Origin of the sequence: Burkholderia sp. AU39826, assembly GCF_020419965.1 — a bacterium.
Taxonomy (GTDB): Bacteria; Pseudomonadota; Gammaproteobacteria; order Burkholderiales; family Burkholderiaceae; genus Burkholderia; species Burkholderia semiarida.
Window position 1 is genome coordinate 341,854 of sequence record NZ_JAIZQG010000003.1, and the last position, 55,238, is coordinate 397,091.

The 55,238-nt window shown below is 66.4% G+C and carries 58 protein-coding genes and 1 pseudogene (2 of these 59 only partly in view); 37 read left to right on the forward strand and 22 right to left on the reverse strand.

Annotated features, from left to right (window positions below; all coding sequences use genetic code 11):
* From LGM42_RS10535 to LGM42_RS10545, 3 genes are all read right to left on the reverse strand, one after another.
* Positions 1 to 1,145, reverse strand: partial view of an ESPR-type extended signal peptide-containing protein gene (locus tag LGM42_RS10535; RefSeq protein WP_226232175.1) — the 5' portion only. 1,777 nt of this gene lie to the left of the window's left edge; only the first 1,145 of its 2,922 coding nucleotides appear in the window; it begins with the start codon at positions 1,143 to 1,145; its stop codon lies off the left edge, out of view.
* Between the two features lie 201 nt (positions 1,146 to 1,346).
* The gene (locus tag LGM42_RS10540) at positions 1,347 to 4,349 is read right to left on the reverse strand and encodes an ATP-binding protein (protein WP_226232176.1); all 3,003 of its coding nucleotides are present in this window, start codon (positions 4,347 to 4,349) and stop codon (positions 1,347 to 1,349) included.
* A gap of 67 nt (positions 4,350 to 4,416) precedes the next feature.
* The gene (locus LGM42_RS10545) at positions 4,417 to 5,229 is read right to left on the reverse strand and encodes a winged-helix domain-containing protein (RefSeq protein ID WP_226232177.1); all 813 of its coding nucleotides are present in this window, start codon (positions 5,227 to 5,229) and stop codon (positions 4,417 to 4,419) included.
* Positions 5,230 to 5,672: 443 nt separating this feature from the next.
* Here LGM42_RS10545 and LGM42_RS10550 point away from each other — a divergent pair, with 443 nt between their 5' ends.
* The 11 genes from LGM42_RS10550 to LGM42_RS10600 all read left to right on the forward strand — a co-directional run bounded on the left by LGM42_RS10550 (position 5,673) and on the right by LGM42_RS10600 (position 14,520).
* Complete coding sequence (locus tag LGM42_RS10550; protein WP_060314886.1) at positions 5,673 to 7,127, forward strand: sensor histidine kinase; 1,455 nt, start codon at positions 5,673 to 5,675, stop codon at positions 7,125 to 7,127.
* Complete coding sequence (locus LGM42_RS10555) at positions 7,124 to 7,762, forward strand: response regulator transcription factor (RefSeq protein ID WP_226232178.1); 639 nt, start codon at positions 7,124 to 7,126, stop codon at positions 7,760 to 7,762. The genes LGM42_RS10550 and LGM42_RS10555 overlap by 4 nt, the downstream gene beginning before the upstream one ends.
* 122 nt (positions 7,763 to 7,884) lie before the next feature.
* Positions 7,885 to 8,601 (forward strand): outer membrane protein, encoded by a 717-nt coding sequence (locus LGM42_RS10560; RefSeq protein ID WP_226232179.1) that lies wholly within the window; start codon positions 7,885 to 7,887, stop codon positions 8,599 to 8,601.
* 3 nt (positions 8,602 to 8,604) lie between these two features.
* Positions 8,605 to 9,138: a hydroxyisourate hydrolase gene (locus tag LGM42_RS10565; RefSeq protein ID WP_060314876.1), complete on the forward strand. Its 534-nt coding sequence runs from the start codon at positions 8,605 to 8,607 to the stop codon at positions 9,136 to 9,138.
* Between the two features lie 34 nt (positions 9,139 to 9,172).
* Positions 9,173 to 9,508: a hydroxyisourate hydrolase gene (gene uraH, locus LGM42_RS10570; protein WP_226232180.1), complete on the forward strand. Its 336-nt coding sequence runs from the start codon at positions 9,173 to 9,175 to the stop codon at positions 9,506 to 9,508.
* Between the two features lie 238 nt (positions 9,509 to 9,746).
* Positions 9,747 to 10,742 (forward strand): serine protease, encoded by a 996-nt coding sequence (locus tag LGM42_RS10575; protein WP_226232181.1) that lies wholly within the window; start codon positions 9,747 to 9,749, stop codon positions 10,740 to 10,742.
* 109 nt (positions 10,743 to 10,851) lie between these two features.
* Positions 10,852 to 11,199, forward strand: coding sequence for an ArsR/SmtB family transcription factor (locus LGM42_RS10580; RefSeq protein WP_060314866.1), 348 nt, complete (start codon positions 10,852 to 10,854; stop codon positions 11,197 to 11,199).
* A gap of 21 nt (positions 11,200 to 11,220) precedes the next feature.
* Positions 11,221 to 11,715 (forward strand): arsenate reductase ArsC, encoded by a 495-nt coding sequence (locus LGM42_RS10585; protein WP_226232182.1) that lies wholly within the window; start codon positions 11,221 to 11,223, stop codon positions 11,713 to 11,715.
* 76 nt (positions 11,716 to 11,791) lie between these two features.
* Complete coding sequence (gene arsB, locus LGM42_RS10590; protein WP_226232183.1) at positions 11,792 to 12,889, forward strand: ACR3 family arsenite efflux transporter; 1,098 nt, start codon at positions 11,792 to 11,794, stop codon at positions 12,887 to 12,889.
* Positions 12,886 to 13,608: an arsenical resistance protein ArsH gene (arsH, locus tag LGM42_RS10595; protein ID WP_226232184.1), complete on the forward strand. Its 723-nt coding sequence runs from the start codon at positions 12,886 to 12,888 to the stop codon at positions 13,606 to 13,608. The genes arsB and arsH overlap by 4 nt, the downstream gene beginning before the upstream one ends.
* Positions 13,609 to 13,857: 249 nt before the next feature.
* Positions 13,858 to 14,520 (forward strand): MarC family protein, encoded by a 663-nt coding sequence (locus LGM42_RS10600; RefSeq protein ID WP_226232185.1) that lies wholly within the window; start codon positions 13,858 to 13,860, stop codon positions 14,518 to 14,520.
* Between the two features lie 54 nt (positions 14,521 to 14,574).
* Here LGM42_RS10600 and LGM42_RS10605 read toward each other — a convergent pair whose 3' ends face one another.
* The 5 genes from LGM42_RS10605 to LGM42_RS10625 form a co-directional block, all read right to left on the reverse strand.
* The gene (locus LGM42_RS10605) at positions 14,575 to 15,426 is read right to left on the reverse strand and encodes an ion transporter (protein WP_060314854.1); all 852 of its coding nucleotides are present in this window, start codon (positions 15,424 to 15,426) and stop codon (positions 14,575 to 14,577) included.
* A gap of 65 nt (positions 15,427 to 15,491) precedes the next feature.
* A complete protein-coding gene (locus tag LGM42_RS10610) occupies positions 15,492 to 16,301 on the reverse strand; it encodes a TlpA family protein disulfide reductase (RefSeq protein ID WP_059576281.1) in 810 nt (269 codons plus the stop codon).
* A 526-nt stretch (positions 16,302 to 16,827) separates the two neighbouring features.
* A complete protein-coding gene (locus LGM42_RS10615) occupies positions 16,828 to 17,739 on the reverse strand; it encodes a LysR family transcriptional regulator (protein ID WP_226232186.1) in 912 nt (303 codons plus the stop codon).
* Between the two features lie 75 nt (positions 17,740 to 17,814).
* The gene (locus LGM42_RS10620) at positions 17,815 to 18,519 is read right to left on the reverse strand and encodes a cysteine hydrolase family protein (RefSeq protein ID WP_226232187.1); all 705 of its coding nucleotides are present in this window, start codon (positions 18,517 to 18,519) and stop codon (positions 17,815 to 17,817) included.
* A gap of 398 nt (positions 18,520 to 18,917) precedes the next feature.
* On the reverse strand, positions 18,918 to 19,928 hold the full coding sequence (locus tag LGM42_RS10625) for a hypothetical protein (RefSeq protein WP_226232188.1): 1,011 nt from the start codon (positions 19,926 to 19,928) through the stop codon (positions 18,918 to 18,920).
* Between the two features lie 177 nt (positions 19,929 to 20,105).
* Between LGM42_RS10625 and LGM42_RS10630 the strand changes: the two genes are divergently transcribed.
* The gene (locus LGM42_RS10630; protein WP_059638851.1) at positions 20,106 to 20,357 is read left to right on the forward strand and encodes a type II toxin-antitoxin system Phd/YefM family antitoxin; all 252 of its coding nucleotides are present in this window, start codon (positions 20,106 to 20,108) and stop codon (positions 20,355 to 20,357) included.
* A complete protein-coding gene (locus LGM42_RS10635) occupies positions 20,357 to 20,776 on the forward strand; it encodes a type II toxin-antitoxin system VapC family toxin (RefSeq protein WP_196493615.1) in 420 nt (139 codons plus the stop codon). Before LGM42_RS10630 ends, LGM42_RS10635 begins: the two co-directional genes overlap by 1 nt.
* A gap of 119 nt (positions 20,777 to 20,895) precedes the next feature.
* Here the strand turns inward: LGM42_RS10635 and LGM42_RS10640 are convergent, their stop codons facing one another.
* The gene (locus LGM42_RS10640) at positions 20,896 to 21,933 is read right to left on the reverse strand and encodes an aldo/keto reductase (protein WP_060968033.1); all 1,038 of its coding nucleotides are present in this window, start codon (positions 21,931 to 21,933) and stop codon (positions 20,896 to 20,898) included.
* A gap of 127 nt (positions 21,934 to 22,060) precedes the next feature.
* On the opposite strand from LGM42_RS10640, the gene LGM42_RS10645 reads away from it, so the two are divergent.
* From LGM42_RS10645 to LGM42_RS10665, 5 genes are all read left to right on the forward strand, one after another.
* Complete coding sequence (locus tag LGM42_RS10645) at positions 22,061 to 22,942, forward strand: LysR family transcriptional regulator (protein WP_060314844.1); 882 nt, start codon at positions 22,061 to 22,063, stop codon at positions 22,940 to 22,942.
* 176 nt (positions 22,943 to 23,118) lie between these two features.
* On the forward strand, positions 23,119 to 23,418 hold the full coding sequence (locus LGM42_RS10650; RefSeq protein WP_059576266.1) for an ArsR/SmtB family transcription factor: 300 nt from the start codon (positions 23,119 to 23,121) through the stop codon (positions 23,416 to 23,418).
* A gap of 20 nt (positions 23,419 to 23,438) precedes the next feature.
* Complete coding sequence (locus tag LGM42_RS10655) at positions 23,439 to 24,791, forward strand: pyridoxal phosphate-dependent decarboxylase family protein (RefSeq protein WP_060314841.1); 1,353 nt, start codon at positions 23,439 to 23,441, stop codon at positions 24,789 to 24,791.
* 183 nt (positions 24,792 to 24,974) lie between these two features.
* Positions 24,975 to 25,442 (forward strand): cupin domain-containing protein, encoded by a 468-nt coding sequence (locus LGM42_RS10660; protein WP_059576260.1) that lies wholly within the window; start codon positions 24,975 to 24,977, stop codon positions 25,440 to 25,442.
* A gap of 113 nt (positions 25,443 to 25,555) precedes the next feature.
* The gene (locus LGM42_RS10665; RefSeq protein WP_060314838.1) at positions 25,556 to 26,383 is read left to right on the forward strand and encodes an SDR family NAD(P)-dependent oxidoreductase; all 828 of its coding nucleotides are present in this window, start codon (positions 25,556 to 25,558) and stop codon (positions 26,381 to 26,383) included.
* A 75-nt stretch (positions 26,384 to 26,458) separates the two neighbouring features.
* Here LGM42_RS10665 and surE read toward each other — a convergent pair whose 3' ends face one another.
* Positions 26,459 to 27,238, reverse strand: a complete 780-nt coding sequence (gene surE, locus LGM42_RS10670) for a 5'/3'-nucleotidase SurE (RefSeq protein ID WP_226232189.1) — start codon at positions 27,236 to 27,238, stop codon at positions 26,459 to 26,461.
* Between the two features lie 526 nt (positions 27,239 to 27,764).
* On the opposite strand from surE, the gene LGM42_RS10675 reads away from it, so the two are divergent.
* The 11 genes and pseudogenes from LGM42_RS10675 to LGM42_RS33330 form a co-directional block, all read left to right on the forward strand.
* Positions 27,765 to 28,433, forward strand: coding sequence for a response regulator (locus tag LGM42_RS10675; RefSeq protein ID WP_226232190.1), 669 nt, complete (start codon positions 27,765 to 27,767; stop codon positions 28,431 to 28,433).
* Between the two features lie 173 nt (positions 28,434 to 28,606).
* Positions 28,607 to 31,624, forward strand: coding sequence for a hybrid sensor histidine kinase/response regulator (locus tag LGM42_RS10680; protein ID WP_226232191.1), 3,018 nt, complete (start codon positions 28,607 to 28,609; stop codon positions 31,622 to 31,624).
* Positions 31,625 to 32,311: 687 nt separating this feature from the next.
* Positions 32,312 to 32,839 (forward strand): CS1 type fimbrial major subunit, encoded by a 528-nt coding sequence (locus tag LGM42_RS10685; protein ID WP_060314826.1) that lies wholly within the window; start codon positions 32,312 to 32,314, stop codon positions 32,837 to 32,839.
* Positions 32,840 to 33,059: 220 nt separating this feature from the next.
* Positions 33,060 to 35,186, forward strand: a complete 2,127-nt coding sequence (locus tag LGM42_RS10690; RefSeq protein ID WP_060314822.1) for a TcfC E-set like domain-containing protein — start codon at positions 33,060 to 33,062, stop codon at positions 35,184 to 35,186.
* Between the two features lie 33 nt (positions 35,187 to 35,219).
* A complete protein-coding gene (locus tag LGM42_RS10695; protein WP_060314819.1) occupies positions 35,220 to 35,906 on the forward strand; it encodes a hypothetical protein in 687 nt (228 codons plus the stop codon).
* The gene (locus tag LGM42_RS10700; RefSeq protein WP_060314816.1) at positions 35,906 to 36,379 is read left to right on the forward strand and encodes a hypothetical protein; all 474 of its coding nucleotides are present in this window, start codon (positions 35,906 to 35,908) and stop codon (positions 36,377 to 36,379) included. Before LGM42_RS10695 ends, LGM42_RS10700 begins: the two co-directional genes overlap by 1 nt.
* Before the next feature lie 181 nt (positions 36,380 to 36,560).
* Positions 36,561 to 37,160: a hypothetical protein gene (locus LGM42_RS10705; RefSeq protein ID WP_226232192.1), complete on the forward strand. Its 600-nt coding sequence runs from the start codon at positions 36,561 to 36,563 to the stop codon at positions 37,158 to 37,160.
* The gene (locus tag LGM42_RS10710; RefSeq protein WP_155644570.1) at positions 37,160 to 38,146 is read left to right on the forward strand and encodes a hypothetical protein; all 987 of its coding nucleotides are present in this window, start codon (positions 37,160 to 37,162) and stop codon (positions 38,144 to 38,146) included. Before LGM42_RS10705 ends, LGM42_RS10710 begins: the two co-directional genes overlap by 1 nt.
* 9 nt (positions 38,147 to 38,155) lie before the next feature.
* Positions 38,156 to 38,704: a hypothetical protein gene (locus LGM42_RS10715; protein WP_060314804.1), complete on the forward strand. Its 549-nt coding sequence runs from the start codon at positions 38,156 to 38,158 to the stop codon at positions 38,702 to 38,704.
* A 180-nt stretch (positions 38,705 to 38,884) separates the two neighbouring features.
* Positions 38,885 to 39,613, forward strand: a complete 729-nt coding sequence (locus tag LGM42_RS10720) for a hypothetical protein (protein ID WP_155644569.1) — start codon at positions 38,885 to 38,887, stop codon at positions 39,611 to 39,613.
* A gap of 121 nt (positions 39,614 to 39,734) precedes the next feature.
* A pseudogene (locus LGM42_RS33330) lies at positions 39,735 to 39,929 on the forward strand (hypothetical protein); the annotation flags it as partial.
* Between the two features lie 148 nt (positions 39,930 to 40,077).
* On the opposite strand, the gene LGM42_RS10725 reads toward LGM42_RS33330, so the two are convergent.
* Positions 40,078 to 40,386, reverse strand: coding sequence for an AzlD family protein (locus tag LGM42_RS10725; protein ID WP_060314801.1), 309 nt, complete (start codon positions 40,384 to 40,386; stop codon positions 40,078 to 40,080).
* Positions 40,379 to 41,113, reverse strand: coding sequence for an AzlC family ABC transporter permease (locus tag LGM42_RS10730; RefSeq protein ID WP_060314797.1), 735 nt, complete (start codon positions 41,111 to 41,113; stop codon positions 40,379 to 40,381). The genes LGM42_RS10725 and LGM42_RS10730 overlap by 8 nt, the downstream gene beginning before the upstream one ends.
* 125 nt (positions 41,114 to 41,238) lie before the next feature.
* On the opposite strand from LGM42_RS10730, the gene LGM42_RS10735 reads away from it, so the two are divergent.
* On the forward strand, positions 41,239 to 41,697 hold the full coding sequence (locus LGM42_RS10735; RefSeq protein WP_006486309.1) for an Lrp/AsnC family transcriptional regulator: 459 nt from the start codon (positions 41,239 to 41,241) through the stop codon (positions 41,695 to 41,697).
* Between the two features lie 227 nt (positions 41,698 to 41,924).
* On the forward strand, positions 41,925 to 42,494 hold the full coding sequence (locus LGM42_RS10740; protein ID WP_059576210.1) for a hypothetical protein: 570 nt from the start codon (positions 41,925 to 41,927) through the stop codon (positions 42,492 to 42,494).
* 73 nt (positions 42,495 to 42,567) lie between these two features.
* Here the strand turns inward: LGM42_RS10740 and LGM42_RS10745 are convergent, their stop codons facing one another.
* The 7 genes from LGM42_RS10745 to LGM42_RS10775 all read right to left on the reverse strand — a co-directional run bounded on the left by LGM42_RS10745 (position 42,568) and on the right by LGM42_RS10775 (position 46,460).
* A complete protein-coding gene (locus LGM42_RS10745) occupies positions 42,568 to 42,855 on the reverse strand; it encodes a helix-turn-helix domain-containing protein (protein ID WP_060314794.1) in 288 nt (95 codons plus the stop codon).
* On the reverse strand, positions 42,842 to 43,075 hold the full coding sequence (locus LGM42_RS33335) for a type II toxin-antitoxin system RelE/ParE family toxin (protein WP_413227411.1): 234 nt from the start codon (positions 43,073 to 43,075) through the stop codon (positions 42,842 to 42,844). The genes LGM42_RS10745 and LGM42_RS33335 overlap by 14 nt, the downstream gene beginning before the upstream one ends.
* A gap of 321 nt (positions 43,076 to 43,396) precedes the next feature.
* The gene (locus LGM42_RS10755; protein ID WP_060314790.1) at positions 43,397 to 44,029 is read right to left on the reverse strand and encodes a LysE family translocator; all 633 of its coding nucleotides are present in this window, start codon (positions 44,027 to 44,029) and stop codon (positions 43,397 to 43,399) included.
* 134 nt (positions 44,030 to 44,163) lie between these two features.
* Positions 44,164 to 45,033: a hypothetical protein gene (locus tag LGM42_RS10760; RefSeq protein ID WP_060314787.1), complete on the reverse strand. Its 870-nt coding sequence runs from the start codon at positions 45,031 to 45,033 to the stop codon at positions 44,164 to 44,166.
* A 106-nt stretch (positions 45,034 to 45,139) separates the two neighbouring features.
* Entirely contained in the window at positions 45,140 to 45,472 is a 333-nt protein-coding gene (locus LGM42_RS10765; RefSeq protein ID WP_060314784.1) for a DUF2322 family protein, read from the reverse strand.
* A 53-nt stretch (positions 45,473 to 45,525) separates the two neighbouring features.
* The gene (locus tag LGM42_RS10770) at positions 45,526 to 45,681 is read right to left on the reverse strand and encodes a hypothetical protein (protein ID WP_413227410.1); all 156 of its coding nucleotides are present in this window, start codon (positions 45,679 to 45,681) and stop codon (positions 45,526 to 45,528) included.
* Between the two features lie 74 nt (positions 45,682 to 45,755).
* Positions 45,756 to 46,460 (reverse strand): flavin reductase family protein, encoded by a 705-nt coding sequence (locus tag LGM42_RS10775; RefSeq protein WP_226232193.1) that lies wholly within the window; start codon positions 46,458 to 46,460, stop codon positions 45,756 to 45,758.
* 230 nt (positions 46,461 to 46,690) lie between these two features.
* Here LGM42_RS10775 and LGM42_RS10780 point away from each other — a divergent pair, with 230 nt between their 5' ends.
* Positions 46,691 to 47,017, forward strand: a complete 327-nt coding sequence (locus tag LGM42_RS10780; protein WP_059576186.1) for a thioredoxin family protein — start codon at positions 46,691 to 46,693, stop codon at positions 47,015 to 47,017.
* Positions 47,018 to 47,027: 10 nt separating this feature from the next.
* Positions 47,028 to 47,447: a secondary thiamine-phosphate synthase enzyme YjbQ gene (locus tag LGM42_RS10785; RefSeq protein ID WP_060314781.1), complete on the forward strand. Its 420-nt coding sequence runs from the start codon at positions 47,028 to 47,030 to the stop codon at positions 47,445 to 47,447.
* Between the two features lie 58 nt (positions 47,448 to 47,505).
* On the opposite strand, the gene atsR is transcribed toward LGM42_RS10785, so the two are convergent.
* The 3 genes from atsR to LGM42_RS10800 are packed head-to-tail and all read right to left on the reverse strand — an operon-like array spanning position 47,506 to position 50,752.
* Positions 47,506 to 49,326, reverse strand: coding sequence for a hybrid sensor histidine kinase/response regulator AtsR (atsR, locus tag LGM42_RS10790; protein WP_226232194.1), 1,821 nt, complete (start codon positions 49,324 to 49,326; stop codon positions 47,506 to 47,508).
* Position 49,327: 1 nt separating this feature from the next.
* Positions 49,328 to 49,831 (reverse strand): molybdopterin-dependent oxidoreductase, encoded by a 504-nt coding sequence (locus LGM42_RS10795; RefSeq protein WP_226232195.1) that lies wholly within the window; start codon positions 49,829 to 49,831, stop codon positions 49,328 to 49,330.
* A 48-nt stretch (positions 49,832 to 49,879) separates the two neighbouring features.
* Entirely contained in the window at positions 49,880 to 50,752 is an 873-nt protein-coding gene (locus LGM42_RS10800; protein ID WP_059576173.1) for a response regulator, read from the reverse strand.
* A 360-nt stretch (positions 50,753 to 51,112) separates the two neighbouring features.
* Between LGM42_RS10800 and LGM42_RS10805 the strand changes: the two genes are divergently transcribed.
* The 4 genes from LGM42_RS10805 to LGM42_RS10820 form a co-directional block, all read left to right on the forward strand.
* Positions 51,113 to 51,700 carry a tetratricopeptide repeat protein gene (locus LGM42_RS10805; RefSeq protein ID WP_059644760.1) on the forward strand — a complete coding sequence of 196 codons (588 nt, stop codon included), beginning with the start codon at positions 51,113 to 51,115 and terminating at the stop codon, positions 51,698 to 51,700.
* A gap of 128 nt (positions 51,701 to 51,828) precedes the next feature.
* Positions 51,829 to 52,656 (forward strand): hypothetical protein, encoded by an 828-nt coding sequence (locus LGM42_RS10810; RefSeq protein ID WP_059581218.1) that lies wholly within the window; start codon positions 51,829 to 51,831, stop codon positions 52,654 to 52,656.
* A 130-nt stretch (positions 52,657 to 52,786) separates the two neighbouring features.
* A complete protein-coding gene (locus tag LGM42_RS10815) occupies positions 52,787 to 53,803 on the forward strand; it encodes a hypothetical protein (RefSeq protein WP_226232196.1) in 1,017 nt (338 codons plus the stop codon).
* A gap of 380 nt (positions 53,804 to 54,183) precedes the next feature.
* Positions 54,184 to 55,238: the start of an ATP-binding protein gene (locus tag LGM42_RS10820; RefSeq protein WP_226232233.1), read on the forward strand. The gene runs 2,020 nt beyond the window's last position; 1,055 of the gene's 3,075 nt are visible here — the first part of the coding sequence; it begins with the start codon at positions 54,184 to 54,186; its stop codon lies off the right edge, out of view.

The following is a 55,238-nucleotide window of genomic DNA, read 5'->3' on the forward strand; positions in this document are numbered from 1 at the left end:
CCGGCCGTGACGCCGGTGAGCGTGCGGGTGCCCGCCGTGCCGGTGAAGTTCACGGTGTCGCCGTCGGTGTTCGCGCCGACCGTGAGGTCCGCGCCCGCGGCCGCTTGCTGGACGAGGCCGATCGTGCCGCCCGACAGGCCGGCAAGTTGATCGTTGATCGTTTCGATATCGCCCTTTGCGACCTTCATGTCGCTGTCGAGCCCGGCCAACTGGACGTTGGTCGTCGACAGCGTCGAATTGGTCGTGGAGAGCGAAGCGGTGGTCGTCGACAGGTTCGCGTTCGTCGTGGAAAGCGCGACATTGGTCGTCGACAGGCTCGCGTTCGTCGTGGACAGCGTGGCATTGGTCGTCGACAGAGCCGTATTGGTGCGCTCGATCGATGCGTTCGTCGTCGACAGACCTGTATTCAACTGGCCGAGGTTCACGGCATCGTTGTCAGCGGTGCCTGCCGACACGTTGACGATCCGGCGAGTGAACGTCTGTCCGTCGATGTTGGGAATGCCGGCGCCGACGGAGACGGTGTTCGCTTCATGTGCAACGGAACCCATGCCGAGCGCGACGGCGCTGCTCGCACCGCTGGTGACATGGGAAATCGTGCCGATTGCCACAGAACCCGTAGCCTCGACAACCGCCCCCCGTCCCACTTGCGTTGCGGCACCAATCGCGAGTCCGTAGCTTGCGGTAGACGTGGCGTTGGCGCCAATCGCGGTGCCCGCGGTGGTGCCAGCGGTTGCTCCGTTGCCCAAGGCCGTGGAAGTCCCGCCGAGCGCGCTACTCCCGTTACCGATCGAGATATCGCTGGCGGTCGCGGCATTTGCTGCCGTTCCGCTGCCCGTCCAGATCGAAATACCATTGCCCGAACTCCAGCCCCCCGCCATGGTGCCGATCGATCCCATGGTGCCGATTTCGCTCTGATTCACCGCCTGGCACACGCCTGCATCGTCAACCGTGCCGCTCGACCCGTCCGCCGTCGTGCATGCCTCCGCTGCTGCCGCGCTGCCAATGGCCGCGGTACCCAGCGTGATTGCGATCACCGCCTGCCGCGCCGCGCGCGACGACCCTTTCGAATGCGACTTCGCGGTTTCGGCCACGGCCGTCCACGTGCTCGTTGCCGCGTTCCAGATGCTGCGATAGGTCTTGTTCATTTGCCCTACTCCTTACGGTTTGTCAGTTCACAAACCGATGGTAGGGATCGGCCTCGTCCTAATCAGTCGTCCACGGCTGATTCGAGATAGCGCCTGTGTAGGCCCAGTCCTACACGCGTGCAGCGGCATTGCGGGGCAAGGCTCGCAGGTTGAATCGGGGAGGGGAAGAAGACCGGCTGGAAACGGCCGATCGCGTCATGTTCAGACGGACGGCGCCCGCGTCGCGCGCCGTTGCAGCGCATCCCGCGCAAGGCGTTCCGCTTCCGCGAGCCGCGCATCGAACGACGTCAAATCGCCTTCGTGCACGATTGCCTGCAATTCGCCGACCGCATCGGCCACCGCGTGCTCGTGAATCGTCGCGAACGCGCCGCGCAGCGAATGCAGTTCATGCCGCAGCGCCGGGATGTCGCCACGCGACACCGCATCGCGTGCCGCCCCCAGCGAGTGCGCGAGGCTCGCGTCGAGCAGCGCGTGCACGTCCGGTGGCAGCGGACCTTCGGCCAGATCGACCAGCGTTTGCTGCGCCGCCGCCCGCGCGGGCACCGCATGCGCATAGCGCCGCACGGTGCGGTCGATCGTGTCGAGCAGCACCGGCTTCACCAGCACCGCGACGATCCCCGCTTCCGCGCAGCGCGCATGCTCGGCCGCGCTCGCATGCGCGGTGACCGCGACCACCGGCAGGTCCGGATACTGCGCGCGCAGCACGCGGGCCAGCGTATAGCCGTCCATGCCCGGCATGTTCAGGTCGGTCATCACGAGGTCGTAGCGCGTATCGGTACAGCGCCGCAATGCGGCCGCCCCTTCCTCGGCCGCGTCCGCCGCATAGCCGAGCGTGACGAGCTGCCCCTGCAGCAGCTTGCGGTTCACCGGATGATCGTCGACCACCAGCACACGCGCGGCGACCGACGGAAGCGTTGCTGCATCGTCGGCGCGCGCCGCGTCCTGCGCGGCGATCTGCTCGCCGGTCGCCGCGCGCAGCGGCAGCGTGACGACGAACGTGCTGCCGTGGCCGGCTTCGCTCTTCACGTCGATCGCGCCGTGCATCATCTGCGTGAGCTGCTTCGTCAGCGCGAGCCCGAGGCCCGTGCCGCCGTAGCGCCGCGTGATCGACGTATCGGCCTGCGTGAACGGGCGGAACAGCGTCGCGCGCTGTTCGTCGGTCATTCCGATGCCCGTGTCGCTGACGCCGATCGCGATCGGCGACGCGGGATCGGCGTCGTCGCGCAGGTACACCTCGAGCGTGATTTCGCCGTGGTTCGTGAACTTGATCGCGTTGCCCACGAGGTTCGCGGCGATCTGCCGGATGCGCGTCGGGTCGCCGAGATAGCGGGGCGCCAGCGCATCGTCGATGAACACGTCGAATTGCAGCCCCTTCGCGGCGGCCAGCGGCTCGAACATCGCACCGGTCTGCCGGACCGTGTCGGCGAGATCGAACGGGATCGCCTCGATCGTCATCTGGCCGGCCTCGATCTTCGACAGGTCGAGGATGTCGTTGATCAGGTCGAGCAGCACCGATGAAGCACCTTCGACCGTATGCAGCCGCTCGCGCTGCGTGTCCGCCAGCGGCTCGCGGCCGATCAGTTCGAGATTGCCGAGGATCGCGTTCAGCGGCGTGCGGATCTCGTGGCTCATGGTCGCGAGGAACGCGGATTTCGCGTTGTTCGCCGCGTCGGCCGCCTGCCGCGCGTTGTCGAGCGCGCGTTCGACGTTCTTCTGCGACGTGATGTCGGAGAAGTTGGCGAGCACGACGTCCGCGTCGCGGTAGCGCGTGCGCACGAGGTTGACGAGCAGGTCGACCGCGTTGCCGTCGGCGGTGGGCAGCGACACGTGCAGGCCGGACTGCCACGCGTCGGTCCCGGCCGAGCGGTCGAAGCGCGCGAGCAGCCGCGCCGGCAGCGACGGCCCGCCCGCGCGGCGCGCGTCGTAGTCGCGCATCGTATCGTTCTGCAGCAGCACCGCGCCGTCGGCGAGCGACAGCAGCGCGATGCCGGACGGCGCGGCCTCGACGATCGTGCGGTTCAGGTTCTCGCTGTCGATCACGCGGCGGCGGCGCGCTTCGTCGGGCTTCAGCACGCGGCGGTCGAAACGCACCAGCAGCCACCACACGAGCGCGATCGCAGCCAGCATGATCGCGGCGTACCCGCCCGCGCGCAGGCCGATCGTCGCGAGCAGCGAACGCAGCGAGAACGCCTGCACGAGCGTCCAGTCGGTGTCGGGGATCGGCTGGCTCAGCGCAAACAGGCCGTCGCCGAACGCGGTGCGCGGGCCGCTTTTGCCGAGCGCCGCGCGCGCGCGTGCGCCGAGGCGTTCGACCGACGCGAGCGTCGCGTCGTCGCTGGCGGCCGTGCCGGCGCGCAGGAGCGTGCGGCCGTGCGTGTCGGCGACGATCGCGGCGTCGGTCGTCTCGCCCATCGTCAGTCGCGTGCGCAGCACGTCGACGGGCAGTGTCGACAGGAACACCACGCGCGGCATGTGCCGGTCATAGACGGCGCCGGCGATCCGGAACACGTCGCGCCGCTGCACCGGATCGTAGACGGGCGGATGCCATTCGTATTGCCCGGGCGGCGGCGTGTCGATGCCGGCTGCGACTTTCGCGACGAGCGTGTGCGCATCGGCATTCGGCGAAGCAGTCAGCGGATCGGCCGGCACGGGCTCCGGAATGACGACCGCGAAGCTGCGGTCGGGGCGGTACGCGTAGCCGGCGATCGCGCGGTCGGCGTCGTGTTTCGCGACATAGGCGCCGACGCGGTAGCTCATGTCGCTCGCCATTGCGAGATCGTGCGCGTAGCGCTCGGCCGGCTGCGTGGCCGACAGGTCGGCGAGCACCAGCGTGGGCGGGAAGGTCGGGCTGCCCTGGATCACGAGCCGGCCGCGTCCGGACGCGAGCGCGGCCACGCGCGCCGGGTCGGTCGGGCGCGCGTTCCACACGGCTTCGTCGTGCGTGACGAGCGTGTCCATGCCCGTCGTGCGCATCTTGAATTCGATCTGGACGAGGAACTGGCGCACCGCGAACGTCGTATAGCGCGCCTGGATCGCCTCGCGCGCCATCGTGTAGAGCATCAGCCCGCTGGCGAGCAGGATCGCGACGGTCACCGCGACGCCGCCGCCATACAGCAGCGCGCGCTGGCGGCGGCCGGCCGGCGTCGGTTCGGCGGACGGGCCGGCGGCGGGACGGGATCGATCGGGTGCGGCGCGGTGGTCCATCGGGGCGGGGCGGTCGGCCAAGGTGCCCCCATGATAATGGAGTCCGATCGGTACGCAACGCTGCCCGTCAGGGTTGCGCGGCGCGCGTGCCGTCGGCCCGGCGCGGGTCCGGCCCGGGCGGCTCGTCCGGCTCGCACGTGACGAGCCGGTACCCGAAGCCGTACATCGTCATCATTCGCACGCCGTGCCGCCCGTCGAGTTCGAGCCGGTCGCGCAGATACGCGACGTGCGTGTCGAGCCGCCGGCTGTGCGACGCGACGAGCGAGCCCCACACCAGTTGGCTCACGTGCGCGCGATCGAGCGCACGGCCCATGTTCAGGAAGAACGCGGTCGCGATCTGGAAGTGCTTCTCGGTCAGCACGTGCTCGCGGCCGGCGACGGTCACGCTGCGCGCGGCCGTATCGAACTCGAACTGTCCGATCCGCCAGTGGCGATGATGGATCGCACGGTGATGGGACCAGCGCAGCCACGTCGCGATGCTGCCGATCAGCGTGTCCGGCGGCGCCGCGTACGGCAGATGCTCGTTCGCGCCGGCCACGAAACAGGCCGAGCCCGCGAGCTCGGCGTCGCGCTGGCTGATCGACACGATCGCCACGGTGCCGGCGAAACGTGCGCGTAGCGCGTGGATCGCGTCCGTCGTGCGGCGGCAGGCCGTTTCGCATTGCACGATGAAGAGATCGAACGCGCGCGTGTCGCAGGCCGCGAGCAGGTCGGTCAGATATTCGAAGCGCAACGGCCGGTAGCCGGCGCGGCGCAGGATGTCGTCGATGCGCAGCCGATCGTAGCCATGGCCCGCGCGGCGCAGCCGGTCGTCGAACATGCCGCGGCTCGGATGGTCGATCGTCAGGATCGCGATGGCGGTGGAAGGGGCGTCGGTCACGGTGCGCTCGCGCGAAGCCGGTGCGGCGCGGATGCCGCGTGCGTTCGCGACCGGAAGAAAAGAAACGGGATCATGGCCGGAAGGTTCCGGGCGGGTAGCGGCGCGATGCCGTCCAAAAAAGTCCCGCCGGAGAGGGCGGGAAAATATCGACTATGGAGCCTGATCTCCCGGAGGCAGAGAACAGGCAGGCCGATTGTGGTCGTTTCGGAGTCTGAAGAAAATCAGTCCAGTCCGAAACTGCGCGACGCTGCCGCGGAAAGCGCATCTTTGGGACGGGTCTGACAAGAAACATAACGGCATTCGGACCACAGGCCGTGCGGAGTTGCCGACAATGGAGCGCATCGCGTGTGGCGTCGCGACGGCCCCTCCGCGTTCGCCGCATCGCGCGGACCGTGCGCCGCGCCGCGTGCCATCCGTCATCCATTGCCGAATTTTCGTTGCCCATGAAACCTTCCATCCGCGTCGTCGCGCTGCTGGCGTGGCTCGCGCTCAGCCTGGCCGGCACCGCGTTCGTCGTGTCGCGCGCGGTCGCCGACGCGTACGGCCGCTTCTTCCAGGATTCGAGCATCACGATCCGCCTGCTCGCGCAGAAGGCCGCGCAGCACGAGGCGATCCTCGCGACGCTCGGCGCGTCGTCGCTGGCCGCGCCGCCCGCGCACATGCTCGACAGCCTGCGCGAGCGGATGCCGCAGGTCGACGGGCTCGCGTACTGGCGGGCCGGCGCGGGCTGGCGGACCGATGGCGGACCGGCGCCGGCCGAGCCGCTGCGGCCGAGGCCCGGCAAACCGTTCGCGTTGGTGTTCGACGGCGCTGCCGCGTACTGGCTCGTGGCGAATTCCGGCTGGGCCGTGCGTGTCGATCCGCGCCGGATGATTCCGGCGGGCGACTGGTCGTCGGCGATTTCATCGGCGGCGCTGGCGGTGCGCGATCGCCGTATCGACTTGCTGTCGCGTGCTTCCGGCAGCCCACTGCCCGGCTGGACGATGCGTCTGGAGAAGCACCTGCCCGCGCAGCCGCAGGCATTCGTGCTGCACACCACGCGCACGCTGACGGCCGCTGATCTGCCGTGGCTGCCGATCGCGTTGTGGAACGCCGTGGCCGCGCTGCTCGTCGCGGGCGCGCTCGTCGCGTGGCGGTTGCGCGAGGCGCGGCGCCGCGAGGATGCCCGCGCGCGGCTCGACCGCTTCGGCCGGCTCGATACCTTCGGCGAAATGGCCGCCGGCCTCGCGCACGAACTGAACCAGCCGCTCGCGGCGATCGTCAGCCACGTGCGTGCGGCCGAACGCCTGCTCGATCAACCCGACGAGCGCGACAGCGTGCGCCGCGCGCTGCGGACGAGCGTCGCGCAGGCGAAGCGCGCGGCGGCGATCCTGGAACGCATGCGCGAGGCCGTCGCCACCGCGCATGGCGGCGAGCGCCGCACGCTCGATCCCGATGCGATGATGAACACGCTGCTGTTCCTGTATCGCGACGAATGCGCGCGCGAGCACGTCGCGCTCGGCTGGCACAACGCGGCGCCGCGCGAGCGGCCGTTCGCCGAGCCGATCGCGGTCGAGCAGATCCTGCACAACCTGATCCAGAACGCGCGCGATGCGCTGGCCGGCGCCGGTACCGCGGCCGGCACCGGCACGTCGCGCGGCGAGATCCGCGTGAGCGGCGCGCGCGTCGGCCGGCATTACCGCTTCAGCGTCGTCGACAACGGCCCCGGCGTGCCCGAAGACGCGCTGCCGCGCCTGTTCGAACCGTTCTTCACGACGCGCGCGCGCGGGCTCGGCCTCGGGCTGCCGCTGTGCGACACGCTCGCGCAGCGCCAGGACGGCGCGCTGACGGTGCGCAACCTGCCGTCGGGCGGTGTCGAGGCCGTGCTGTCGTTGCCGCTGGCAGAGGAGGCCGCATGAACGACCCGCTTCATTCGGCGCGCGACGCAACGGTCGTCGCGATCGTCGACGACGACGAAGCCGTGCGCGACGGGCTCGCGCTGCTCCTGCGTTCCGTCGGCGTGACCACGCGATGCTATCCGGGCGCATCGGCTTTTCTTGCGGATGCGGACGACGCGGCGCTCGGCTGCGTGCTGCTCGACATCCGGATGCCGGGGATGAGCGGCCTCGACGCGCTCGACGAACTGCGCGCGCGGCGCGACCTGCCGGTGATCGTGATGACCGGCCACGGCAACGTCGATGCGTGCCGGCGCGCGTTCAAGCGCGGCGCGCTCGATTTCCTGCGCAAGCCGGTGGACGACGACGAGCTGATCGACACGGTTCAGCAGGCGCTGCGCCGGCAGGCGGCGCAACGCGGGCACGACGACGCCGGCCAGACGCGCGCGGCCCGCGTCGCGACGTTGAGCGCGCGCGAACGGGAGGTGCTCGACGGCATCGTGCGCGGCTGGAGCAACAAGGAGATCGCGCGCGAACTCGGGCTGTCGCCGCGCACCGTCGAGACCTATCGCGCGAACGTGTTCGACAAGCTGCAGGCCGCGTCGCTCGTCGAGCTTGTGCGTGATTACGCGCTGCTCGCGGGCTCGGCGCTGCCATAGGCGACTCCTCCGTAGCGCTACGGAGGCGCAACCCGTAGCCGAACGGGTTCAACGATCGCGGCGCGATTCCTACGATGACGGCTTCTCCGACAAGTCATCCATCGTCAAGGATTCGATTCATCATGATCAAGCGCTTTGCTCTGCCGTCCACGCTGGCCCTGCTGTTCTCGGGTGCCGCTTTTGCCGATACCGTCGCCGTGCCGGAAACGAAGAAGACCGCCGAGCTCGGCGACGCCGGCTACTACGCGACGGGCCGCGTCATCGGCGCGTTCGACAACGCGGTGAACATGGAGCTGACGAGCCCGCGCGTCGCGAGCCGCGTCGGCGGCCCGGAGACGGGCTCGAACGTCACCGGCTCGCTCGGCCTCGGCTACCAGTTCGGCAACGGCTGGCGTGCGGAAGGCGAATACGTGTTCAAGCGCACCAACAATTTCACCAGCTACTGGGCGCCGTTCGACGCGAACGCGAACGAATTCCACGTGTCGGCGCAGCGCCTGATGCTGAACGGCTACAAGGACTTCGACCTCGGCCGCGGCTTCTCCGTGTACGGCACGCTCGGCATCGGTGTCGCGATCGTGTCGGCCGACGGCTGGCAAACCAACGACACGCGCCGCTTCGCATCGAAGACGCAGACCAACCTCGCGTACTCGGCCGGCGCGGGCGTGAGCTATGCGATCAACAAGCGCTTCTCGATCGACCTCGGGTATCGCTATGTCGACATGGGCAACGTCGAGACCGGCTTCAACACGTTCGCGAACCGCATCAACGCGCGCGACGAACAGTTGAAGTCGAAGCTGTCGTCGAACGAAGTGTTCATCGGCCTGCGCGGCCGCTTCTGATGAATGGGCGAGCGGGCAGGCCGCACGCGTGCCCGCGCGAAGACGCTGATGGAGGCCGAGCGCATGAAGGACGTGATCGATTCGGGGCGGCGCAGGCTCGTGCTGGCGACGGCCGGGCTGGCGGCCATGCCCGCGTGGGCGGCTGACGTGCCGCCCGTGCCGGGCAACGCGCGCGGTGTGCGGCGCAACGCCTCGGCCGATCTTACAGTGCGGATCGTCGACATGCTGCACGGCGTCCCGGCCGAAGGCATGCGCGTCGAGCTGTCGCGTGTCGACGGCGCGCAAGACGTGCCGCTGCGCACCGCCACCGTCGATGCACGCGGCGGCACCGGCGCGCCGCTGCTGGCCGGCGACGCATATCGCGCGGGGACGTACGCGCTGATGCTGCACGTCGGCGAGTACTTCCGCGGCCGCGACGTGCGGTCGCCGTTTCTCACGATCGTGCCGATCCGGTTCCGGATCGCGCGCGACGACGAACGGCTGCATCTTCCGGTGCAGTTCGGGCCGTGGAGCTACACGGTGTACCGCGGCACATGACGCACGTGATCACGCCACCGCGAAAGGACAGGACATGACAGGGATCAGCACGCACGTGCTCGATATCGCGAGCGGCAAGCCGTTGGTCGGCGTGCGCATCGAGCTCTACGACATGGGCGAGACGCCGCCGCTGCTCGTCGCGCGCGCAGCCAGCAACGCGGACGGCCGCAACGACGCGCCGATGCTCGACGGCGATCTCGCGCGCGGCGGCGACTTCGAGCTGCGGTTTCACCTCGGCGAGTATTTCAGGGAGCCGGACGCGTTGCTGGACGTCGTGCCGGTGCGCTTCACGGTGACCGACCCGTCGCAGCACTATCACGTGCCGCTGCTGTGTTCGCCGTGGTACGTGTCGACGTATCGCGGCAGTTGAACGGTCGGCGGACGGCGCGAGGGCGCGAGGGTTCGGCGCAGGGCCCGAGCGGGGAGGCGCCGTCCGTTCGACCGCCCGGGCGCGGGTAGGACCAGGCTGACCATCGTCCCGGACCGAAGGTGGCGCAGTCCGATTTACCGGAACCGGCGCGACGGCGATACTCGAAGCCATTCGTTCAACTACGGGAGCACGGATTGCCGCGGCGGATGTCGCGCAATGCGTCGTCGACATCATGAGCATGCAGGACATCACCGGGCATTACGCGATTCCGCTCGTGCATCCGTTCTCGGATGTGCCGCCGCCGTACGGCCGGCGACGCCGGCCGTTCGTGGCGGGCCGGCGGACGCGGCAACACGTGTTCGATATCCACGGCGCGGCCCGCGTGCCGGCACCTGCGGCGGACGGCGGCAACGTCGCCAGGGCCGCGCGGCCCGTCAAGGCCGTACGCGCGGCCGACTTCGGCTCCGACAACCGCGCCTGGGTGCGCCCGCATCCGCTGCGCCGCCGCTGGCGGCTGACGCTGATGGCGTGCGCGCTGTTCGGCGCGACGTGCATCTTCGCGACGCATCTGATCGACGAGCGCCAGCACGCGGCCGAGCACGACGCGGCGTATTCGACGGCGATCGCGGCCGCGCCGACGGCGGCCGTCGCGGCGACGGAAGTCGCGCGGGCGACGGGCCACGCCGCGGAAGTCGCGATCGTGCGGGCGGATAGTCCGGCACCGACGGATGCGCAGATGAAGGCCGCCGCGACGGTGGTGGCGCAAACCGCGTCCGCGGAAGCGCGTGCGTCGCACGTCGCCGGATCGGCGGCCGAGCCGGTGGCCGTTGCGATGGCTGTCGCGTCGAATGCCGTCGTCGCCGAAGCCGCGGCGCCGCGTGCCGATCGTGGAGCGTCGGCGGGCGAGCCGGTTGCGGTGGCCGCGGCGCGGCCGGCGACGAAATCCGCTGGGGCGTCGCGCGGCAAGGCCGCGCGTCAGGCGGGCGTGAACGCGCCTGCCGCGCAACATGCGGCGACCGCGGCACGCGGCGCGACGCCGCATGCGCAACCGGTGACCGGGGCGACCGATACACCGCCGGCCGCGCCGGTATCGAATTCGGCCGAGGCCGTCGGCATGACGGCCGCCGAGTTCGCTCAATGGCTTGCCGCGACGCGCGACACGTCGCGGCCGGCCGCGGGCGGCACCGATCTCTCGGTCGAACTGCCGAGTCACACGCGGTTGATCGGGCACTGACCGGCGAGCGTCGCGCGGCGCGCGGCGCGTGTCGACGGACGGACTGCTCCGGCGACGCCGTGTATCGGCGTCGCTTCCCTTGTTTCCATATTTCGACTATTATGGAAATATGGAAGCCAATGAAACCATTGCCGCCCTCGCGGCGCTCGCGCACGAATCCCGCCTCGCGGTCTTTCGCGCGCTCGTACAGGCCGGGCCGCAGGGCATGCCGGCCGGCCGGCTCGCCGCGCTGCTCGACGTGCCGCCGTCGTCGCTGTCCTTTCATTTGAAAGAGCTGGCGCATGCACGGCTTGTGACGAGCCGGCAGGAAGGCCGCTTCGTGTTCTATTGCCCGAATTTCGACACGATGAACGGGCTGCTGAGCTATCTCACGGAAAACTGTTGCGGCGGCAATCCGTGCTCGCCGGTGTCCGGCTGCTCGCCTTCCGGAACGATCGACCGCCCCCGTCAATCCTGACGCGCTTTCGCGTGCCTGCCCATGACCACGAACGTCCTGATCCTCTGTACCCACAACTCGGCGCGCAGCGTGCTCGCGGAAGGCATGCTCAATCACTGGGCCGCGAAACTCGGCAAGGACGTGCGTGCCTACAGCGCCGGCAGCGCACCGAGCGGCCGTCTGAATCCGTTCGCGCTGGAAGCGTTGACGAACGCCGGTGTCGACGTCGGCGACGCTCGCAGCAAAAGCTGGGACGAATTCGTCGGCGACGGTGCGCCGGAAATGCGCGTCGTCATCACCGTGTGCGACAGCGCGGCGGCGGAAACCTGCCCGTACTGGCCCGGTAGCCCGGTCAACGTTCATTGGGGCTATGCCGATCCGTCGAATGCCGCGGGCGGGGACGAAGGCAAGCGTCTCGCCTTCGAACTGACACGGCAAGCGATCGGCTATCGGATGCTGCAATTGCTGGCGCTGCCGCTCGATCGCCTGAGCAACACCGAACTCCAGGCGGCGCTGACCGCCATCTCGCAAAACTGATCGCTCGCGTGGCCGCACGAGGCATCGAGCGGCCAGTCGCGGCTTCAATACCGATGCCCACGCCCACGCCCACGCCATGAACACGTCCAACGTCGCCCCGCCGGGCAAGGTTGTCGCGAAGCCGTCCATCGGCTTCTTCGAACGCTACCTGACCGTATGGGTGGCGCTGTGCATCGTCGCGGGCATTGCCTTCGGCCAGGTGCTGCCCGACCTGTTCCAGCGGATCGGGCGGATGGCGTACGCGCAGGTCAATCTGCCGGTCGGGCTGCTGATCTGGGTGATGATCGTGCCGATGCTGGTGAAGGTCGACTTCGGCGCGCTGCACGAGGTGCGTCGGCATGTGAGAGGCATCGGCGTCACGCTCGTCGTGAACTGGCTCGTCAAGCCGTTCTCGATGGCGTTTCTCGGCTGGCTGTTCATCCGCCATCTGTTCGCGCCGATGCTGCCGGCCGACCAGCTTGACAGCTACATCGCGGGCCTGATCCTGCTGGCCGCGGCGCCGTGCACGGCGATGGTGTTCGTCTGGAGCCGGCTGACGGGCGGCGATCCGCTGTTCACGCTGTCGCAGGTCGCGCTGAACGACAGCATCATGGTGATCGCGTTCGCGCCGCTGGTCGGCCTGCTGCTGGGGATGTCGGCCATCACGGTGCCGTGGGCGACGCTGCTCACGTCGGTCGTGCTCTACATCGTGATTCCGGTGATCTTCGCGCAGCTGTGGCGCAAGATGCTGCTCGCGAAGGGGCAGGCGGCGGTCGACGCCGCCATGGCGAAGACCGGCCCGTGGTCGATCGCCGCGCTGCTGGCGACGCTCGTGCTGCTGTTCGCGTTTCAGGGCGAAGCGATCCTGCGGCAGCCGCTCGTGATCGCGCTGCTCGCGGTGCCGATCCTGCTTCAGGTGTTCTTCAATTCGGCGCTCGCGTACTGGCTCAATCGCGCGGTGGGCGAGAAGCACAGCGTGGCCTGCCCGTCGGCGCTGATCGGCGCATCCAACTTTTTCGAGCTGGCGGTCGCGGCCGCGATCAGCCTGTTCGGTTTTCATTCCGGCGCGGCGCTGGCTACCGTCGTCGGCGTGCTGATCGAGGTGCCGACGATGCTGCTGGTCGTGCGTATCGTCAACCGGTCGAAGGGCTGGTACGAGTGCCGGGCACGAGATCACGAGAGAACCGCCCCATGACCGACTCCCTCAAAGACCTGCCGCAACTCGACGCCACGCTGTTTCACGTGCCGGACGTCGCGCACCTGCGGCCCGCGGCGCCATCGACCCATTCGCCGAGGTTCCTGCTTCTGTACGGCTCGCTGCGTGAGCGTTCGTTCAGCCGTCTGCTGACCGAGGAAGCCGCGCGGTTGCTCACGGCGATGGGCGCCGAGGTGCGCACGTTCAATCCGAGCGGATTGCCGCTGCCGGACGATGCGCCGGAGAGCCACCCGAAAGTGGTCGAGCTGCGCGAGCACGTGATGTGGTCCGAAGGCATGGTGCGGTGCTCGCCGGAACGGCACGGCGCGATGACCGGCATCATGAAAGCGCAGATCGACTGGATTCCGCTGTCTGTCGGCGCCGTGCGGCCGACGCAGGGCAAGACGCTCGCGGTGATGCAGGTGAGCGGCGGCTCGCAGTCGTTCAACGCGGTGAACCAGATGCGCGTGCTCGGGCGCTGGATGCGCATGCTGACCATCCCGAACCAGTCGTCGGTGGCCAAGGCGTTCACGGAATTCGACGAAGCGGGGCGGATGAAGCCGTCCGCGTATTTCGACCGCGTGGTGGACGTGATGGAGGAACTGGTGAAGTTCACGCTGCTCACGCGCGACGTCGGCCCCTATCTGGTCGACCGGTACAGCGAGCGCAAGGAAAGCGCGGAGGAACTGTCGAAGCGCGTCAATCAGCGCGGCATCTGAAGCCGCGGACGCGGCAAATCGCGGCGGCGCCCTTCGGTGCATGAACACGTACGTGTGCGCGACTCGCATTGTCGCGGCTGCAGAATCAGACTCGACTGATTTCCTTCCCGGTTCATATTCCCGACAATTCAGGTTCTGCGGCCCGGCACACCCCCGTGTGCCGGATCATGGAGATATCTCCTCTTCGCGGCAGGTCTTCCCGACCGGCCGCTTTTTTATTCCCGTTCGTTACCGGAGAGCACGATCGCGATGCAGTTCGACCGCCTGATCCCTGAAATCCTGTTCGGCTTCACGGGCCTGATCGGCATCATCAATCCATTCGGCATGGCATTCGTGTTTCTCGAGCGCACGCAATCGCTGACCGAAGCCGAGCGCGCGATTCTGTCGAAACGGCTCGCGACGAACGTCTTCGCCACGCTGCTCGTGATTTTCTTCGCCGGCGCGCCGGTGCTGAATTTCTTCGGAATATCGATGGAGGCGCTGCGGATCGGTGGCGGCTTCGCGGTGGCCGTGGCCGGCTGGTCGATGCTGAACGCGCCGGACGTACCGGCCGGCGGCGACGCCGCCGCGCACGGCGACGACCTGCACAAGCTGATGTCGCGCGCGTTCTTTCCGCTGACCGTGCCGCTGACGATCGGCCCGGGCTCGATCGCGGCCGGCATCGCACTGCACGCGAACCGCGCGCATACGGCGAGCGACTATCTGTTGTCGGGGGGCGTATCGGCGGCGGTCGCGGCGCTCGTCGCGTTCGCGATCTGGCAGATCTACAGCCGCGCGACGACGCTCGCGCGCTATCTCGGCAGCGAAGGGACGAAGGTCGCGATGCGCGTCTCCGCATTCCTGCTGCTGTGCGTGGGCGTGCAGATCATGCTGACGGGAGTGGCCGCGTTCGTGCAGACGCTGGGCGGGTAGGCGCGATGAAGGGGCGTCGTCGTGGCCGGCTTTCGAGGCCGGCGGCAATGTCGGCTACGTGTCGTTTCGATGCGCATCCGCGCGCCCGCGCGGTGCCGCATCGGTTTCCCCATGCGACGGGAGCGTGGCGCCGCAATGCGGGCAACAGGATATGTCGCCCTTGCCGGCCCGCTTGTGCTCCAGCGCCGACGCGACCAGCTCCGCGCCCATGATCCCGGTCGGGAACGCGATGATCCCGTAGCCGAGCAGGATCGCGCACGACGTGATCAACCGGCCGAGCGGCGTGACGGGCGTCAGGTCGCCGTAACCGGTCGTGCTCATCGTCACGGCCGCCCAGTAGACGCCCACCGGAATGCTCGTGATTCCGTGCTCCGGCCCTTCCACGAGAAAGATCACGGTGCCGAGAATCACGACGAGCACGAACATCCCGCCGATGAACACGAAGATCTTGCGCCGCGCACGCGTGAGCGCGCGGATCAACATCTGCCCTTCCTCGAGATAGATCGACAGCCCGAGGATGCGGAACACGCGCAGCAGCCGCAGCAGCCGCACGTCGATCAGCGCGTGCAGGCCGGGGAAGAAGAACGCGAGATAGGTCGGCAGCACCGACACGAGATCGACGATGCCGAAGAAGCTGCGCGCATATGCGGCCGGCTTCTTCGCGGTGCAGAGGCGCAGCAGGTACTCGGCGGAAAACAGCAGCGTGAACGCCCATTCGGCCGCGTAGAGCGCGTGGCCGTATTGCTGGTGCAACTCTTGCACGCTGTCGGCCATCACGACGAGCACGCTCGCGACGATCAGCGCGAGCACGGCGATGTCGAGCTTGCGCAGGAACGAACGGCGGCGCGCGACGTGCGCGACCGCATCGCGCGCCGTATCGAAGGCGGACTGGATCAGCGAAATCATGGGCCCGAGTGTACGGGCCGTGTATCGCCCGGCCTATCGGACAGGTCTGATTCCTGCGTTGCGGGCTACTGCCCGAAGCGTTGCGTAACGGTGTCCTTCAACCGCGCGGCGGTCAGTTCGCCCATGTGCGATTCCACGAGTTGGCCTTTCGCGTCGAAGAACAACGTGGTCGGCAGCCCGCGCGAGCCATACGCATGCATTGCGTGCAGCGAAGGGTCGAGCAGCACGTGATCGAAGCGCAGGTGCTGCTGTTCGAGGAACGCGCGCACCGCTTGCGCGCTTTCCCCCTGGTTGAGCATCAGTACCGTGATGCCCGGATGGTCGCGCTGCGCCTGTTCGAGGATCGGCATCTCGCGGCGGCACGGCGCGCACCACGTCGCCCACAGGTTCACGACGACTGGCTTGCCGACGAAGCCCGCCGGCAACACGGGCGTCGAATCGAGCGCCTGGAGCGGCATCGCGGCAAGCGGCGGCGCGCCGCGCTGCAACGTCGCGAGCGTGCCTTGCGCGATACCCCACGCACCGAGGCCCGCGACGATGCCGGCGAGCACCGGCCGACGCAGCGCGGGCAGGCGGCGCAGGCGCCAACCGGCGAACACCAGCGCGGCCGCGATACCGATGCGCGCGTCGAAGCCGCCGTCGCCGAGCGCGACGATCGCGCGCGGCGTCGCCGCATAGTCCGGCCACCATTGCGCGACGTAACCGACCCGAGCGGCGATCAGCCCGAGCAGCAGCACGTCGAGGATCAGGCTCGACGCGCTCTTGTGATGCCCGTCCGGCGGACGGCGCTGGATGAAGCGCGCGACGAGCCACGCCAGCAGCGCGGCGACGGCTACCGCGACGACGCGGATCGAGAAGGGACCGATGCTCAGCATGAGGCAGGAAGAATGATGGGCGTGATCGAGCGGGGCTGAAAGGCGGATGGCCGCCGCGGCGATCGAGCCGTCGGCGGTCGTGCGGCGTTTCGACCGGTTGCCGCGGATGGGGTTCCTTTCCGGAACGTAACGGCGTGTTGCGGAAAGCGACAGGCGCCAGGCGGGGTAGCCCGGGATTGCATGCCGTTCCCGTCGGCGTGCAGCGAATCAGACGGGGCCGATGGTCAGCAGCGTGCCGTTCATCAACAATATGCATGCCGGTCTGGTGTGGTGTCCGCCGGTATCCCGCACAGGGATCTCTCCTTGACGGCCGCTCCGCTCGCGAGCGGCCGCTTTTTTTAGCGTCGTGCGTGCACGCGTGAATGCCTTGTGGCGGTCGGTGGGCGCGGCCGCACTCCGGTGTATATCGGCTGTTTCAACGGAATAGGAACGCTGCCAGATGCGAGCACAGGGCATTCACGCGTTCGCGACATGACGCCCGTCGCGGCTGCCCCGGCGCATCCGCGGGCGTCGGTCGATCGCTTGCTCACTTGCCGTCGCCGCCGGCATGCGTGCCGTAAAGCGCGGCGACGAAGTCGACAAACGCACGCACCTTCGGCGGCACGTGCCGGGATTTCGGGTACAGCGCGTAGTAGCGGCGCTTCGCCAGCGTATGGCCGGGCAGGATCGGGACGAGCCGCCCGTGCGCGATGTCGTTGCTTACCGTGTGGTGCGTGAAGGCGCCGATGCCGAGGCCGCCGAGCGCGGCCGCATGCAACGCGGTGATCGCATCGATGCGCAGCGGGCCGTCGAGCCGCACCGTGACCGGTGCGCCGCTCGGCGGTGCGACGCGCCAACTGATCCGGTCGTCGCCGCCGCTGTAGGCGAGCAGATCGTGTTTCGCCAGTTCAGCGGGCGTACGCGGCAGGCCGCGGCGCGCGACATAGTCCGGCGCCGCGACGAGAATTTCGTCGGAGATCGCCAGGGTTTTCGCGACGAGATCGGAGTCCGGCAGTTCGCCGCTGATGCGCAGCGCGACGTCGAACCCTTCGCCGATCAGATTGACGAAGCGGTCGCTGCACGACACGTCGAGGCGAATGTCGGGGTAGGCGGTGCGGAACGCGGGCAGCCATGCCGGCATTTCCAGCGTGCCGACCGACAGCGGCATGCTGACGCGCAATACGCCCGACGGCTGGCCCGGCGTATCGGTCACGCTCTCCGCCGCCGCCGCGACGCGCTCGAGAATCTCGACGCATGCGTCATAATAGCGCTCGCCGGCGGGTGTCAGCGAGAAATGGCGCGTGTTGCGGTTGACGAGCTGCACGCCCAGGCCGGCTTCGAGCAGTTTCAACTGGCGCGATACGGTCGAATGGGTCGTGTCGAGGCGATCGGCCGCGGCCGAGAATCCTTTTGCTTCGACGAGGCTCCGATAGACGCGCATCGCGAGCAGTTGATCCATGTCGGGCTCCGGTTCGCGGAAGAAACGGTGATCGGGCCGCCGCACCCGCATCGGCGGATGCGGTGCGGCGAACGATCAGCGCAGCGGCAGGGCAAGGATGTCGGCCGTCGTCTTCACGTCGCCGAACGTATCCTCGATCTCGGCGAGCGCGGCGCGGTGCAGCGTGTCCTTGTCGATCGACTGGCCGTTCGCGCGTGCGATGGCGCGCGTCGCAGAGGCGTCCGATGCTACCACGACGCCGTATCTGAGCGGCGCGGCATCCCGGGCGGCGCCGGCGACGCATGCGTGCGTCATCAGGCCCGCGATCACCAGCGTCTTGATACCGTCCCCCTTCAGGCGCTTGTCGATATCGGTGCTCGCGAACACGCTGACCGTTTCCTTCCGCACGACGGTGTCCTGCGCGCGCGGCTTCATTTCCGGAATGAACTCGACGGTCTTGCCGCCGAGTGCGAACAACGCCGAGCCTGCCGGCGCGACGTGCTGGACCTGGTAGACGCGCATGCCGTTGCGGTCCGCGAAGTCGATCAGGCGCTTCGCGTTGGCCATCGCCTGTTGGACGTCGGCGATCGGCATCCTGCCGTTCAGGTATTCGTTCTGGAAATCGATGACGACGAGCGCGGTCGTCTTCGGGTCGAGATGGTCGATCGGTTGCGCGCCGGCCATCGCGCGAATCGTCGGCGTGGCGGGCAGGCTGGATGCGGCGTCGGCGGTCTGCAGCATGGTGGCGGCGGACGCGAGGACGGCGTAGCGGGCGAGGTTGCGGATCGAGAATGCAAACATGACGGGGCTCCTGTGGAAATGTCGAGTGCGTCGAACTATAGGGACGTCGCCGCGAATACGCGCCACCGCCGGGAAAACATCACCTGTGCGGACGGCGAACGAATCGCGCGGGACTGCGGCCTGGCGATGCGTTGTGCGAACGACAGGCCCTTGGTCTGTCCGTCGGTGCGTCATGCAAGGATAAAAAACGGGCACGCATCGATCACTCGGTCCCGGCTGATTCAGGCGGGAATTTCCGTGAGGCGGGTCTTATCGAACGCAGGAGACACGTGCAAGCGAAAGGCGGCGTAAGCGCCGGACGCTGTTGCGGCTGCAAGCAGCGGCGGCATTTTTTTATAGACAGGCAGGCTTGCGGGGAAGCGGGAAGCGGGAAGCGGGAGGCGCGAAGCGGGATGCCGTCAGCGTCGGGAGCCGTTGCCCGATTCCGCCTCACCGAGCCGATACGCGGTAAAGAACGCGTACCACGGCGACCCTTGCGCGACCGGTATGCCGAGCGCCGCCGTCCGCTGTTTCAGCGCACCGAACACATCGTTGACGAACGCATTCAGCGCTTTGTCGCCGAATGGAACCGGTTGCGTCCGTCCTGCGGCGAACGCGCCGTACGCGATCGCCAGCAGGCGCGCGCGGTCGTCGGTTCCCGCGATCGTCGCGTTGATCGTGTCGACGAAGCGTGGCCGGTCTTCATCGCGCGCGGCGGACAGGCACAGGAACACGATCGCCGATAGTTCACGCCGGTCTTCCACCGTCAGCAGCGCAGGCAGCCGGGCAACGATCCGCTCCGCGGGTTCCTCGCGCAACGCATCGCCGAAGTCGAGCACGGCGGTCATCGGATTCGTGTCCGCTTTCAGGCGCTCGAGTGCCGGTTGCGACGCCGACGACACGCCGCCCTGCGTCGCGGCCGGTGTAGACCGCAACGCATCGGCCACCTGCCGCGCCCACTCCGGAAAGATCATCCGCACGTTGCCGAACTGCTCGCCGCCTTCGGCGGCCGGATTCCACCGATAGACGATCGTGCCGCCGCGAATGAACGGCGAATACAGATGCTCGGGCGTTTGCGGCGGCGGCCGCCGGTTGATCGGCAGCCACGCGAGCGTGAGCCAGTCGTAGCGGCCCGTCGCGGGCACGGCAGGGCTCGAACTCGCGACGACCTGCCACGTACCGCGATTCGCATAGCGTCGGCGCGCGTCGGGTACCGGGACGGTGCGGCCTTTCGCGGTGTCGAAATACGTGTTGCCCGTGACGTTCGCGCCGCTGTCAGCGGCCGGCGTGATGGTCGAGATGACCCACGACGCGCCGTCCGCCGAGCGGTAGTCGGACGGCTTCAGCGTCGCCACGTCGTGCACCATGCGCGTTTCCGCCGCGACGGGGCCCGGCGGGGCATTGGCGGGTGCGGCGAAGATACTCGGCATGGGCAGTCCTCGGATTCGGGTGCGCATCGCCGAGCAGGGGATGCGGTGCGGTTGTTTCTCGTAACTGTAGGACGTTGCTGCAGATATCGCGAGGAATCCCGGCGCACAGGGCCAGGCGTGACACGGATTCACATTTTGTAGCAACATACCTACATATATGGCTTCCAGGAGTCCATCGTGACCATCACCACCCTCTCGAGTCGTGAGCTCAACCAGGACGTGACCAAGGCAAAGAAGGCGACGAAGGATGGCCCCGTGTTCATCACCGACCGCGGCAGGCCAGCCCATGTGCTGCTGAGTTTCGAGGAATACCAGCGTCTCACCCGGCAGCGGCGCAACATTGCCGACTCGCTCGCTATGCCGGGTGTCGAGGACATTGAGTTCGACCCGCCGCGCGCAAACGTCAAAATCAAGGAAGTCGGCTTCTGATGATGTTCGTTCTTGATACCAATGTGGTTTCGGAACTCCGGAAAGTGCGGGCGGGCAAGGCGGACAGGAACGTGGCGGCCTGGTGTTCGACCGTCGATGCGTCGGTGCTGTTTGTCTCGGCCATCACGATCATGGAGCTGGAGACGGGTGTCTTGCAGGTCGAGCGCAGAGACACGGAACAGGGGGCGCTTCTCAGGGCATGGCTTGACGGGCACGTGCTGCCCGAGTTCGCTGGGCGCGTGTTACCGGTCGATACCGCCGTCGCCCAACGATGCGCACGGCTCCATGTGCCGGACCGGCGATCCGAGCGGGACGCGCTCATTGCTGCGACGGCGATCGTGCATGGCATGACGGTCGTGACGCGCAACGTTGCCGGTTTTGTTGAAACCGGTGTCGCGATTCTGAATCCGTGGGATTGAGCGAATAGATCAACTTGCTCCCGAGGCGAAATCGGATTCTGCCGCTGGTCGCAGTCGTCTTCGCGGGCATCGAACATCGGCGCGACCGACGCGTCGCGCCGCTGCGTCAGCGTTGCCCTTTACCCGCGCATCGGCGGATCGAGCCGCGCGAACGCCGCCTGCCGGCGATACGGGAAATGCGGATACGGCGCTTCCACCGCGCTCGCCGCATCGAGCGTCGCCATCTGCGCATCGGTCAGCGCCCAGCCGACCGCGCCGAGGTTCTGCCGCAACTGTTCCTCGTCGCGCGCGCCGACGATCACCGACGACACGGTCGGCCGCTGCAGCAGCCAGTTCAGCGCGATCTGCGGCACCGTCTTGCCGGTTTCCTCCGCGATCGCGTCGAGCGCGTCGACCACGTCGTACAGGCGCGCGTCGTCGACCGGCGGCCCGTAGCTGGCCGTTTCATGCAGGCGGCTGCGTTCGGGCAGCGGCGCGTTGCGCCGGATCTTGCCGGTGAGCCGGCCCCAGCCGAGCGGGCTCCACACCAGCGCGCCGAGGCCCTGATCGGCGCCGAGCGGCATCAGGTCCCATTCGTAGTCGCGGCCGACGAGCGAGTAGTACACCTGGTTCGCCACGTAGCGCGACCAGCCGTGCCGGTCGGCCGCCGCGAGCGACTTCATGATCTGCCAGCCGGCGAAGTTCGACACGCCGATATAACGGAGCTTGCCCGCGCGCACGAGATCGTCGAGCGTCGACATCACTTCCTCGACCGGCGTGCTCGCATCGAACGCGTGCAGTTGCAGCAGGTCGATGTAGTCGGTGTCGAGGCGGCGCAGCGCGTCGTCGACGGCGCGCACCAGCCGTGCGCGCGACGTGCCCGCGTCGTTCGGGCCGTCGCCGGTCGGCAGGCCCGTCTTGGTCGAGATCAGCGCCTGGTCGCGGCGCCCCTTGAGCGCGGCGCCGAGCACGCGTTCGGACGCGCCGTCGGAATACACGTCGGCCGTGTCGAACAGGTTGACGCCGGCTTCGAGGCAGATGTCGATCAGGCGGCGCGCTTCGTCGACGCCGGTATTGCCCCATGCGCTGAACAGCGGGCCGGTGCCGCCGAAGGTGCCGGCGCCGAAGCTCAGGGCGGGGACCTTGAGGCCGGAGCGGCCGAGCGTACGGTATTCCATGTGCATTTCCTTTCGTCGTGTGAGCGCGGCGCGGCCGCGCGTCGATCGTCACGCGATCACTGTACCGTTTGCGGCTTTTCCAGATAATCCGGAAGATGGCGAAAATATCCTTCGGATGGAGCGAACAATGCTGCTCGACAACCTCGCGCTGTTCCTGCGCATCGTGGAGAAGGGCGGGCTGGCCGCGGCCGGCCGCGAGGTCGGCCTGTCGCCGGCCACTGTGTCCGAACGGCTGACGGCGCTCGAGCGCCACTACGGCGCCGCGCTGCTCACGCGCACGACGCGCGCGATCAGCCTGACCGACGAGGGGCGCACGCTGGTGGACGGCGCGCGACGCCTGCTGGCCGAGGCCGACGAACTGGAAAGCCGTGTGCGGCTGGGCATGCAGACGCTGTCGGGGCCCGTGCGGCTCAGCGCGCCGGCCGATCTCGGCCGCGAGCGGGTCGTGCCGGTCGTCGACGCGTTCCTGGCCGAGCATCCGGGCGTGACGGTCGACCTGCATCTCGGCGACGGATATGTCGATCTCGTCGGGCTGGGGCTCGATTTCGCGATCCGCCGCGGCACGCTGGCCGACAGCTCGTTGCGCAGCCGCTCGCTCGGCCGGGCGCGGCGCGCGGTGTGCGCGTCGCCCGCGTATCTCGCCGCACATGGCACGCCACGGCATCCGGACGAACTCGCCGAACACGACTGCATCGTGATGCGCTTCGGCCAGGATCTGTATGCCGAATGGCCGTTCAGCATCGACGGCACATTGAAGCGCGTGGTGGTGCGCGGCCGGCGCGTCGCCAACGACGGCGCGCTCGTACGTGCGTGGTGCGTCGCGGGGCACGGTATCGCGCTGAAGTCGCTGGTCGATATCGAGCGGGATCTGGCGTCGGGCGCGCTCGTCGAGGTGCTGGGCGCGTTCTCGCCGGGGGGCGTGGATCTGCAGATCGTCTATCCGGGCGGCGTCGCGCAGCCGCGGCGCGTGCGGGCGTTGATCGACAGGCTCGCGCAGGCGCTGGCGTAGCGGCACGTTGCTTGCGCCGCGTACGAGCGGCGAGCGGTTGCGGCGGCGTGCATCGGCGCTGGCGCCCGATGCCGGCGCGTGGCGAGCCACACCACGCGCCAAAAGTGCGCCCCGGATTCATTGCCCACATTTCGTCATTTAGCTAATATTCAAAACGTCAAACGAAGCTGAACCCCATGGACGACGTCACCCGCCTCAGCGCCCTGGCCAACGAAAGCCGTCTGGCCGTGATGCGCTGGCTCAAGCAGCCGCGCAAGCATTTCCCGCCGCAGCCGCACGGCGACGTCGACGCGCTCGGCGTGTGCTGCACGTACATCACCGAGAAGCTGGGCATCGCGCCGGCCACGACCACGCGCCACATGCGCATCCTCGCGGATGCCGGGCTCGTGCAGGCGACCCGCGTCGGCAAGTTCACGTACTACAAGCGGATCGACGGCGCGCTGCGGCAGCTCGGCCGCGATCTCTCGCAACTCTGACTCCGACCGAGGCAACCGACATGGACGAACTTGCACTGCTGGCCGACGCCGACCGGCGCGCGCACGCGTATCTGGCCACGACGAACGAACGGCGCGCGTTTCCCGATGCGGGGGCGCTCGCCGGCCTTGCGGCGTTCGACGAGCCGCTGCCCGATACGGGCCGCCCGGCCGACGACGTGCTGCGCCTGCTCGACGAGCGCGGCACGCCCGCGACGGTCGCATCGAATGGCCCGAACTACTTCGGCTTCGTGATCGGCGCGACGCTGCCGGCCGCGGCGGCGGCCGAGCGGCTGATGCTCGCGTGGGACCAGTGCGCGTCGTCGTACGCGAATTCGCCGGTGGCCGCGACGCTCGAGCGCCAGGCCGCGCGCTGGGTCGTCGAGGCGCTCGGGTTGCCCGAAGGCAGCGCGGTCGGTTTCGGCACGAGCGCGACGGCCTGCACGCTCGTCGCGCTGGTGGCTGCACGGCGCGCGCTGCTCGCGCGCCAGGGCTGGGATATCGACGAAGACGGGCTGATCGGCGCCCCCGAGGTGAAAGTCGTGATCTCCGCGCTCGCGCACATCACGGTGAAGAAGGCGCTGCGCGTGCTCGGCTTCGGGATGAAGCGCATCGTCGTCGCGCCGGTCGATACGCACGGCCGGATCGACCCGGCGCAGTTGCCGCCGCTCGACGACATGACGATCTTCTGCGTGCAGGCCGGCGAAGTGAACACCGGCGAATTCGATCCGTTCGCGGCGCTGATTCCGCCCGCGAAGGCGGCCGGCGCGTGGGTCCACGTGGACGGCGCGTTCGGCCTGTGGGCGCGGGCCTCGTCGAAGCGCGCATTGACGGACGGCGTCGACGGCGCGGACAGCTGGACGACCGATGGTCACAAGTGGCTCAACACGCCGTACGACGGCGCGATGGTGATTTGCCGCGACGCGGCCGCGCTCGCCACCGCGATGAACAGCGACGCCGTGTACCTGAGCGGCGCGCAGGATGCGCAGAAGAATCTGAACCTCGAATTCTCGCGGCGTGCGCGCGGCATTCCCGTGTGGGCCGCGCTGCGCTCGCTCGGCCGCGCCGGCGTGGCGACGATGGTCGAGCGGCATTGCGCGCAGGCGGCGCGCGTCGCGGACGGCTTGCGTGCGGCCGGCTACGACGTGATCAATCGCGTCGTGCTGAACCAGGTGCTCGTGCGCGCCGGCACCGACGAGGAAACGGCGGCGATTCTCGAAGCCGCGCAGGCGTCGGGCGACGTGTGGTTCGGCGCGACCGTATGGCAGGGGCGGCCGGCGTTCCGGATCAGCGTGTCGTCGTGGCGCACGGAGGATGCGCACATCGATCGGCTCGTCGCATTGCTGACGAGGTTGCGCGGCGTGCACGCGGGTTGAGCGTCACGCTTCGTCCGGCGTCATAACGGTTGCGTACGCAACTTTCTGGCGTTCGATGAAGTGCCGCGCGGCATGCGGGGCGCGCGACACATCCGCAAGCGTGAAAATGTCGGACAATAGTCATCGCGCGGGCCGCTCCGGCACCGCGCGTTCAACCGAAGCATTCACGCTTGCGAGATCCCCATGTCGACTTCCTTTCCCCGGGAACTGCTGAAGGCCGCCGATATCGCGAAGATGGAACCGACGCGCGAGGTGCATTCGCTCAATCCCAATGCCGTTCGTCTGAAGCGGCAACTCGGCGACCTGACCGGGCTGACGCAATTCGGCGTTCATCTGCTCACGCTGATGCCCGGTCACGAATCGGCCGAATATCACCGCCATCTGTACGAAGAGGAATTCGTGTACGTGCTGTCCGGCACCGGCACGGTGACGATCGGCGGGCACGCCAGCGAAATCGGGCCCGGCGATTTTTTGGGTTTTCCGCGCGGCGGCGACGCGCATACGGTGCAGAACACCGGCGAGGCGCCGCTCGAGCTGCTCGTTGGCGGGCAGCGGCTCGAACACGACGTGTGCGAATACCCGCGTATCGGCAAGCGGCTGTATATCGCCGGCCAGCTCGAGGAGTATGTCGAGCTGCCGAAGGCGCCGTGACGGCGGATTGCGCGTCATCGCCGGAGGCGGCCGTTCGGCCAATCAGGATGAATTCGCTTCTCGCGATCCCGTCGCGCTTATGATGCGGGAACGCCACTGAAAGGTTCCACGCCATGGACGCGCCGCTCCCGCCGATGTCTGCCCCGATTTCCGAAACGGCTCCTGAAACCGAAGCCGAAGCCGCCGGCGAGCCGCGCGCGTCGCGCGTGCATCGGCCGGTCGCGCTCGTGACCGGCTCGACGTCGGGGATCGGGGCGGCCGTCGCGCGGCGCCTCGCGGCCGACGGCTACGCGGTGATCCTGCATTCGCGCACCTCGGCCGACGCCGGGCGTGCGATGGCGCGCGAACTCGGCGGCGCCTATGTGCAGGCCGATCTCGCCGACGACGCCGAGCGCGTGAGATTGATCCGCGACGCACTCGCCGTGCACGGGCGGCTCGACGTGCTCGTCAACAACGCGGGCGTCAGCCGCGTGATTGCGCACGACGACCTCGCGGCGGCCACGCCCGACGTGTGGCGCGAAATGCACGAGATCAACGTGATCGCGCCGTTCCGGCTCGTCGCCGAAGCGGAGGCCGCGCTGCGCGAGGCGGCGTCGCACGGGCGTGCCGGATGCGTCGTGAACGTCAGTTCGCATGCGGGCGTGCGGCCGAAGGGCGCGTCGATTCCGTATGCGGCCGCGAAGGCCGCGCTCAATCACACGACGCGGCTGCTCGCGCGCACGCTTGCGCCGGCGATTCGCGTCAATGCGGTCGCGCCGGGGCTCGTCGATACGCCGCTGACCGCCGACTGGACGCAAGCGCAGCAGCTGTGGCGCGAGCGCGCGCCGATGCGTCGCGCGGCGACGCCGGACGATATCGCGCAGACGGTCGCGATGCTCGTCGCGTCCGATTACGTGACGGGCGAGATCGTGATGCTCGATGGCGGGTTGAACCTGACGTGACGGGGTGACGCGGAGAACCGGCGGCGGTGCGCGCATCGTGTACGCAACCGCCGGGTTCGTTCGCAGGGGGATCGATCAGCCGAGGTTCGACCGCAGCCGCGCGAGCGCCTGGTCGTGCGTGCGTTCGAACTTCAGCGGCGTGACCGCGATATACCCTTCGCCGAGCGCGACCGTTTCCGAATCCGCATCGTCATCGCGCGGCGCACGCGCGAGCTTCAGCCAGTGATAGTCGATGTCGCGCGGATCGCGTCCCGACACGATTTCGACGCCCTGCAGCGTGCCGGCGCCCTGGTTCGTCACCTTCAGGCCGCGCACGTCGTCGGCCGGCCGCGGCGGGAAATTCACGTTGAGGCACGCATCGCTGTCCCAGCCGGCGGCGACGAGCCGACGAATGACGTCCGGCGCGTGCGCGAGCGCGGTGCCCCACGGCACCGCGTTGCGATCGGTGAACGCCTGGCTCAGCGCGATGGCCGGCACGCCGACCAGCATGCTCGTCATCGCGGCGCCGACCGTGCCGGAAAACACCGTTTCGGTGCCGAGGTTCGCGCCGCGATTCACGCCCGACAGCACGACGTCCGGCCGCGCGCCCTTCATCAGGTGACTGACCGCGATCGCGACGCAGTCGCCGGGCGTGCCGCGCACCGCGAAGCGGCGCTCGCCCTTGCGATGCACGCGCAGCGGTTCGTGCAGGCTCAGCGAATGCGACGTGCCGCTCTGGTCTTCGGCGGGCGCGACGATCCACACTTCGCGGGCGAGTTGCGTGGCGACCTGTTCGAGTATTTCAAGGCCGGGAGCGTCGAATCCGTCGTCGTTGGTGAGCAGGACACGGTCGAACAGCGGGCGGGTTTCTTGCATCGGGACGATCCTCGCGAAGGGCAATGAGAGGGGAAGTGCGGCGTGGCGCAAGCCACGAGGCTGATATGACTCCCGGTGTCGACCGGGATCGGTTTCTCGAGTCATGTTGCCAGAATTTCAGCGATTCGCCTTCAGGTAATGCCGTTATGCGGTGCCTCACCGACATCCTGGCAATTCGCAACTGCCCGGCGAGCCGAGCTGTCCAAAGCGGGCCACGTAGCGTGGCGACCATGCCTCGCGGGCGCGTGGCCGGCTCCGGTATCGTGTAAAAACGGCCAGTCGTCGATAACTTCGAAAAATCCGCACGACGGGGACGTGCGGCCATATCCTGTGCACTGCCGGCGCAGTGCGCCTACCGTCCGCTGCTCGGCCGCACGCCGATTTCCGGACGAACCTGAAATTATTCTAAAATTGAGCCGCTATTGCCCGGTATGCCGAGTACGGCCTGCAACACGATGGTGGGAGCATGCTTCCCATCGCGGCGGGGAAGCGGCGCATCACCGAAAGCCTCGGCGGAAACAGGAACATGGATGAATTTTTTGTGCGCGTGATGGTAGCCGACGATCATCCCGCGTCCGCACTCGGCATGTCGCAGGCGCTGCAAGGCAACAGCACGATCGGGCTCGTGGGCACCGTTTCGAATTCGACGGACCTGGTTGCAGCGCTCGATGCGCAGCAGAGCGACGTGCTCGTGCTCGACTATGTGATGCCGGGCGGCAAGTACGGCGACGGGCTCGTGCTGCTGTCGTTCCTGCAGCGGCGCTATCCGGCGCTGCGCATCGTGACGATCACGATGATCGACAATCCGAGCGTGCTGCGCGCGATCCACAAGCGGGGCGTGAGCTGCATTCTCAGCAAGTCCGATGCGATCTCGCACCTGATTGGCGCCGTGCATGCTGCGTACGTCGGTGCGAGCTACACGTCGCCATACATCAAGCAACTCCTGCAAGACGCCAAACCCGAGCCCACCGCGCGCACATTGACCACGCGCGAAATCGAGGTGGTGCGATTGTTCGGTGCGGGCTACACGGTGGGCGAGATCGCCACGCAGCTTCATCGGAGCAAGCAGACCGTCAGTTCCCAAAAGTCGAGCGCGATGAAGAAACTCGGTATCGTGCGCGACGCGGATCTGATCCGCTACAACGGCGAGCAAAATATCGAGGGCGGGCCCGACGACGAGGCGTCGCGGACGTGACGTGCCCGCGGGCCGGCTGTGCGCCGAATCCGCCGCGGGCCAGCGCCGCTGAAATGATGTATGTGCGTGTGGGTGGTTCACGCCACGCGACAACCCTGATTCCAGGGCGCCGATGCGTGGAAGTCGGTGAACGATGCGGCATCCTCGGCCGCGTGTGACGAGATCGACAGGACATGCCTGCAAAACTGAAAAGACTTCTTTCGTCCGCCACGCCGACGGGTCGCAAGTCATTCGAACCGGCTCGCGTGAGGCGACAGCAGCAGTTCCTGCTGTATGCAAGCGGCGCCGCGATCTCGGTGTTCATTCTGGTGTGTGCGGCACTCGTCGTGCTGCTCGACGTGAAGGAATCCCTCGAGCGCGCCCGCGTTGACTTCACCGAGCGCAAGGCGGAGTTCTTTGCCGAGCTGGAGGTGATGAAGGCGCTGCAGAATCGCTATGTCGACAACATGGAGCAGCGTTGGGCGCACGGCCCCGTCATTCCGCCGGGCTCGCCCGGGCTGTTCGACGGCAAGCGCGGTAAACAAACCCTGGTCGGCCGGATCGGGCCGGTGGCGGTCGCGGCCTTCGTCGATGTCCCGTCAGCCGATCCGGCGAATACGCGCCTGCCCTATCTCGAAAGCTTTCTCGGACAGGTGGAGCCGACTGGCGTGCTGCCGCCGCAACCGGTCGTTTCGGTATTCGCGTCCTATCTGATCGATTCTAACGGCGATTTTCTCGTCGCGATGGGGTATCCGGTGGTCAAGCGAGCGCTCTCGTGGCCAGCCGGTTTCGACGTGCGGGCACTCATTCGGCAACTGCGGCCGCTGAACGACGGCGCGCCCGCCCTGGCGGCTTCCGCCGTGAACACGATTGCGCTGGACCGGCGATTCGATCCGGTGCTCGGGCGCGCCGTGTTGCGGCTGGTGCAACCGGTGCGCGGCGCGAACGGCCAGCCGGTCGCCTGGTTCATCACCAACAGCCGGCCGCAGATGGACGAGATCGTGCGTCCGTCGAGCATCGGCGCGGACTACGCGCTCGTCGACGTCGGCGGAAATCTGCTGGTCGGCCGTCAACCCCATGATGTAGCGGCCGCCCGGGCGCTCGCCGACGCGCGCCGCACGCAAACGGTCGTTCGTCGTGTCGGCACGCACTTCGTCATCGGCAGCCAGATACGGGAATCGGATGCGGTGCTGATGGCGACGCTCTCGTGGCGCAGCATTCTGTACGACATTGCCGCCGCCCTCGGCGTGACGCTCGGGGCCGCCGTGTTCGCCATCGGGCTGCTGTGGGGCGCCATCGTGTCTTTCGACCGGCGCGCGCTGCGTCCGGCGAATCGCCGTGCAATTCGCCTGATCGAAAGCGAGGCGCTCAACCGTACGCTGATCCGGACCGCGCCGGCCGGGCTCGTGCTGTTGTCGTTTGCCGATGGCGAAGCGATCATGCGCAACGAAGCGATGATCGCGTACGAGCGGGAAGTGGCGGGCGAGCCGCTCGGCAAACTGTTGTGGCGCGCGTACCGGGACGGCGCCCCGGCCGGCAACGCGCGCAAGCATGTGACGCGGGAGCTGGCCGTCGAGCGCGCGGGGGCCGGCATCGTCTATTTCGACGCGCACATCGCGCGCACCAAGTACCGCGGCATCGACGTGCTGCTGTGCACGCTGCTCGACATCACGGTGCGCAAGCAGGCGGAGGAGAAGCTGCGCGAGGCGCGCGAAGCCGCCGAACTCGCGAACAAGGCGAAGTCGACGTTCCTTGCGACGATGAGCCACGAGATCCGCACGCCGCTCAACGCGATCATCGGCAACCTGGAGTTGATGGGGCACGCGCAGATGGCGCCGCCGCTGCGGCGCCGGGTCGGTACGATCGTGTCGTCGTCGGATGCGCTGCTGCGCGTGATCAACGACGTGCTCGACCTGTCGAAGGCGGAATCGAACCAGATGACGCTGGAAGTCATGCCGTTCGACACCCGCCGTCTGCTGCTCGACATCGCGGCGTTTTTCCGTCCGCTCGCCGATGCAAAGGGACTGGCGCTCGAGTGCGCCGTGTCGGCGGAGTTGGCCGATGGCTATATCGGCGACCCGACGCGCCTGCGGCAACTCGTGTCGAACCTCGTCAGCAACGCGATCAAGTTCACCGAACGCGGCAGTGTGACGCTCTCGGCAGGGCCGGCGCACATCGGCGCCGACAGGCACGGCCTCGAAATACGCGTCGCGGACACCGGCATCGGCATACCGGCCGACCGCATGCCGGCTTTGTTCGACGTCTACATCCAGGCCGATGCATCGACCTATCGCCGCTTTGGTGGCACCGGCCTGGGGCTGCCGTTATGCCGCCATATCGCTACGCTGATGCACGGCGAACTGGCCGTCGACAGCCGCGTCGACGAAGGCACGACGTTCACTGCGACACTGCCGCTGCCGGCCGCGCCGGCCGGATGGCGTGCGGATACGCTCGAGCAGGACGTGGCGGCCGACGCCAAGCCGGAACCGGATGGCCAAGGCCACGCGCCGTTGCGGGTGCTCGTTGCCGAGGACCATTCCGCGAGCCGCGCGTTGCTGCGCGACCAGCTCGATGCGCTGGGGTACGACGCGACGATCGTCAGCAACGGCGTGGAGGCGATGCGGGCGTTCTTCGAGCATCCGTTCGATGTCGTGTTGACCGATCTGGGCATGCCGGAGCTCGACGGCTACGCGCTGACGAATTTCCTGCGAGAACAGGGTGCACGAGTGCCCGTGATCGCGATGACCGCGCATGCGACGGAGGAAGACTACCGACGCTGCGCACGGGTGGGTGCCGCGGAAGTCGTACTCAAGCCGCTGTCGATGTCGGCGCTCGACGCCGCGCTGAGGCGCCATGCGGCTTCTGGCTCGCGCGCCGAGGCGCATGCGGATCGCGGCAAGCAGCCGGCGATGACCGACGAGATCCGGCTGAAACTGTGCGAGGCGACACTGCGCTCGCTCGCGGCAATCGACGCGGCGCTGGCGAGCGGCGATATCGGCACGCTGAAGACCGAATTGCACTCGCTGCGAGGCGGTTTCGCGCTGGCCGGCGACACGCGGACACGGGACGCATGCGCCCGCGCGGAGCGTATCGCGATGGATGAAGGCGTGGAAGGGCTCGCGCCGGCATGGCCGGCCTGTCGCGCGACGATCGCGGCCGCGCTGGAGCGGTTGTCCGGCGCAGAAACGCGAGCGCCGCGCGCGTCGAACTGACCGATGGCGGCGTACGGCCGGTTGTCGCGCGCCAACCTGTTGCGACGGCCCGATCCCGCCGGCCGGCGCGCTGCCGGGATCGCATCCGGTGAATGCGGCGCTGCCGCGTGCAGCGGGTAAATCGCTTCGGGGCGTTCGCCCGCCCGACGGCAGGGTCCGCGTAGTCGGGCGTTTCTTCACCCGTCGATGCGACGACGCGCTGCATGCTCCATGCAGCTCTCCCGCATGGCATCCAGACGCCTCACGCCGTACGCGGCGCATTCGTGAATTCGCGCGGACGCGCTTGCCCCGGCGCGTCGCAGCTTGTCTCTCGGTTACCCCACTTCCGGTACGACGAGCCGTTTCGCTGCAAGCTCTCCATCCCCTGCCGCGGCCAGCTTCTTGCCGCTCGACGCCGAGCGTGGCAATCACGCGCGTGCGATTGATGCGTGACACGAGTCTTTATTACCGTGTTTGGGGGTAATGTTAAATCGGCTTAACAATCATCGATCTAAAGCGATGGATTTCTATTTTTAGTACTCGTACTAGGAGGTGTGCCGGACAGCTTAGAAGTCGTCCTATTTATATCCAATGACGATGTTTCTAGAATGGCACCAGTGGAATTAATTATTCCACGCTTCGAATTGAGATTGAATAATCAGTCGCAATTCGATTTCCGAAATTAATTTTTTAAATAGAGATCATTCGATGAAACTCAACAAAATCGTTCTGGCACTGGGTATGAGCGCCGCACTGTTCGGAATGGCGCAAACGGCACAGGCTGAGCCCGTTTCGAAGAAGATCACGCTAACGGCGCAGATCAACGACGCCATCTTCGTGTCGAAGCCGGACGGCTCGACCTGGTACGGCACGGAAGAACTGAATGCCACGGACTACACGCAGAAGGCGTTCACGAAGACGCTGCCGGTCCGCGTCTGGTCGAAGAACCCCGACTTCAACGTGTCGCTTGCGCAACCGCTGAAGATGTCGAGCGGCAAGTACGAGATGAAGAACCCGCAAGTGACGTTCTCGAGCAACGGCGGCGACGCTGCAGTCCAGTTCGGCTCGGTCCAGAAGGTCACGCAAGTGGTGGCGGGCAACGGCGGCTTCGACGAAATCCACAACCTGACGATCAACGTCGACGCGCCGGACATGATCGGTACGAACAGCACCAACGGCAGCTACAGCGGCGATCTCGTGATGGTGTTCGAGCCGGTCGCAGCAGCGGCTCCGTAATCGCTCCACCTAGAGCCCCGATGCGATCGGGGCTCTCTCCCCGCCGAGTTCCCATGGCCGTTCATCCCAATCCTCCATAGAAGAAATCAGCGTGATCGCCTATCAAGCTCCTTTTCGATTCAACCAGCTGTGGCTGGGTGCGTTTCTTTTTGTTTCGTCGCACTCATTCGCAGAACTAAAGGTCACGTATGGAGTGCCTGAGGGGTTCAGCGCGGTCGAAATGGACGATAGCGCGAACTATGTTGCTACCTTCAACGGGCGCACGCTGCCGGGGTTCATCAGTTATTCGAAAACCGACACATCGCTGCAGTTCGATGCGGCCAAGTATGCGGCAAACGGCATTTCGCCCGACGACGTCGACACCATCCGAAACGTCGTCTCGAAGCTCGACTACAAGCGCTGCAGCAAGGGGTGCGACGTTGAGATCGACGGGTACTACGTCACGGTCGACAAGCTGAAGCGATCGATCTCGATCCGTGATTCGCGCGAGGACTATATCGCGCCGGAAACGGGGTTCGGGCTGATCAATAACCAGGCGATCGACTTGCGGGCCGCATCCGACGGTTACCGCGCCGTCAACGTGAGCGGCAACACGTTCGTCGGGCTTCCGTCGCAGAGCTTCGGCTACATGAGCTGGTACGCGAACCGTACCGAAACACGAAATTTCAGCGGCAGCCAGCAAGGGCTTTCGTCGTACTACCTGCAGAAGAACTTTTCCCAAACGTACGTTCGGGCAGGTAAGCAGAACAATATCGACTACGCGGCCGGAACGGTCAGCACGCTGCTGACGCCGAGCTTCGACCAGTTCGTGACCGTCGGCAGTCAGACCCATCTGCGGGTCGACAACAACACCGGCTCGCTGATCCTCTATTCGGCGGCCGAAGGCAACTACGAGTTTTACCGGAATGGCCGGCTGATCCTGAAGCGGCCGGCCGTGCTCGGCCGCAACGAAATCAGCTTTGCCGATTTGCCGGGCGGCTACTACTCGGTCGAGGTCCGGCTCGTTGACCGCAACGGTAACGTGGTCAACCGGGAAACCCGCGAGGTCAACAACCTCAATTTCGGCGCGAGCAGCGGCAACGCATGGCACGCGACGGCCGGCAAGGAGATGGGCACCGGCGACTATCTGCTCGAAGCCGCGATGAGCCGGAACTTCAAGCAGTTCTACCTCAACGGGTCGATCCTGGTCGGCCAGGGCGGCAAATGGGCGGCCGAAGTCAACGTCACGCGGCCGACGCAACTTGGCGGGGTCGACATCACGCCCACGCTGGGCCTGTTGAGCGGCGAACGCAGCGCGGGCGGCTACGTCAACCTGTCGGTGGCGAGCGACGCGCTCGGCAGCCTGATGGTCAGCCGCTATCAGAACACTGACGTGTCGCGCTTCTACTCCGGTCAGCCGAGCACGGGCGTGTCCTACAGCCGCCTCTTCCGCGGCGTGACGTTCGGCTACAACTATCAGCGCTCGACGTTCAGCGAGTCGCATCAGGCCGAGGCGCGCTGGAACTACCGGCCGAACGGTCTGTGGGGCACGTTCGCGCTAGGTGTCCAGAAGGGCGGTTACCAGGGCAGCGGCGGCTATGGGGTGTATTTCAACATGACCATGACACTGGACAAGGTGCAGGGCAGCTTCAGCGCCGCGCATGCACGCGGGCAGACTCAGCTCAGCGGCGACGTTCGCAAGGATTTCCAGGACAGTTTCGGCACGACGTCCGTCGGTCTGTCGGCGAACCGGATCGGCAACGACTACGGCGTGAACGTTTACGGCACGCGCTCCGGCACGCGCGGCGACGCGTCGCTGAACCTCGGTCAAGGCAGCGGGGGCAGCAACGTGGACTTCAACTATCGCGGCATGGTCGCGGCCAGCAAGCATGGCATGGCATTCGGGCGCTACAGCTCGAGCGGCAGCGCGATGTTGTTGAAGACGCCGAACATCCCGGGCATGAAGTACGGCTTCAACGTCGAGGGCAGCCCGGTTGCCGGCAACGGCACGTATGCGGTGCCGCTCAACGCATATGCCGATGTGCCGTTCGCGCGCGTGCTGAGCAACAGCGAAAAGATCGACATGAACGTCGAAGTGCCGGCAAACATCGTCCGGGCTCACCCGGGCCAGGTTTATGCGGCGACGGCGAAGGTCGACATCAACATGGTGTACAGCGGTTTCCTGAAGGATGCGAACGGCAACCCGCTGAGTGGGAAGGTGCTTGAAACCGGTGACAAGGTGCACCCCAACGGCCTGTTCTCGATCGTCAGCAAACAGATGCTTTCGCAAATCACGCTCGACCAGAACGGACACCACTACACATGCAGCCTGAAAGACGCCAAGGGAAATGACTTCCGTTGCCAATGACGATGCATTCAACCATTTCCAGGAATTGACGACATGATCCACAACTTGCGAACCACGCTTCCGATTCTATGCGGCCTGCTGATTGCGGCGTCCCAACCGGCCAGGGCCGAAGGCGAGCTGATGGTGATGCCGGCCACGACCAAGGTCTTCAGCGCTCACGACCAGCACGTCACCGTGAAGAACCTGGGCGATGCGCCGCTCTACCTGGCGATTTCGACGCAGAAGGTGCTGAACCCGGGCAAGACGCCCGAAGAGAAAGAGGATATCGGCAACCTGCAGCATCCCGGCATGCTCGCGAGCCCCGACAAACTGACGCTCGGGCCGAACCAGACGCGCACGATCGCGCTTAAGTCGCTCGTGGAGCCGACCAGCGAGGAACTGTATCGGCTCTACATCTTGCCGGTCAGATCGCTGAAGGTCGACGATGCGCCGCAAGACAAGATTACCGCGCCGATGTCGGTCGCCGTCGGCTATGGCGTGCTGGTCCGGCATATGCCGCCGCCCCGCATGCAACGCAGCAGTTGGACGCACCGCTGCGAAAGCGGCGGCCTGACGCTCGAAAACACGGGCAACGTGCGGGTGGTCTTCACGGACGTGAAGTACGACGGGGCGCATTCCGCTCAAACCATTGCCGTCTTTCCGGGCACGCCGCAGCACTTCGCGACGAAGCGGATGTCGCTGAGCGTCGACGACAAGCCGCAGACGCTGGAGTGCTCGTAATGAACCGCGTGTCCCGCATCGCACTGGGGATGCTGGCGGCGTTGACATGTACCTGCAGCATGGCCGCCGGCGTGCTGCAGCTGTCGCGTATGGAGCTGACCCTGGAGCCGGACCAGCCGGCAGGCGCGCTTTACGTCGAAAACACCGGCGATACGCCGCTCTATCTGGATATCGAACAGCACCTGCTGACCAATCCGGGCGATACGCCGGAGCATCTGGTGCCGGTCGCGGAAGTGGAGAAGCCCACCCTGCTGGTATCGCCGGGCCGATTGACGCTGGCGCCGGCGCAGAAATATCGCATCGGGTTGAAGGTGCTGGCCGTGCCGTCTCAAACACACGTGTGGCGGGTTACGTTCCGGCCGAAAGAGCGGATCGTTGTCGATGCGTCGTCGAGCGACGGCACGCCGGCTCCGTTGTTCGTCAATGTCGGGTATGGCGTGGTGATCTACCAGCGCGCGGCGTTGCAGCATTGAATCGCGTGCGCCAGGGCGGCACGGGCTTGCGTTTTCGGCGCCGCTCAAGAGTGTAAACAATCGTGCATCGGGCGTCGGGCCGACCAACGGGGCGGTCATATTGCCGAACTCGCCGAGACGGATGAATGCGCTATCGGGGAATAGTGAAATGAATTAAATCTTAAGTGAAGCGATTAAGTCGATGAGTAGAATCGAAATTATCAAGCAATGGCGGCGTTATGCATTGGCTATCCAGATAAAGGACTGGCCCGGAATTGCCATTCGTACCGGCATCTATACGTCCGGTGACGATTTTGGCGAGATCACGGGTGCAGCCTATCTCACCCTGGCGCACCGGAGTTCATGCACGGTGCTGGACCCCACAAAACCGCCTCCCCCGGTGCCCTCGATCGTGATCGACATGGTCGCGTCGGATTGGGATCTCGGGGAACTGGCGCGGGGCGACAGCGAGAAAATGCTAGCCGGTGCGGCGCAGCAACGCTGCTTTACGTACTCGGGATTCGAGAGTTACCGCAATTTCGTCGTCAACTCGACGAATGCGAACGGAATGTACGGCAACCGCTATCTGCTCAGGAACACCGGTAAGCCGGAGCAGACCGTTCCATACAGCGTGGCGCCGAGCAGTGGCGCCGGGACTTTTCCATTACCGAATATCGGCGGCAGTGCGATCAGGCTGAACGAGGGCAGTCGCACATGTTTCGTGCCGACATTCAAGATGTCGGTGGGCATGTCCGCGGGCTCGGGCGATAATCGTAGCAAAATCACAGGGGAGAGAGAGTAATGAAAAGATGGCGAAGCAGCATATTGGTCGTGTGTTTTGCTTTACTTTCTTTTGATGTATCCGCTCGGCGCCTTATTCCCGACAATGTCGTCGATGGTTATGAGGGATGTAAATGGCAAGACAATGGTGATGGAACCAGTACGCTGAGCCTCAAAATAAGATGGCGAGAGGTCGTAAATCAAGGGTTTTATGGATTCCACAGCAGGGGGATATTGATATATACCTACGATGCTAGTGGAAATTTGAAGCCTAGTACTCAGGTCGCCAGCGATGTATATCTGGATGGGGTGAAAAACTCGTCTGTCTTGACCGTCATGGACAATCGTTATGTGCTGTATTTCTCCCCCAACACTTTTCTCTGGACTAATGGTTTTGCGTTCACCAGCTACGTCGAGGCAGTGGTCGAGAACCGGAAAGCGGGTAGTAGAGTTTCGATTCGTGCCGCCAACGTCACGGGCAACCCGATGCAAGGTATGGGAGACGATTACGGTGAGATCACTGGTGCAGCCTTTCTCGCCAGGGGAGACAACGGTACTACATGCTTGGTGGGGGACCCGACAAAACCGCCTCCCCCGCGGCCCTCGATCGTGATCGACACCGCCGCGCCGGATTGGGATCTCGGGGAACTGCCGCGGGGTGACAGCGAGAAAACCCTGGCCGGTGCGGCGCAGCTACTTTGCTTTACGTACTCGGGATCGGAGAGTTACCGCAATTTCGTCGTCAACGCGACGAATGCGAACGGAATGTCCGGCAACCGCTATCTGCTCAGAAACGCCAGCAAGCCGTCGCAGACCATTCCGTACAGCTTGACGCTGGACAGCGGCAACGCGACTTTCCCGTTACCGAATATCGGCGCCAGTTCGATCTGGTTGGTCAATGCCAATCGCACGTGTTTCGTGCCGACATTCAAGACATCGGTGAGCAACTCCACGGAAATTGGCGATTATAGCGACGTGCTGTCGTTCACGATCGTGACGAAATCATAGGAGCAGGAAATGAAGAAAATCATCGTCAGCGGATCATTGGCGGTTCTGGCTTTGCTGCCAATGTTTGCGTCGGCGCAAGTTTCGCTCACCGGCAAGACCCAAAGCAGGGTCACGGCCAAGGTGATTCGCCCGAACAATCTGATCATCACCGATGACCAGGGCGGCTGGTTCGGGCAGGGCCTGGCGATGCAGCAGTTGGGCGCGTGGGATACCGCTTTCGAGGTGAAGGCGCGGTTGCGGGTCATATCGACGACGGGCGTGTTTCAGGTCCGCATGGACCAGCCGCTGGACATCCGGAACCAGGCGAATCCGACGCTCGTGTTCCGGAAGCCGGTCGTCAGCATGGGCGCCGAAAACGCCGCGCTGAAGCAGTTCACCGTCGGGCAGGCGATCGAATTCGTGAATCCGGCGCCGCCGTCGAAGGAAATCGATTCGGTGGGCTACTACACGCTTGACGTTTCCGCGTTTCCGCCGGCAGGCGATTTCAAGAGCACGACCGGAACCTATACGGGTTCGCTGTCGCTGGTCTTCGAGCCGCTCGTGGCGAAACAGAAATAGCGGCTCGCGCGTGCCGGAGCCGATCCGGTTCATGGCGGCCCGCCACGACGCGCGCGGTGCATTTTTCCCGATCGTCGTAGACTTCCCGTGTTCAGGCATGACGCCCGCGCGAGCGGCAGCCGGTACAAGACGGCCGCTCCGGCATGTTTCAACACGATGAGGATTCACCGAAACTCGAACATGAAACTGCACACATTCTCTTTTTCGATTGCGGCGATGATCGCCGGGTTCATCTCGAGCCCGGCGTTTGCCGTGATCGACGTGCTTCCGAAGGAAATCACGGTTGACTCGAATACGACGCATGTGGAGATCGCCAACAAGGGCGACCGGCCCGAGTACGTGACCATTTCGCTGTCTCGCCTGCTCAATCCGGGTGTGCCGCTGGCCGAAGAGAAGCTCGAACCCGTCGGAACCGCGGACAAGCCGGCGCTGTATGCGTTTCCGTTCAAGCTGAGCCTTGCGCCCGGGCAATCGAAGAACATCGTATTGAAGGCGATACAGCCGGTCGAGAACGAAACGGTGTATCGGCTGGACGTGAAGCCCGAAATCAAGGTGTTGAGCCAGGAGCAGCAGACCGCGACCGGCAATATCGTCGTCAACTTCGCATTCAGCGCACTCGTTCGTCAGTTGCCCGGAAGCACGCGCGAGGCATTGTCCGTCGCGTGCGATGCGCACGGCGCGCTTCTGACGGCGACCGGAAACATACGCTATGCGGTGAAGGATGCGACGGTCGACGGGCAGGCGGTGCCCCGCTTCAATGTCTACCCGGGTGTGCCGCGATCGCTGCAAGGGCGCGTCGTCGAGATTCCGGGGTATCCGGCGTGTCGCGGCGATTCCGTCCTGCCGGGCGCGAAACCGTCCCGTGTCGACGGACTGCCGCCAAGCCTTCCGTCAACCTCCTCGAACTGAGCTTCCCCCCGGCTCTTCGCGTTTCAACGGCCCCGGATGATGCCGCGGCTTCCTCCATCTGCTGAACCGACCCAGTCGGAAGGTGCTGCTTGCGACGCGCATTGCTTGCATCACACGACCGGACAACGCGGCGGTTTTCCGTCCGCGCGCCGATGCAAAGGGACTGGCGCTCGAGTGCGCCGTGTCGGCAGAGTTGGCCGATGGCTATATCGGCGACCCGGCCCACCTACGGCGACGCGTGTCGAACCTCGTCAACCATGCAATCAAGTTCACGGAACGCTGCAGCGTGACGATCGCGGCAATCGACGCAGCGTCGGCGAATGGCGATATCGTCACGTTGACGATCGAATGGCACTCGCTGCAAGGCGGTTTCGCGGCGGTCGGCGCGGACATGAAAACGGGCGCATCGTGCGCCCGTTCGTCGTGTCGTGAAATGGGTTGCCGGTGTGGCCGGCCGGCACCGCTCAGCCGAGCAGGTAGCGCAGCAGGCCGGCCGACACGACGCCAACGATGACGGTCGGCAGGATCGACAGGCGCGTCGCCGCGAGCAGTGTGATAGCCAGCGCGAGCAAGTCGGCCGGGCGCGTCGACACGAAGGCCGGCGCGATCACCGAGATCAGCACGCAGCCCGGCACGTTCTCCATCACCGATGCCATCCGCGGGCTCAGCGTGCGGTTGCGCAGCAGCACGTAGCCGAGAATGCGCGACAGGTAGGTGGTCGACGCCATCAGCACGATTGTCGCGACCGTGCTGACATCCGGAAGCTCAGGCATCGCGCGGCTCCCACAGCAGCGCGGCGACCAGCCCCGCGCAGGCGCCGGCCGCGACATACCATGCGCCGGGCATCGCCAGATGGGTGGCGGCCGCGACGACGAGGCTGACGAACCACGGGCGGCTCGCGCGCACCCCTTTCCACATCCCGCGCAGCAGCACCAGAAACACGGCCGTGAATGCCATGTCGAAGCCGTACTGTTCGACGTTGCCGATCGTCGGGCCGACCGCCGCGCCGAGCGTCGTCATCGAGATCCACGTCAGGTAGAGCCCCACGCAGATGCCCGCGTAATAGGGCACGCTGATGTGCGTGGCCGAGCGCTCGCGCGCGTCGGCGAGCGACATCGCCCAGCTCTCGTCGCACATGAAGAACAGCGCGACGAACGCGCGGCGGCGCGGCAGGCGCCGGATATAAGGCTCGAACGCGGCGCCCATCAGGATGTGGCGCGAGTTCACGAGGAACGACATCGCGACGATCAGCGCGATGTGCGGCGGCGATGTCCACAGGTGGATCGCCGCGAATTCGGAGCCGCCGCCGAAGTTCAGGCCCGTCATCATCGGCACCTCGAACAGGCTCAGCCCTTTCTGCGCGGCCTGCGCGCCCAGCACCAGCGCGAACGGCACGAAACCCAGCATGACGGGCAGCGCCGCGCGCAAACCGCGACCCATCTCGGCGACATGGGCGGGCCTGTCGCGAAGCCCGGACGACGTTGAAACGCTACTGCTCATTACTCCTCCTTCGGGGGAGGAATTGTCTGCTTTTTTGACTCGAATCGGGTTGCGTTGTCGCCAGATTTTTCTCAGAATTTGGCATTGAACGCGTAATACGCGAATCTTTTGGAATTGGATGCCAAATGAAGCTTGACGCTATCGACCGCCGGATCCTGAGCGCGCTGCAGCGCGACGGCCGCATGCAGAACGTGGAGCTCGCGCACGAGGTCGGGCTGTCGCCGTCGCCGTGCCTGCGGCGCGTGCGCCTCCTCGAGGAAGCCGGCGTGATCGAGAAATACGTGGCCGTGCTGAATCCCGCGAAGGTTGGCAAGGGGCTGACGATCTTCACGCGCGTATGGCTGAAGGGGCAGGACGCGGAATCGGTAAACCGTTTCGCCGAGGCCGTCCAGCAGATGCCGGAAGTCGTCGAATGCCACCTGATGGCCGGCGACTGCGATTTCCTGCTGCGCGTCGTCGCGGCCGACATCGACGATTACCGGCGCTTCCAGATGGAATACCTGACGCGCATTCCCGGCGTGCTGAGCGTGAAGACCGACATTCCGATGCAGAAGGTCAAGCTCACGTCGGCGCTACCGACCTGACGCAGCGCCGGGCGTGCGGCGATGCGTCGACGAGCGGTCATTGCGCGGTGACAATCGCCCGATAAACTGATGGAGTGCGTCGCATCGCATGCATTGCCTGCGCAGTCATGCGGTATTCGATGTGCAAGCAACTAACCGTCAATGCCGACGCGATCGGCCGAACGGCGCTGCGTGGCGCGCCGGGTCGTGCGTCGGCGCGAATGCGTTTTTTTCCTGTCGAGTCCTGCATGCAGCCATTCAATACGCCGTGGAATTCACTGGAAATCGTCAAGCTCGTGCTCGGCGTGCTGACGCCGTTGTCGGTCGCGTGCCTCGGCTGGCTCGTCGCGCGCCGGCTGAAGCGGCTCGAACTCGTGCAGTGGACCAACCAGCGGCTGATCGAGAAGCGGCTGGCGCTGTACGACACGGTCGCGCCGCAGCTCAATGCGCTGCTGTGCTTCTACACGTGGATCGGCTACTGGAAGGACATCTCGCCGGACGACGTGATCCGCGCGAAGCGCGACCTCGACCGCACGTTCCACATCTACCGCTACCTGTTCGACGACGACGTGTACGACGCATATCACACGTTCATCCACGCGCTGTTCGAGATGCATACGGGGCCAGGCCGCGACGCGCGAATCCGCTCGCTGATCCAGGCGCCCGACGGCGACCGCAGCGTGCACGGTTCGTATGAATGGAAGCCGGCGTGGTCGGAGCGTTTCGCGACCGCGAACGTCGTGCCGAAGGACGACGTGCTGAAGCATTACACGCAGTTGATGGAGCGGCTGCGCGTGGCGCTGGGCGCGACGCGCTGACGGCTTCGGCGCTCGCGCGCCATGCCGGTATTGAAATCCGTCATGTAAGCCGGCCGTTTCGAGCGTGCGTGATTCAGGCGAACGAGATCACGAGCCTCTTGCCGCAAGCCGCCGCATACTTGCGCAGCGTATCGACGGACGGGGAATGCTGCCCCGTTGCGAGCGCACGCTCGAGTCGCGTAATGGCGGGCGCTTTCGTGCCCATCCGTTCCGCCACATCGGCTTGCGACAAGCCAGCCTCTCGCCGCGCAGCCAGCATCGCGTCGAGCAGCGCGAATTCCTCGCGATTCAATCGTTCGTATTCCGTGCGCACCGCGGGGTCGGCCAATGCCCGCTCACGTAGTTCCCTATACGTTGCCATCTCGAACCTCCTTCAATCGACGACGTGCGATTTCCAGTTCCTTCAGAGGTGCCCTTGGCGTCTTCTTCACGAAACAGTGCAGCATGACGATACGCCGCTCGACGATCGCGCAGTAAAACACTCGGGCAACACCTTCCGCGCCCTTCAATCGCATTTCGTACAGGCCGTTTTCCATCGCTCGGGAGTGAGGCTCCCCGAGATTCGGGCCGTACCGTTCCATCCGGTCAGCGAGTGCAAAGTACCGAGCAAGCAGCGTTGTCGGCAACGACGCGACTCCCGCCGCTACACGGTCGTTGAAGAACTGGATCTCGTAACCATGAGTCGATAAAGTAACAAATATGTTATGTTGCGGCAAGAACGACGACGGGCCGCAGAGGCGGGCACAGGCGGTTGGTCACACGTGAGGGAGCTCGCGACCGTATTTCTTGGGTCGGAGATATCGATGACGATGCACGGAACCGAGCGCGCTCGGGAATTCGGGCCCGGCAAGCAGCGCGACTCGGTGTCAGCGTGGAGTGGGTACTACGGATTCGCGACGGGGTTAGTTCCGCCCCGCCACCGCGAGCCGCGCCGCCAGCCCCACGAACACGGACCCGAGCAGATACTGCGGCACCTTCGACGGCCCGCGGCGTGCGCCGATCCGCTGGCTCAGCCGGCTCGCGGAGAGAATCACCGCGCCGTTCACGACGATCCCGATCAGGTTGAGCACCGTCGCGAGCACGAGAATCTGCACGGCGATCGAGCCATGTTCGGGCCGCACGAACTGCGGGAACAGCGCGAGCACGAACAGCGCCATCTTCGGGTTCAGCAGGTTCGTCGTCAGCCCTTGGCGGAAGATCGTCGCGGTCGAGTGGCGACGTTGCGACGCGACGGGCGACAGCGCGGTCGCATCCGAACGGAAGGTTTTCCACGCGAGATACAGCAGATACGCGGCGCCAGCGAAGCGCACGACGTCGTACGCGAGCGGCACCGCGACGAAGAGCTGCGACAACCCGAGCGCCGCAGCGACCGCATGGCAGTAGGTGCCGGCCTGAATGCCCGCGAGCGTCGCGAATCCTGCGCGCCGGCCCTGGCTCACGCTGCGGGACGCGATCAGCAACATGTCCGGGCCGGGCGTGGCGGTGAGCGCGAGACACGCGCCGGAGAACAGCGCGAGCGTGGAGAGATCGATCATGGCGGCCCCTTTTGCCGGTGCGGCGTTAAAGGGAGGTCAGTTTAGGAGGGCGCCCGAGGCCGGTCAATCGAGCGAACGGACGATGGCCCGATGGCCAGACGGCACGCATCGCGCGTGTGCCGCCTGCACGCCACTCACTGTTTGCGGCAAGCAACCTGATAGTCGATCACGGTGTTCTCGGAAGGCTTGTCCGGCGCGCCACCCACCGTGGTCACGCCGAGCACGCCGGCCGCGTTCCGGTAGCGCAGCGCGCAATACCCGACGCCGGTGCCCGAGCACGCTTCGGCTTCGACGATGCCGTGCTTCGCGAGCGTTGCCGCGCCATCCGCCGCCTCCGGCTTTTCGCGCGGACGCAGCGGCTGCCAGCCATGCGCGATCAGCATCTTGCGTGCCGCGTCGAGCGGCTTGCCATACACGTTCGGCACGACCGCGCGGCCGTTGCAGTGCGTACTTTCGGCGGCGACGCGGGTCAGCCGCAGGCCGCCGCTTTCCGCGTGCAACTCGCCGACGGGCACGCCGGGGCCGTCGCCGCCCCAGACGAGCAGCGCGCCGTTTTCCAGACGATCGACCGAGCCGAGCTGCCAGCCGGCCTTGCGCGCGGTATAGCCGAGCGCGACGAGCGTCGTGCCGTCGAAGACGCCGATATTGCCGTTGCGTGCGAAGCAGATCGCGCTCGTGCCGGCGTTGAATCCGCTTGCGAAGGTCACGACCGTATAGCGCCCGAGCGGTGCCTCGGACGTCACGATCCAGTCGCGCTGCGCGACTTCGCGGCCGGCGGCCGTGGTCGTTTTCGCGCGATATTGCGTGCAGAACGGATCGAGCGCACCGCTTTCAGGCGAGTGCGGCAGCGTGCCGAGCGGCACGAGCGACGCGCCGGCGATATCGGAGCCCGTGCGCGGCGGCTCGGCCGATGCCGTGCCGCCGAACGTGGCGCCGGCTAATACCGCGATCGAAACGATCGAAGCAAGATTGCGGGCGAGCGGTGAGGCAACGGAAAGGAACACGCGGGCTGTCTCCGGGGAAAGTGTGACGGGCGCGGCAATCGCGTTTTTCCGCCCGTCCATCACGGTTGCGCGCACCGGCAGGCGGCACGCGCGTGTCGCCAACGACTCAGCCCTTCGCGACCACGTCGATGCGCAGCGCATCGCTGCCCGCGACGATCGCCAGCAGGCGATCGACGTTCGGATGCGCGCCCGGACGATTGCGCGCGTCGGCCGTATGCTCGGCGAACACCGCGAGGCCGTGCTCGGCCGCTTTCGCGTCGAGCGTGCCGAACGCCTGCTTCAGATAGTGGTACACCGCGAGCGAGCCCTGCTTGCCGGGCTGGTTCTCGATGGTCGCGACCACGTCGCCGTTCGCGCCGACGAGATCGATGCGCGCGATGCCGTCGATGGCCGGCAGTTGCGCGAGGTTGTCCTTGAATACTGCGGTCGGTTGAATCACTGAAAACACTCCGTCGGTTCGGTCATGGGCCCAGATGCGTGGCCGGCCGTATCTTATCCGATCGGCGCCGGCGCGCCGGCTCGCGCGCCGGTGCCGGCCGTGCGCCACGCGAGCGCCGCGCCCGCGAGCTGTAGCGTGCCGCCCGTCAGCATCGCGACTCGCAGCCCGGTCGCACCACCGCCGCACGCGTCGTACAGCGCGCCCGGCATCGCCCCCGCCGAATACCGCGCCGGTCATCCGCGTCACGTTCATCAGCGATGCCGCCGTGCCGGCGCGTGCGGCGTCATGACCGCACGGAACCGGTCAGTACGCCCGCCTCGCGCGAGCGCTCGATATCGGGGCTGCGATACGCATGCTCGGGAATCTCGGCGAGCCGCGACGCATGCACCTGCTGGGGCGCCAGCCCGTAGAACTTCTGGAAGCTCATGATCAGCGGCGACCACTTGTCCGGATCGATGCGGTCCGGATGATCGTCCATCAGCAGGTCGGGATGCACGTGCACACGCTGGATGCGCACCTCGAACAGACGAATGCGGCCGCGCAGGTCGGGCATGTCGTCGCCGATCCCGTGCGTGGCCGCGACGACCGCTTCCAGATGCACCGGGCATTCGAGCGCGCGTGGCGGCGCGACGGTCTGCGACGCGGCCTCGGTGAGCCCGGCCGTGCCGAACTTGTCGGGTTCGAATACGTAGCCTTTCGCGCGCTTGCCGTCGGGCACCGGATACGTGCCCGTCGTGCGCGCGATCCGGTCCACGGCGTCCGCCTGCGCCGACGACGGCAGGTTCAGCACGCATTCGCCGGTGCGCAGCAGGTTGCGCGTGGTCTGCGAACTGGCGGCGATGCCGATCACGCCGCGCCAGCCGAGCCAGAACGCGGACGAGATCGGCGCGAGATTGGCCGTGCCGTTTTCGTTGAGCGTGCTGACCAGCACGACGGGCGTGCCGAAGTAGAGGATGTTCGGTTCGGTGACGCAATGCGGCGCGTTCATGGTCGAGTCCTTCGGTGACGGGTCAGTCCGCATGCTGATCCTGTCGCGGCGGCGCGGCGCTCCGATTCTTGTCGTGTCATTCCGAAAGGCGCGCAAAGGGGCACGGGTACCGCGCCGGGCCGAGCCGGCAGCGGCCGGGCTTTTCCGCTACAGTAGGAAATCGAAGGCCGCGCGCGCCTGCCTCACGCCGGCGCGCGCGGTCACGTTTCGCCAACGTACACGAGGGCCCGATGGACACCGAGCAACGCTACACCGCCAACGCGCCGACCCGCGCGGAAGTCGACGCACTGGGCGGCGCAACCGTCATCGAATTCGGCGCGAACTGGTGCGGGATCTGCGCAGGCGCGCAGCCCGCGATCACGGCGTCGTTCGCCGCGCATCCTGCCGTGCGGCACCTGAAGATCGAGGACGGCCCCGGCCGTCCGCTCGGCCGTTCGTTCGGCGTAAAGCTGTGGCCGACGCTGGTATTCCTGCGCGACGGGGTCGAAGTCGCGCGCGTCGTGCGCCCCACCGACGCGAAGCAGATCGAAGCCGACGGCTTCGCCGCGCTGGCCTGAGGTCACGGCGATGCAACAGGCCATCACGCACATCGGCGTCGATACGCGCGGCAGCGGCCTCGTCGAAGTCACGCCGCAGGTACGCGCGTTCGTCGATCAGCAGGCGATCCGCACGGGCCTGCTCACCGTGTTCTGCCGCCATACGTCGGCGTCGCTGCTGATCCAGGAGAACGCGGATCCGTCGGTGCAGCGCGATATCGAACGCTATTTCGCGACGCTCGCGCCCGAGGACGACACGCGTTACGAGCACGATACCGAAGGCGCCGACGACATGCCCGCGCATCTGCGCACCGCGCTGACGCAGGTGCAGCTGTCGATTCCGGTCGAGCATGGGCGCATGGTGCTCGGCACGTGGCAGGGGATTTACGTGTTCGAGCATCGCCGCGCGGCGCACCGGCGCGACATCGTGCTGCATCTGATCGGCGAGTAGGCGAGCAGGCGGGTAGCCGGGCAAGCGCGAAGCGCGCGATGCCGCGCCGGCGTGCGGCTCAGGCGAGCAGCTTCTCGACGAGCGCGCCGAGTTCGCGCAGGTGGACGGGCTTCGGCAGGAACGCGTCGAACACCCGCTTGTTCTCGCGCAACGCGGCCGATTCATACGCGCTGACGCCGAGGATCGCCGGATGCCGGCCGTCGCCGTCGGGTTGCGCCACCGCGCGAATGCGCCGCGCCACGTCGAATCCGCTCAGGTCCGGCAGTTCGAGATCGAGCACGACGAGGTCGTAGCGCTCCGAACCGAAGCGCGCGACGCCCTCCTGTCCGGTGCCGCACAGATCGGCCTCGATGCCGAGCGCGGACAGCATCGCGCCGAGCGTTTCGCGCGCGTTGTCGTTGTCGTCGACCACCAGCGCGCGCCAGTCGCGGTGCGGTAGCACGGGCGGCAGCGCGGGCGCGTCCCCGGCTGCGTTGCCGGCCGATTCGACGCCGGGTGCTTCGACCGGCAGCGTGACGACGAACTCGCTGCCTTCGCCAACCACGCTGCGCACGTCCACATGCCCGCGAAGCGTCGTCACGATTTCGCGCACGACCGCGAGCCCCATGCCGATCCCGTCCACGTGCAGCCCGACCGCGTCGTTCGCGCGATAGAACGGCTCGAAGATTTTCGACAGATGCTGCTTCGCGATGCCGGCGCCGGTGTCGCGCACGGCGATCTTCACCTGCTGGCCGGCCGGCGCGTCCGCGAGCGTGATCGCCGCCGTGATCGAGCCGCCGACCGTGTACTTGACCGAGTTCTCGATCAGGTTCGACAGCACCTGCCGCAGCAGCTTGCGATCGGAGCGGATCGCGAGGCCGGGCGGCTCGACGAGCTGCGTGACCGCGATCCGCTTGGCCGCGATCTTCCCGCGCAGCGGTTCGAGCACTTCGGCGAGCAGCGGCGCGATGCCGACGGTATCCAGTTCGGCGACGCGTTTCGTCGAGCGCAGCTTGATGTAGTCGGTGAGGTCCTTGACGAGCGCTTCCAGCGACAGTGCGGAATTCTGCAGCCGCCGGATCGTCTTCAGGTTCGCGTCGGACTGCGGGCGTGCCAGCAGGATCTCGATCGATCCGCAGATCGCCTGCAGCGGCGTGCGCAGTTCGTGGCTGACCATCCCGAGGAACGCGTTCTTCGCCTCGATCATCTCGAACGCGCGGTCGGACGCCTTGCGTTCCGCATCGAGCGCCGCGTTTTGTCGCGCCAGCAGGTCGTCGCGCGTACGCATCGTATAGAACAGCAGCAGGAACAGCGCGCACAGGATCACGCCGAGCACGATGCCGAGGATCAGGATCGCGCGCTGCTTTTCCTTCAATTGATGGAACGTGAAGTCGCGCTGCGCCATTTCGATCGCGCGGAAGTAGTTCGCGAGGCCGTTGACCTTCGGCCAGTACGCATTGACTTCGTCGATCACCTGATGCGCCTGCTTCGGCGCGTCGCGCAGCAGCGGCACCTCGCGCTTCAGGCGCGTCATGAATTCGCCGAGCGCGTCGATCTCGTTGCGCGCGCGCGGGATGCGCAGCCAGTATCGGGACACTTCCGACGGCCGCTGCAGGAACCCGAACGACACCGACAGGCTGTCGAGCTGCATCTGCACGTGATCGAAATCGTCGTCCTCGCGCGTCGCGTAGAGAATCAGCTGCCGGTCGAAGCGCGTATAGACGTTGCGGTATTGCGCGGCGGTCCAGAACACGCCTTCGCGCGGCCCCTCGAGCACGCCCTCGTTGACCGAGGTGGCGAGGAGATCCCACAGCAGGAACGCCCATGCGGTGAACCCCGCGATCCACAGCGAGCCGAGGATCAGGATGATCTTTCTGTTTCTCCAGCGCCGCCGCGTCATGTCACTTCACGGTCAGGCCGATGATCTGCCACGCGAATTTGGCTTCGCCGAGCGGCGTCTTCAACTCGTCGGGATACTGATCGCGCGGATACATGATCCACAGCGGGCCGTAGTTGTCGTTGCCGAGCACCTTGCCGTTCATCGTCCGCGCGAGGATCACGCCGTACTTGTCGGCATCGGAAACGGGAATCGTGAACGTGTATTCGTCGATGCAGTGGAATTCGATCTGCGTACCCTGCGCGCCGACCGTCTTCAGCACGTCGGACAGGCGCGGGCCGGTGAAGGTCGCCTTCGGCGTCCAGCTCGTCGACGTGACGATCGTATGCTGCGGCAGCGCCATCAGCGCCGGCTCGGAAAAGACGTAGGCCGTTTTCCCCTGCTGATTGCTCTTGCTGATCTTGCCGTCGACGGTGAACGTGAACGACGACGCGGCCCATGCCGCGGCAGTCATTGCGAGCAGGCAGGCCGCGAGCACGGTCTTGATCCAGATGGTTGAAACGCGCATGTCTTTCCCTCGGTCTGGTGGTTCGTGTGGTGGTGTGTCGCTCCGGCTTCAGTTCGCGGCGGCCGCGCCCGGCAGCGTGAGCTTCAGTTCGCGCGCGACTTCCGCGAACAGGATCGGCAGGCGCACCGGCTTTTCCTCGCAGCGCGCGTTGTAGTGCGACACGATGTGCGCGATCTCGTCCTCGCTCGCTTCGCCGGTCGAGATCTTGCCGGTCAGCAGGAAGATCGGCGCGCCGCTGTTCTCGCTCGAGCGGATGCCGCGCACGAGCTCGGCGGCCGTCTGGTCGCCGAGCATCCAGTCGAGGATGTAGCCGTCGAAATCCTCGACTTCCAGCGCCTTGCGGAAGCTCGCGCCGTCGAAGTACGGGATCGCGTTCACGCCTTTCTCGATGAAATATTCACAGACCGTTTCGGCGACGTCGTGCGAATCGTCGACCACGGCGATCCGCGCGGCATACACGTTCGGCTGCGCCGAGCGCAGCTCGATCACGTCGACCGGATACGTGCGCCCCTCGCGCGCGTGCGCACGCTCGGTGACGATCCATTCGCCCTGCCACTGCAGCGCGACGAAATCCGTTTCGATCTGGCTGGTGGCCTTCGTCGAGATCGCGGCGCGGCAGCGCAAGCGCTTCGATTCGATCACGAACGTCGCGTCGATCATCTCGGGCGCGGCCGGCTGCATGCCCTTGTCGTCGAGCAGGATCGCGGGCGGCACGCCGAAGTGCGTCGCGATGTCCTGCAACTGCGACAGGTTCCACGGGATCAGGCCCTTCATCTTGCGCGTGACGACCGAGAAGCTCAGGCCGAGCACGTTCGCGATCGTCGTGTTGTGACTTCGCGGCGGAATGCCGTTCCGGTTCAGGAGATCGCGCACCTTGTTGGCGGTGATGAGATCGACGTTGGCCTGCTCGGTGGTGGACATCTCGAGGGGGTCTCCAAGGGTTTTGGCGAGGAAGAGCATATCAAAGCTGACGCACCACGCAAACTTTAAACGCGCGATGGAACTTGACATGCCATTTTTCTCCATTATTATTGCTCACCACGTCACTATTGTTTGTCGCGTCATGTTTGGAGGTCGATGCCGGCCATGGTCGGGCGGCGAAAAGCGGCGGCATAAACAGTGACGGAACGATTCGAAGAGAGAACCTGAGAGAGCCTTGGGATGCGTGTCGGCGTTGGCGGATGGAATTGTATCCGGTGCGCCGCACGCAACCGGGTACGAGCTCACGGGGTGGATAGCTCGAAGCATTGCGGTGCCAATAAGAACCTGAGGATAGTACCCATGTATCGCCGTTTACTCGCACCGGGGCTGCTGTTGCTGTTGGCCGCCTGCGCGCAGGATCCGTCCATCACCAGCAGCACGGTACGGATCTGCGACGACACGGGGTGTTCCGATCGCCCTAAAGATCAGGTCTCCTATCAAAAAAGGGACGATGCGGACGACCGGGAAGATCCGCGCATCGCCGCGCTCAAGCAAACCGCGAAGACCCAGCCGAAGGCCGCCTACGACCTCGGCCTGCGCTACTTCCGCGGCGACGGCGTGCGTCAGGACAGCTACCAGGCCCTCAAGTGGATGCGCGAGGCCGCCGAACGCGGCGACCTGAACGCGCAGAAGGCGCTCGGCAGTTTCTACCTGTTCGGCCTCGAGGAAATGGGCTCGGATGCGCGTGAAGCGGAGAAGTGGCTGTCGATCGCGGCCGGCCGCGGCGACAAGGAATCGAAAAAGCTGCTCGATCTCGCGCGCAAGGCGAAGAAGGAAGACGAAGAAGACTGGAAATGGCGCACGCAGTGGCGTGACGTCTATTACGGCTACTGGTACTCGGGCTATCCGTACTACGGCGTCTGGCAGCAGACGTACTGGTACTACTGACCGGGCATCGGGCCTGAAGCAACAGGGGCAGCCGCGGGGAGACCACCATCGCGCGCCACGCCGGGGGGCTTATCGAAGTTCGCACGGACCCATAAGCCGAACAACGACTCTAATCGATCGACAACGACATGAAGACCAACCTTTCCCAACGTCTGATTCAAGGTGCGCTGGTTGCAGCGCTTGGCGCGTCCGTCGCGGGGTGCGGCGGCATGGTGACGCCCGGCGGGCAGAACGCCGGGGTGACGGGCGCGGCGGCCGGCGGCGCGAGCGCCGGCGCCGATTCACAGTTGCAGCGCTGCGCGTCGCCGCTGGGCACGATCGCGGTCGACGACGGCCGCAACGCCGACTGGTGGGGCCCGTTCGGCAGCGCGACGAAGGTGACGAGCATCGACCCGCTGCTGCGGCTGGCCGTGCAGCAGTCGAACTGCTTCGTGATCACGTCGATCGGCAACCAGAAGAGCGACGCGCGCCTGTCGCGCATCACGCAGCTGCAACGCAACTCGGGCGAATATCGCGCGGGCTCGAAGCAGCAGAAGGGCCAGCGTGTGGCGGCGGACTACTACATGGAGCCGCAGATCGTGATCAACGATTCGCCGATCGGCGGGATCGGCAGCATGATCGGCGGGCTGATCGGCAACAGCGCGGTGGCGGCGGTGGCGGGGCACCTGCAGACGAAGGCGTCGGTGGTGACGCTGACGCTGTTCGACGTGCGCTCGGCGGTGCAGATCGCGGCGTCGGAAGGCAGCTCGACGGCGACGAACTACGGCGCGGCGCTGGGCGGCCTCGGCGGCGGGGTGGGCGGCGGGCTGGCCGGTTTTTCGACGACGCCGGAAGGCAAGGCGACGGTCGTCGCGTTCATCGATGCGTGGAACAAGATGGTCGTCGCGCTGCGCAGCTACAAGGCGCAGGACGTGAAGGGCGGGCTGGGCCGCGGTGGCCAGCTTCAGGTCAACTGACGCCGACGGGCCGGCGGGATGCCGCCGGCCGCCTGTCGAGCCCCGATTCCTGATTCGTGATGGTCGGTGCGTGCGGTGTGATCCGCGCGTACGGGCGTCGTTCGTCCTGCTCGTTTGAAAGGTGATTCCGATGAAAGCCGTTGCACTGATCGCATTGACTTGCCTCGCGCTGACCGCTTGCGGCGGCGACGACAATTCATCTCCCGCGTCGTCCGGCGGTTCGGGGACGACCAACAACGGCGGCAGCGGCGGGACGGGCGGCGCGGGTTCCGGCGGCAACGGCGGCTCGGGAGGCTCGGGAGGCTCGGGCGGCGGCACGCTGACCTGGCGCTACGAGGCGCAGCCTGTCGCGGCCGATCGGGCCAGTTTCCTGACGCTGGTCAACAACGAAGGCGCGAAGGGCTATCGTTATCTGGGCGACTACTTCTACGCTGCGGGCAATGGCGGCACGCAGTCGATCTTCGTGAATGACGGCACCGCGCAGACCTACACGTATCAGTTGCAGACGGCGCCGGCCGACATGACGTCCTTCGTCAATACGGCCAACGCGCAAGGGGCGAGCGGCTACCGCTACGAAGGGCCGCTCACGTACGGCGATCTCTATCGCAAGGACGGTGGCTCGTCGGCCACCTACACGTACACGACGACCGGGCTGCCGGCCGATGCGAACGCGTTCCTCACACAGGCGAACGGCCAGGGCCAGTCGGGTTACTGGTTCGTCGGCCCGCTGATGGTCGGGGCCGTGCAGGCGAACGTCTACATGAAGAACAACGCGTCGAACGCAACCTATACGTACGACGCGCTGACGCCGACGTCGACGGTCGGCGACTTCATCGCGCAGGCCAACAGCGAAGGCGCGAAAGGCTACCGCGCGAAGGGCGCGATGGCGTTCGGCACGGCGATCTCGTGGGTCTACGTGAAGGACCAGACGCAGTCGCCGACCTTCACGTACCAGTCGGCCGCGATCCAGTCGACCGGCGCGAACTTCGTGCAGCAGGCGAACACGTTCGGCGCGCAGGGCTCGGCGTATCTGAGCGACATCGCGCTCGGCACCACCGTGCCGCCGGTGATGGCGTCGTTCTATTTCGCGCCGAAGAACTGCACGGGCTTCCTGTGCACGACGCTGAATCCGCTCACGCAGAACTGAGCGGGCGCGCCGCGCGGGGCGTTCATTCGAGAATGATCCGCGCGCGCCTCATCGAGTGCCTCAGGTGCGACACGCGATGCGTGGGCGCATCGTTTGCCGCCGGCTTGCCGGTGGTATTTCGTTTCTGCGTACGCCGCGCTTTGCCGTTCTCCGCGTGACGCCGCGGCCCGGATCGGTCGAAATGTCGCATCAAAGACTCGGTCAAGTTCAAAACAATTATTCAAATTATTCAGACGAGTACTAAATCGGCCTGACTCGACTGATTTCCCCCGAGTCGTTTGGCATGATCGGGACAACTCCATCCCTTTCATTCCATCGTGACGTCCGTCCGGGCCGAGCATCCGCTCACCGCCGAACCCGACGTGCCGTCGCGCCAGGCCATGCCGTACAGCACGCTTCAGTCCATTCGCCGCTATCAGAGCATTTCGATGTTCGGCGGCGCCATTGTCGTGACGATCCTGATTCTCGTTGCCTGCGGGCTCGGGATCGTGTCGATCGTATACGGCTATCTGGACGGCGAGCGGCGCAATTTCCTGAACGGCGTCGAGGAAACCGTCGACGAGATTCAGGTGAGCGAGACGTCGTTCCGCAACGGCGTCGCGAATACGCAGCTGATCTGGCGAGAGCTCGATGCGGCGCCGGCGTCCGTCGTCGACGCATTCTTCGCCGACGGCGAGAAACTCGCGATCAAGCCGTATCCGTCGCTGGTGGTCGGCGTGCCGGGCCAGACGACGCGGCGCGACGAGGTGGCGCGCTACCTCGCGCTGTCGTTCATGCTGTCGCGTATCTGCGCGGCGAGTTCGCTCAATCGCGGACGCACCTTGGAGGGTTACCACTACAGCACGCGCACGGGGCTGTTCGGTCTGGTGCCGCACCTGTCGGGCGACAACCCGGCGCTGGCCACGGCCGAGGCGCGCGCGCATGTGCTCGACGCGTTGCGCATCGATTTCACACCCACGCCCGAACTCGGCGCGGACGGTCGGCCGCACGTGCATTGGTTGCCGCCCTACGTCAACCCGGTGACGGGGCAGGCCCGCATCCGGATCGCCGCGCAGGCGCGCGCCGACGGCCAGCCGTTCGCGGTGCTCGTGACGGAGTACGCGCCCGAATATCTGCTGTCGTGGCTGCAGGATCGCCGCGCGGCGGGCGTGTTCTTCATCACGACCGCGGACAACCGGCTCATCACGATCGATCCCGGGGTCGAGCGCACGCCGGCGCTCGACGCGCGCCTGCTCGCGCTGGACGTCGCGCACGGGCACGCGGCGCCGGCCGAGGCGATGTTCCGCGACGGCACGATCGTGTTCCGCGGCCCGCTCGCCGCAACCGGCTGGACGATCGCCTATGCGCTGTCGCTGGCCGATGTCGCGGCCGCGATCGGCGTGCAGGCCGGGGCGCTCGTCGCGACGTCGCTGCTGGCGATCGCGGTGATGTGGCT

Bases quoted from the DNA above. Each gene is read 5' to 3' on its own strand.
- LGM42_RS10815 (WP_226232196.1), top strand. From the start codon at position 52,787: ATGAAAGCCGTTGCACTGATCGCATTGACTTGCCTCGCGCTGACCGCT.
- uraH (WP_226232180.1), top strand. From the start codon at position 9,173: ATGACAGGGATCAGCACGCACGTGCTCGATATCGCGAGCGGCAAGCCG.
- LGM42_RS10675 (WP_226232190.1), top strand. From the start codon at position 27,765: ATGGATGAATTTTTTGTGCGCGTGATGGTAGCCGACGATCATCCCGCG.
- LGM42_RS10735 (WP_006486309.1), top strand. From the start codon at position 41,239: ATGAAGCTTGACGCTATCGACCGCCGGATCCTGAGCGCGCTGCAGCGC.
- LGM42_RS10650 (WP_059576266.1), top strand. From the start codon at position 23,119: ATGGACGACGTCACCCGCCTCAGCGCCCTGGCCAACGAAAGCCGTCTG.
- LGM42_RS10610 (WP_059576281.1), bottom strand. From the start codon at position 16,301: ATGCTGAGCATCGGTCCCTTCTCGATCCGCGTCGTCGCGGTAGCCGTC.
- arsB (WP_226232183.1), top strand. From the start codon at position 11,792: ATGAACACGTCCAACGTCGCCCCGCCGGGCAAGGTTGTCGCGAAGCCG.
- LGM42_RS10705 (WP_226232192.1), top strand. From the start codon at position 36,561: ATGAGTAGAATCGAAATTATCAAGCAATGGCGGCGTTATGCATTGGCT.
- LGM42_RS10585 (WP_226232182.1), top strand. From the start codon at position 11,221: ATGACCACGAACGTCCTGATCCTCTGTACCCACAACTCGGCGCGCAGC.
- LGM42_RS10660 (WP_059576260.1), top strand. From the start codon at position 24,975: ATGTCGACTTCCTTTCCCCGGGAACTGCTGAAGGCCGCCGATATCGCG.
- LGM42_RS10745 (WP_060314794.1), bottom strand. From the start codon at position 42,855: ATGGCAACGTATAGGGAACTACGTGAGCGGGCATTGGCCGACCCCGCG.
- LGM42_RS10715 (WP_060314804.1), top strand. From the start codon at position 38,156: ATGAAGAAAATCATCGTCAGCGGATCATTGGCGGTTCTGGCTTTGCTG.
- LGM42_RS10620 (WP_226232187.1), bottom strand. From the start codon at position 18,519: ATGTTTGCATTCTCGATCCGCAACCTCGCCCGCTACGCCGTCCTCGCG.
- LGM42_RS10600 (WP_226232185.1), top strand. From the start codon at position 13,858: ATGCAGTTCGACCGCCTGATCCCTGAAATCCTGTTCGGCTTCACGGGC.
- LGM42_RS10580 (WP_060314866.1), top strand. From the start codon at position 10,852: ATGGAAGCCAATGAAACCATTGCCGCCCTCGCGGCGCTCGCGCACGAA.
- LGM42_RS10810 (WP_059581218.1), top strand. From the start codon at position 51,829: ATGAAGACCAACCTTTCCCAACGTCTGATTCAAGGTGCGCTGGTTGCA.
- LGM42_RS10550 (WP_060314886.1), top strand. From the start codon at position 5,673: ATGAAACCTTCCATCCGCGTCGTCGCGCTGCTGGCGTGGCTCGCGCTC.
- LGM42_RS10575 (WP_226232181.1), top strand. From the start codon at position 9,747: ATGCAGGACATCACCGGGCATTACGCGATTCCGCTCGTGCATCCGTTC.
- LGM42_RS10655 (WP_060314841.1), top strand. From the start codon at position 23,439: ATGGACGAACTTGCACTGCTGGCCGACGCCGACCGGCGCGCGCACGCG.
- LGM42_RS10560 (WP_226232179.1), top strand. From the start codon at position 7,885: ATGATCAAGCGCTTTGCTCTGCCGTCCACGCTGGCCCTGCTGTTCTCG.
- LGM42_RS10780 (WP_059576186.1), top strand. From the start codon at position 46,691: ATGGACACCGAGCAACGCTACACCGCCAACGCGCCGACCCGCGCGGAA.
- LGM42_RS10555 (WP_226232178.1), top strand. From the start codon at position 7,124: ATGAACGACCCGCTTCATTCGGCGCGCGACGCAACGGTCGTCGCGATC.
- LGM42_RS10680 (WP_226232191.1), top strand. From the start codon at position 28,607: ATGCCTGCAAAACTGAAAAGACTTCTTTCGTCCGCCACGCCGACGGGT.
- LGM42_RS10690 (WP_060314822.1), top strand. From the start codon at position 33,060: ATGGACGATAGCGCGAACTATGTTGCTACCTTCAACGGGCGCACGCTG.
- LGM42_RS10730 (WP_060314797.1), bottom strand. From the start codon at position 41,113: ATGAGCAGTAGCGTTTCAACGTCGTCCGGGCTTCGCGACAGGCCCGCC.
- LGM42_RS10605 (WP_060314854.1), bottom strand. From the start codon at position 15,426: ATGATTTCGCTGATCCAGTCCGCCTTCGATACGGCGCGCGATGCGGTC.
- LGM42_RS10795 (WP_226232195.1), bottom strand. From the start codon at position 49,831: ATGCGCGTTTCAACCATCTGGATCAAGACCGTGCTCGCGGCCTGCCTG.
- LGM42_RS10635 (WP_196493615.1), top strand. From the start codon at position 20,357: ATGATGTTCGTTCTTGATACCAATGTGGTTTCGGAACTCCGGAAAGTG.
- LGM42_RS10540 (WP_226232176.1), bottom strand. From the start codon at position 4,349: ATGGACCACCGCGCCGCACCCGATCGATCCCGTCCCGCCGCCGGCCCG.
- LGM42_RS10695 (WP_060314819.1), top strand. From the start codon at position 35,220: ATGATCCACAACTTGCGAACCACGCTTCCGATTCTATGCGGCCTGCTG.
- LGM42_RS10720 (WP_155644569.1), top strand. From the start codon at position 38,885: ATGAAACTGCACACATTCTCTTTTTCGATTGCGGCGATGATCGCCGGG.
- LGM42_RS10615 (WP_226232186.1), bottom strand. From the start codon at position 17,739: ATGGATCAACTGCTCGCGATGCGCGTCTATCGGAGCCTCGTCGAAGCA.
- LGM42_RS10805 (WP_059644760.1), top strand. From the start codon at position 51,113: ATGTATCGCCGTTTACTCGCACCGGGGCTGCTGTTGCTGTTGGCCGCC.
- LGM42_RS10740 (WP_059576210.1), top strand. From the start codon at position 41,925: ATGCAGCCATTCAATACGCCGTGGAATTCACTGGAAATCGTCAAGCTC.
- LGM42_RS10775 (WP_226232193.1), bottom strand. From the start codon at position 46,460: ATGAACGCGCCGCATTGCGTCACCGAACCGAACATCCTCTACTTCGGC.
- LGM42_RS10755 (WP_060314790.1), bottom strand. From the start codon at position 44,029: ATGATCGATCTCTCCACGCTCGCGCTGTTCTCCGGCGCGTGTCTCGCG.
- LGM42_RS10645 (WP_060314844.1), top strand. From the start codon at position 22,061: ATGCTGCTCGACAACCTCGCGCTGTTCCTGCGCATCGTGGAGAAGGGC.
- LGM42_RS10625 (WP_226232188.1), bottom strand. From the start codon at position 19,928: ATGCCGAGTATCTTCGCCGCACCCGCCAATGCCCCGCCGGGCCCCGTC.
- LGM42_RS10785 (WP_060314781.1), top strand. From the start codon at position 47,028: ATGCAACAGGCCATCACGCACATCGGCGTCGATACGCGCGGCAGCGGC.
- LGM42_RS10800 (WP_059576173.1), bottom strand. From the start codon at position 50,752: ATGTCCACCACCGAGCAGGCCAACGTCGATCTCATCACCGCCAACAAG.
- LGM42_RS10725 (WP_060314801.1), bottom strand. From the start codon at position 40,386: ATGCCTGAGCTTCCGGATGTCAGCACGGTCGCGACAATCGTGCTGATG.
- LGM42_RS10700 (WP_060314816.1), top strand. From the start codon at position 35,906: ATGAACCGCGTGTCCCGCATCGCACTGGGGATGCTGGCGGCGTTGACA.
- LGM42_RS10665 (WP_060314838.1), top strand. From the start codon at position 25,556: ATGGACGCGCCGCTCCCGCCGATGTCTGCCCCGATTTCCGAAACGGCT.
- arsH (WP_226232184.1), top strand. From the start codon at position 12,886: ATGACCGACTCCCTCAAAGACCTGCCGCAACTCGACGCCACGCTGTTT.
- LGM42_RS10565 (WP_060314876.1), top strand. From the start codon at position 8,605: ATGGGCGAGCGGGCAGGCCGCACGCGTGCCCGCGCGAAGACGCTGATG.
- LGM42_RS33335 (WP_413227411.1), bottom strand. From the start codon at position 43,075: ATGGAACGGTACGGCCCGAATCTCGGGGAGCCTCACTCCCGAGCGATG.
- LGM42_RS10640 (WP_060968033.1), bottom strand. From the start codon at position 21,933: ATGGAATACCGTACGCTCGGCCGCTCCGGCCTCAAGGTCCCCGCCCTG.
- atsR (WP_226232194.1), bottom strand. From the start codon at position 49,326: ATGACGCGGCGGCGCTGGAGAAACAGAAAGATCATCCTGATCCTCGGC.
- LGM42_RS10770 (WP_413227410.1), bottom strand. From the start codon at position 45,681: ATGCCGGGCGCGCTGTACGACGCGTGCGGCGGTGGTGCGACCGGGCTG.
- LGM42_RS10710 (WP_155644570.1), top strand. From the start codon at position 37,160: ATGAAAAGATGGCGAAGCAGCATATTGGTCGTGTGTTTTGCTTTACTT.
- LGM42_RS10685 (WP_060314826.1), top strand. From the start codon at position 32,312: ATGAAACTCAACAAAATCGTTCTGGCACTGGGTATGAGCGCCGCACTG.
- surE (WP_226232189.1), bottom strand. From the start codon at position 27,238: ATGCAAGAAACCCGCCCGCTGTTCGACCGTGTCCTGCTCACCAACGAC.